The 51,261-nt window shown below is 43.2% G+C and carries 44 protein-coding genes (1 of these 44 running past the window's edge); 20 read left to right on the top strand and 24 right to left on the bottom strand.

All coding sequences use genetic code 11. The features are described 5' to 3' along the window. Positions 1 to 3,144 (bottom strand): two-component regulator propeller domain-containing protein (locus DWX23_RS16855; RefSeq protein ID WP_233587639.1); only part of this gene is annotated, 3,144 nt, incomplete at its 3' end. 188 nt (positions 3,145 to 3,332) lie between these two features. On the opposite strand from DWX23_RS16855, the gene DWX23_RS16850 reads away from it, so the two are divergent. From DWX23_RS16850 to DWX23_RS16825, 6 genes are all read left to right on the top strand, one after another. Next, positions 3,333 to 4,442 (top strand): TlpA disulfide reductase family protein, encoded by a 1,110-nt coding sequence (locus tag DWX23_RS16850; protein ID WP_122375337.1) that lies wholly within the window; start codon positions 3,333 to 3,335, stop codon positions 4,440 to 4,442. 14 nt (positions 4,443 to 4,456) lie between these two features. Next, on the top strand, positions 4,457 to 4,903 hold the full coding sequence (locus tag DWX23_RS16845; RefSeq protein WP_122375336.1) for an OsmC family protein: 447 nt from the start codon (positions 4,457 to 4,459) through the stop codon (positions 4,901 to 4,903). Positions 4,904 to 5,026: 123 nt separating this feature from the next. Further along, positions 5,027 to 5,719 (top strand): iron-sulfur cluster assembly scaffold protein, encoded by a 693-nt coding sequence (locus tag DWX23_RS16840; RefSeq protein WP_075556747.1) that lies wholly within the window; start codon positions 5,027 to 5,029, stop codon positions 5,717 to 5,719. Continuing rightward, positions 5,712 to 5,903 (top strand): hypothetical protein, encoded by a 192-nt coding sequence (locus tag DWX23_RS16835; protein ID WP_122352139.1) that lies wholly within the window; start codon positions 5,712 to 5,714, stop codon positions 5,901 to 5,903. Before DWX23_RS16840 ends, DWX23_RS16835 begins: the two co-directional genes overlap by 8 nt. A 7-nt stretch (positions 5,904 to 5,910) precedes the next feature. Further along, complete coding sequence (locus DWX23_RS16830) at positions 5,911 to 6,912, top strand: GGGtGRT protein (protein WP_122352138.1); 1,002 nt, start codon at positions 5,911 to 5,913, stop codon at positions 6,910 to 6,912. A 307-nt stretch (positions 6,913 to 7,219) separates the two neighbouring features. Then, positions 7,220 to 7,897 carry a Shedu anti-phage system protein SduA domain-containing protein gene (locus DWX23_RS16825; RefSeq protein ID WP_122375335.1) on the top strand — a complete coding sequence of 226 codons (678 nt, stop codon included), beginning with the start codon at positions 7,220 to 7,222 and terminating at the stop codon, positions 7,895 to 7,897. A gap of 60 nt (positions 7,898 to 7,957) precedes the next feature. On the opposite strand, the gene DWX23_RS16820 is transcribed toward DWX23_RS16825, so the two are convergent. Together DWX23_RS16820 and DWX23_RS16815 are read right to left on the bottom strand one after the other, a co-directional pair. Beyond that, a complete protein-coding gene (locus DWX23_RS16820) occupies positions 7,958 to 8,590 on the bottom strand; it encodes a hypothetical protein (protein ID WP_122352137.1) in 633 nt (210 codons plus the stop codon). 2 nt (positions 8,591 to 8,592) lie between these two features. Further along, complete coding sequence (locus DWX23_RS16815; protein ID WP_229801173.1) at positions 8,593 to 9,111, bottom strand: DsbA family protein; 519 nt, start codon at positions 9,109 to 9,111, stop codon at positions 8,593 to 8,595. 110 nt (positions 9,112 to 9,221) lie between these two features. Between DWX23_RS16815 and DWX23_RS16810 the strand changes: the two genes are divergently transcribed. Then, entirely contained in the window at positions 9,222 to 10,448 is a 1,227-nt protein-coding gene (locus tag DWX23_RS16810; protein WP_122375333.1) for a DUF763 domain-containing protein, read from the top strand. Positions 10,449 to 10,685: 237 nt separating this feature from the next. Here DWX23_RS16810 and DWX23_RS16805 read toward each other — a convergent pair whose 3' ends face one another. Both DWX23_RS16805 and DWX23_RS16800 read right to left on the bottom strand, forming a co-directional pair. Continuing rightward, the gene (locus tag DWX23_RS16805) at positions 10,686 to 11,153 is read right to left on the bottom strand and encodes a hypothetical protein (protein WP_122375332.1); all 468 of its coding nucleotides are present in this window, start codon (positions 11,151 to 11,153) and stop codon (positions 10,686 to 10,688) included. A gap of 9 nt (positions 11,154 to 11,162) precedes the next feature. Beyond that, positions 11,163 to 12,893, bottom strand: a complete 1,731-nt coding sequence (locus DWX23_RS16800) for a serine protease (RefSeq protein WP_122375331.1) — start codon at positions 12,891 to 12,893, stop codon at positions 11,163 to 11,165. Positions 12,894 to 13,327: 434 nt separating this feature from the next. Here DWX23_RS16800 and DWX23_RS16790 point away from each other — a divergent pair, with 434 nt between their 5' ends. After that, positions 13,328 to 13,639, top strand: coding sequence for a hypothetical protein (locus DWX23_RS16790; protein WP_147382550.1), 312 nt, complete (start codon positions 13,328 to 13,330; stop codon positions 13,637 to 13,639). A 165-nt stretch (positions 13,640 to 13,804) separates the two neighbouring features. Here the strand turns inward: DWX23_RS16790 and map are convergent, their stop codons facing one another. The 4 genes from map to DWX23_RS16770 form a co-directional block, all read right to left on the bottom strand. Then, positions 13,805 to 14,656: a type I methionyl aminopeptidase gene (gene map / locus DWX23_RS16785; RefSeq protein ID WP_122375330.1), complete on the bottom strand. Its 852-nt coding sequence runs from the start codon at positions 14,654 to 14,656 to the stop codon at positions 13,805 to 13,807. A gap of 85 nt (positions 14,657 to 14,741) precedes the next feature. Further along, entirely contained in the window at positions 14,742 to 15,272 is a 531-nt protein-coding gene (locus DWX23_RS16780; protein WP_122375329.1) for a hypothetical protein, read from the bottom strand. Next, complete coding sequence (locus DWX23_RS16775; protein WP_122375328.1) at positions 15,269 to 15,997, bottom strand: hypothetical protein; 729 nt, start codon at positions 15,995 to 15,997, stop codon at positions 15,269 to 15,271. Before DWX23_RS16775 ends, DWX23_RS16780 begins: the two co-directional genes overlap by 4 nt. Next, positions 15,990 to 16,604: a TetR/AcrR family transcriptional regulator gene (locus DWX23_RS16770; protein WP_122375367.1), complete on the bottom strand. Its 615-nt coding sequence runs from the start codon at positions 16,602 to 16,604 to the stop codon at positions 15,990 to 15,992. The genes DWX23_RS16775 and DWX23_RS16770 overlap by 8 nt, the downstream gene beginning before the upstream one ends. 178 nt (positions 16,605 to 16,782) lie before the next feature. On the opposite strand from DWX23_RS16770, the gene DWX23_RS16765 reads away from it, so the two are divergent. Then, positions 16,783 to 17,628, top strand: coding sequence for an endonuclease VIII (locus DWX23_RS16765; RefSeq protein ID WP_122375327.1), 846 nt, complete (start codon positions 16,783 to 16,785; stop codon positions 17,626 to 17,628). Here DWX23_RS16765 and DWX23_RS25005 read toward each other — a convergent pair. After that, a complete protein-coding gene (locus DWX23_RS25005; protein WP_199673304.1) occupies positions 17,619 to 17,981 on the bottom strand; it encodes a hypothetical protein in 363 nt (120 codons plus the stop codon). The genes DWX23_RS16765 and DWX23_RS25005 overlap by 10 nt on opposite strands. Next, positions 17,978 to 18,259 (bottom strand): hypothetical protein, encoded by a 282-nt coding sequence (locus tag DWX23_RS16755; RefSeq protein ID WP_122375326.1) that lies wholly within the window; start codon positions 18,257 to 18,259, stop codon positions 17,978 to 17,980. The genes DWX23_RS25005 and DWX23_RS16755 overlap by 4 nt, the downstream gene beginning before the upstream one ends. An 89-nt stretch (positions 18,260 to 18,348) precedes the next feature. On the opposite strand from DWX23_RS16755, the gene DWX23_RS16750 reads away from it, so the two are divergent. Then, on the top strand, positions 18,349 to 18,939 hold the full coding sequence (locus DWX23_RS16750; RefSeq protein ID WP_122352355.1) for a nitroreductase family protein: 591 nt from the start codon (positions 18,349 to 18,351) through the stop codon (positions 18,937 to 18,939). An 87-nt stretch (positions 18,940 to 19,026) separates the two neighbouring features. On the opposite strand, the gene DWX23_RS16745 is transcribed toward DWX23_RS16750, so the two are convergent. Then, positions 19,027 to 21,144 carry a glycoside hydrolase family 2 protein gene (locus DWX23_RS16745; RefSeq protein ID WP_122375325.1) on the bottom strand — a complete coding sequence of 706 codons (2,118 nt, stop codon included), beginning with the start codon at positions 21,142 to 21,144 and terminating at the stop codon, positions 19,027 to 19,029. 173 nt (positions 21,145 to 21,317) lie between these two features. Here DWX23_RS16745 and DWX23_RS16740 point away from each other — a divergent pair, with 173 nt between their 5' ends. The 7 genes from DWX23_RS16740 (at position 21,318) to DWX23_RS16710 (ending at position 36,769) form a co-directional block, all read left to right on the top strand. Further along, entirely contained in the window at positions 21,318 to 25,406 is a 4,089-nt protein-coding gene (locus DWX23_RS16740) for a two-component regulator propeller domain-containing protein (RefSeq protein ID WP_122375324.1), read from the top strand. A 92-nt stretch (positions 25,407 to 25,498) separates the two neighbouring features. Continuing rightward, on the top strand, positions 25,499 to 26,665 hold the full coding sequence (locus DWX23_RS16735; RefSeq protein ID WP_122375323.1) for a glycoside hydrolase family 105 protein: 1,167 nt from the start codon (positions 25,499 to 25,501) through the stop codon (positions 26,663 to 26,665). A gap of 171 nt (positions 26,666 to 26,836) precedes the next feature. Beyond that, positions 26,837 to 29,917, top strand: coding sequence for a TonB-dependent receptor (locus DWX23_RS16730; protein ID WP_122375366.1), 3,081 nt, complete (start codon positions 26,837 to 26,839; stop codon positions 29,915 to 29,917). 19 nt (positions 29,918 to 29,936) lie between these two features. Continuing rightward, a complete protein-coding gene (locus DWX23_RS16725) occupies positions 29,937 to 31,541 on the top strand; it encodes a RagB/SusD family nutrient uptake outer membrane protein (protein ID WP_122375322.1) in 1,605 nt (534 codons plus the stop codon). A 71-nt stretch (positions 31,542 to 31,612) separates the two neighbouring features. Continuing rightward, positions 31,613 to 33,886, top strand: coding sequence for a hypothetical protein (locus tag DWX23_RS16720; protein ID WP_122375321.1), 2,274 nt, complete (start codon positions 31,613 to 31,615; stop codon positions 33,884 to 33,886). A gap of 29 nt (positions 33,887 to 33,915) precedes the next feature. Then, positions 33,916 to 36,333, top strand: coding sequence for a glycoside hydrolase family 3 N-terminal domain-containing protein (locus tag DWX23_RS16715; RefSeq protein WP_122375320.1), 2,418 nt, complete (start codon positions 33,916 to 33,918; stop codon positions 36,331 to 36,333). Continuing rightward, positions 36,323 to 36,769: a hypothetical protein gene (locus DWX23_RS16710; protein ID WP_122375319.1), complete on the top strand. Its 447-nt coding sequence runs from the start codon at positions 36,323 to 36,325 to the stop codon at positions 36,767 to 36,769. Before DWX23_RS16715 ends, DWX23_RS16710 begins: the two co-directional genes overlap by 11 nt. A 62-nt stretch (positions 36,770 to 36,831) precedes the next feature. On the opposite strand, the gene DWX23_RS16705 is transcribed toward DWX23_RS16710, so the two are convergent. From DWX23_RS16705 to DWX23_RS16680, 6 genes are all read right to left on the bottom strand, one after another. Continuing rightward, on the bottom strand, positions 36,832 to 37,785 hold the full coding sequence (locus tag DWX23_RS16705) for a TraB/GumN family protein (protein ID WP_122375318.1): 954 nt from the start codon (positions 37,783 to 37,785) through the stop codon (positions 36,832 to 36,834). An 11-nt stretch (positions 37,786 to 37,796) separates the two neighbouring features. After that, positions 37,797 to 39,086, bottom strand: a complete 1,290-nt coding sequence (locus DWX23_RS16700) for a DUF3472 domain-containing protein (protein WP_122375317.1) — start codon at positions 39,084 to 39,086, stop codon at positions 37,797 to 37,799. A gap of 96 nt (positions 39,087 to 39,182) precedes the next feature. After that, positions 39,183 to 40,457, bottom strand: a complete 1,275-nt coding sequence (serS, locus tag DWX23_RS16695) for a serine--tRNA ligase (protein ID WP_122352119.1) — start codon at positions 40,455 to 40,457, stop codon at positions 39,183 to 39,185. A gap of 79 nt (positions 40,458 to 40,536) precedes the next feature. Then, positions 40,537 to 41,070, bottom strand: coding sequence for a C40 family peptidase (locus DWX23_RS16690; RefSeq protein ID WP_122352118.1), 534 nt, complete (start codon positions 41,068 to 41,070; stop codon positions 40,537 to 40,539). Between the two features lie 195 nt (positions 41,071 to 41,265). After that, on the bottom strand, positions 41,266 to 43,647 hold the full coding sequence (locus DWX23_RS16685) for an ABC transporter permease (protein WP_122375316.1): 2,382 nt from the start codon (positions 43,645 to 43,647) through the stop codon (positions 41,266 to 41,268). Between the two features lie 12 nt (positions 43,648 to 43,659). Further along, complete coding sequence (locus tag DWX23_RS16680; RefSeq protein WP_122375315.1) at positions 43,660 to 44,358, bottom strand: ABC transporter ATP-binding protein; 699 nt, start codon at positions 44,356 to 44,358, stop codon at positions 43,660 to 43,662. A 214-nt stretch (positions 44,359 to 44,572) separates the two neighbouring features. Between DWX23_RS16680 and DWX23_RS16675 the strand changes: the two genes are divergently transcribed. Both DWX23_RS16675 and DWX23_RS16670 read left to right on the top strand, forming a co-directional pair. Continuing rightward, the gene (locus tag DWX23_RS16675) at positions 44,573 to 45,925 is read left to right on the top strand and encodes a sigma-54 dependent transcriptional regulator (RefSeq protein WP_122375314.1); all 1,353 of its coding nucleotides are present in this window, start codon (positions 44,573 to 44,575) and stop codon (positions 45,923 to 45,925) included. Then, positions 45,922 to 47,139, top strand: coding sequence for a PAS domain-containing sensor histidine kinase (locus tag DWX23_RS16670; RefSeq protein ID WP_122375313.1), 1,218 nt, complete (start codon positions 45,922 to 45,924; stop codon positions 47,137 to 47,139). Before DWX23_RS16675 ends, DWX23_RS16670 begins: the two co-directional genes overlap by 4 nt. A 132-nt stretch (positions 47,140 to 47,271) precedes the next feature. Here the strand turns inward: DWX23_RS16670 and rpmA are convergent, their stop codons facing one another. Then, positions 47,272 to 47,538 carry a 50S ribosomal protein L27 gene (rpmA, locus tag DWX23_RS16665; protein WP_122352113.1) on the bottom strand — a complete coding sequence of 89 codons (267 nt, stop codon included), beginning with the start codon at positions 47,536 to 47,538 and terminating at the stop codon, positions 47,272 to 47,274. A 22-nt stretch (positions 47,539 to 47,560) separates the two neighbouring features. Continuing rightward, a complete protein-coding gene (gene rplU / locus DWX23_RS16660) occupies positions 47,561 to 47,878 on the bottom strand; it encodes a 50S ribosomal protein L21 (protein ID WP_122352112.1) in 318 nt (105 codons plus the stop codon). Positions 47,879 to 48,082: 204 nt separating this feature from the next. On the opposite strand from rplU, the gene DWX23_RS16655 reads away from it, so the two are divergent. Beyond that, entirely contained in the window at positions 48,083 to 48,892 is an 810-nt protein-coding gene (locus DWX23_RS16655; protein WP_122375365.1) for an MBL fold metallo-hydrolase, read from the top strand. Positions 48,893 to 48,896: 4 nt separating this feature from the next. Here the strand turns inward: DWX23_RS16655 and DWX23_RS16650 are convergent, their stop codons facing one another. The 4 genes in view from DWX23_RS16650 to DWX23_RS16635 are tightly spaced (at most 14 nt apart) and all read right to left on the bottom strand, a layout consistent with a single transcriptional unit that may run on beyond the window. Then, positions 48,897 to 49,478, bottom strand: a complete 582-nt coding sequence (locus tag DWX23_RS16650) for a Maf-like protein (RefSeq protein WP_122375312.1) — start codon at positions 49,476 to 49,478, stop codon at positions 48,897 to 48,899. 14 nt (positions 49,479 to 49,492) lie between these two features. Beyond that, positions 49,493 to 50,014: an HAD family hydrolase gene (locus DWX23_RS16645; protein ID WP_122352110.1), complete on the bottom strand. Its 522-nt coding sequence runs from the start codon at positions 50,012 to 50,014 to the stop codon at positions 49,493 to 49,495. Next, the gene (locus tag DWX23_RS16640; protein WP_122375311.1) at positions 50,007 to 50,774 is read right to left on the bottom strand and encodes a Rossmann-like and DUF2520 domain-containing protein; all 768 of its coding nucleotides are present in this window, start codon (positions 50,772 to 50,774) and stop codon (positions 50,007 to 50,009) included. Before DWX23_RS16640 ends, DWX23_RS16645 begins: the two co-directional genes overlap by 8 nt. Beyond that, a protein-coding gene (locus DWX23_RS16635) for a nitroreductase family protein (protein WP_122375310.1) crosses the window boundary here: on the bottom strand, positions 50,771 to 51,261 show its 3' portion. Its footprint extends 64 nt past the window's final position; the window shows 491 of its 555 coding nt (coding positions 65-555); the start codon falls outside the window, past its right edge; the stop codon is at positions 50,771 to 50,773. Before DWX23_RS16635 ends, DWX23_RS16640 begins: the two co-directional genes overlap by 4 nt.

The following is a 51,261-nucleotide window of genomic DNA, read 5'->3' as shown; positions in this document are numbered from 1 at the left end:
CCGAACATCTATACTCCCCTGCAGGGATTGTACGATACTATGACAGATAAACAGGCCTAATCCATTCCTGGAGGTTGTTTGTGTATAATTGTTTCCATCCAGATCACCCAATATCCGGTACCGGTCAAAGATCGTTTTCAGGTCTGTTTCCGAAATACCTTTACCCGAGTTATAGACACGGATGACCAACGATTCATTTTCCGCAACGGCAGAGATAGATATATCCCCGGCTTCATCTGCGTATTTAAAAGCGTTGGATACGAGATTGACCAGTATCTTCTTTAATCCGGTAGGATCTGTATTCCAGTAAAGCTGATCCGGCAGAGACAAGGTAAACTTTATCCCGTTCTGCTCGGCGATAGGCGTAAAAGATTCATACTGCCTGCGGATGATATCGGAAACAGAGATGTGTTTGATACTGAAATAATTCAAACCCGCCTCTTCTATCTTACGGAAATCCAAGATTTCCTGGATCAGTTCATTCAGGCTCATAACGTTGTCCCTCAATATACGGATATACCTTTTCAACTTATTATCGGAAGTATTCTCCGCATAGGAATGGATATAATCCCCTACTCCGTTTATCAAAGTCAACGGCGTACAAAGCTCATGGGTTATATTTGCAAAGAAATTCAATTTGGCTTCATACAGTTTTTCTTTCTGTTCTTCATGGATTTTCCGGGCAACCTGTTGTTGCTTTTCCGCAATACGCCTATTGATCCAATAAGCCAGCAAGCCTAAAAAAGCAAATAACAAAAGGATATAGATAACGATCGCCCAGGTTCCGCGATACCAGGGAGGGAGAACCTTCAGCGGTAACAGATATTCCCGTGCATTCGAGTCATAGACATCGTTCTTGTAACGCACTTTCAGGGTATAATTTCCGTAAGGCAGTTTGGTAAACGATATTTCATTATTCTTCTGTAACTCTGTCCAGTTGGTATTATAATTCTGCAACAGATAAGAATATTCATAGTTATCTCCATGAATATAATCGGTTGCCACAAAGGAGATACTGAAGGTTGAAACATCGGGAGGAATAGTGACGGGAACCGGATTTGTTTCCGTATAATCGTACAAGCTGACTGTTTCCCCTCCCATCTTCAATTCAAAAAAGTGAAGATCGGGACTATAACTCTCCAATCGGTCGTTTTGGGGATCGATCCATATCAACCCGTCGATGCCGCCAAAAAACAGACGTCCGGTATAAGGACATTTCCAATAGGCATCATCGGAAAACTCCGTGACCATCAGTTCCTGACTTCCATAATTATGGAAAAAGCTGTTATGGGGATTATATTTTGTCAGCCCCTTATTAGTACTCAACCAGATACATCCGTCCTGATCTTCCAGAATGCCGTGAATCATATCATTGCTGATACCATCACTCCGGTCGTACTGCCAGACTTCGCAGGTTCCCGACTGGTCGCATTTCATCCGGGTCATCCCCGAACTGGCTCCCAGATAAATGGTCGAGTCGCTGCTGTAATACAAACTCAAAACATCACCGATAGCCTGATTGCCGGAATTATTCATCGACATGAAATCATACTGCCTGGTAGTCAGGTCGAAGCGTGCCATCCCATACCCTCCACGACTACCCAGATAGAGAGTCGATTTTCCATCATAATACATGGAATAAAACTCATTGCATATTTTACCGTCCTTCTCTAACAGATAAGATTGCAGGTATTTAACCGCCAGTCCGGATTTATCCTGTTCCAGAATCACCTCGATCAACCCGTCACCCGTTGTTGCCATCCATAATGTCGAATCGTTTATCTCGCAAACAGAATGGACATACCGTATCCGTGTATCGATTTTACTGGGCAACGTATGGACTTTTTCATCTTCATAGGAATAATAGGAAAGACCGGGGCCATCCGTACCGATCCAAACCAAAGGATGATACTGGCTCCTGTAAAAACAATAGACCCGGTTATTGGAAAGACCGTCAGCCATCGTATAACGATCGATCTTATCTGCCGGAATCTGTTTTTTCCCGTATGAATCATAGTCTTTTATACGGATAAAACCATCCCCTTTCGTCCCGAACCATAATGTCTTATCTTCGTCCGTATAAACAGAACGGACCGGGTTACGCATCACAAAAGGTAGGTTTTCCAGAGATAATCCGTCGAAACGTTCATATTTATCATATAGCATCCGGACTCCCTGTCCATCCGTACCGATCCAGAGGATATTCTGTTTTTTGTCTTTAAACATACTGAAAACACCTATATTCAGGTCGACTGCTTCTTCCGGGAAAGTTGGTTCCAGCAACAGGCCATTCCTGAAAACCAGATACAGCTTCGACTGGAAAGAAGCGATACGAGCTATATTTCCATATTTTTCTATCCACCCGGAAAGGTCGAACAGATACTCTTTTCTATTTTTATCTATGCTATACTGATATAATTTGTTGTCAGTATCTAGATAATAAATAATACCCTCTTCATAAAAGGCCTGACTTATCTGACCGTCATGTATTTTGTTTTCCCTTATTTGTATGGTCAAAGGCAATCTGGAATAGTCAGGAACCAGTTGCTTCAGAGCTCCGTCCGAAGAGAGGAGATAAAAACCACCTTGCCGGTCAGTAAACAATATCTTTGTCGTTCCCGGGTTTATGCCTTGGGTATAAATATCCTGAAAAGCTCCGGTCCGGGCAGTATGGCAAGATATAAAGTTCTTTTGACTGATAACCAATGTATTCTCCAATGAGTCGGTTGCAATTAAAACACATTCCGGATATTCCGGATATGACTCCGTTACTTTGCGGTCGCGCAGTGAGAACCTGTTCAATCCCATAGAGGTGGATATCCACAGGTATCCGGGACCACCATCCGATATCTTATTAATAATGTTACTGCAAAGGGTATATTTATTATCAGGCTCAAAACGATACACATAGGTATTTCTTCCATTAAAAAGATTCAGGCCGTCGTAAGTACCGATCCACATATAGCCATGATCGTCCTGATAAATATCGATGATTGCATTATTCGACAGATCGATATTTGCCTTATGCAACGATATCGATGCCTTTCCGTCTGAAAATATGCAGAATAAAAACGAAACGAGCACCAACAGTTTCACACCAGGAAACCATCTCACTGTCCGTTCATTATTATTGGTCCAAGTCATAGTTTGAATATTTGTAAAATAATCCCCGGTATCCGCCTGTAAACACCCGGATACCGATCAGACAACAAATATAATCCATCTTTTCGGTAATATTAGAACTTTTTAAGCCTAAAGAAATAAACTATAATTAATAAAGCGATAACTTCGCAAATTACAAGGTGATGACATCGTTTTAACACATATAATATATGAAAAAGTATCTTTCATTGGCTGCCTCCGCCCTGCTTCTTGCAGCTTGCAGCGAAAAACCAGGTTACGAAATAACCGGTACAGTTTCAAACGCCGATCTGAACGGGAATTACGTATATCTTTATGAGTACGGGAATCCGGATGTTTTACCTTTCGACAGTGCGCTGGTAGAAAATAATACATTCAAATTCAAGGGTACTCAAAATGAATCACTGATTACGATCATTCAGTTCTCGCCCGATGTTGTTCAGGCTGAACGCGGCATGGCTACTCCATTCAAGACAACGTTCACACTTGAAAACGGTAAACTAACTATCTACCTAGATACCTTATCAAGTGTAACCGGAACTCCCGCCAACGATGCAGAAAAGGCTATGAAAGACAGTCTCAAACCATTTTTCGATGAAATGGGAAAACTGGGAGACGAAATACGTTCCGAAGATAAAACGGTTGCAGCTGCTGCAGAAAAGAAGTACGATGAAATCAGCGACAAAATAACCAAGGCTATCTGTAACTATATTCTGGCTCATATGGACCAGAAAATGTCTGCCAGATATTTATACGATAACCGTTACAACCTGAGTGAAGAGCAACAGAACGAAATACTGTCAAAAGCCGACTCAACCTTTAAGGCACAGCCGAATATCGACAAAATGGTCAGTCATCTGGAAGTTCTGAAAAACGTTGCAGTCGGTAAAAAATTCACTGACTTTGAAATGGCTGATCCGAAAGGTGAAGTTCATAACCTGTCAGAATTCGTAGGCAACGGCAAAGTTGTCCTGATCGACTTCTGGGCATCCTGGTGTCCTCCCTGTCGCAAAGAAATGCCACATCTGGTTGAATTGTACAAACAATATAAAAATAAAGGTTTTGAAATAGTAGGTATTTCGCTCGACAGCAAACCGGAAGCCTGGGCCAAAGGTGTAAAGGACCTGAACATTACCTGGACACAGCTTTCCGACCTGAAAGGATGGCAGAATGCTGGTGCTGCCTTATATGGCGTGAACAGTATTCCTCATACGATCCTGGTCGATAAAGACGGTACGATCATTGCCAAGAACATTCACGGCGAAGAAATAGATGCAAAACTTCAAGAAGCACTTAAATAATAAAAAGTTACGATATGTCTGCCCAAATCACTCTCGACTGGAAAAAGGATTCTACCTTTGAAACCCAGATGGATGGCCATACGGTAACGATCGACACCAGCAAAGAAGACGGCGGCACCGGTTCGGGTGTCCGCCCGAAAGCGTTGATGCTCGTTGCTATGGCCGGTTGCAGCGGTGTCGACGTGATCTCTCTTTTCAAGAAAATGAGAGTTCGCTTCGACAAACTGTCGATCGATGTCAAAGCAGAGACATCCGATACGATCCCGATGCTTTATACTGCTTTCGATGTTACTTACCATGTTACAGGAAACACAGAAGACAGTGCCCGGATAGAAAAAGCGATCCGTCTCTCACAGGAAAAATACTGCGGTGTAGCGCTTATGATGAAAAAGATAGGCCCCATCACTTACCGGATACTGCTTAACGGTACCGAACTTAATATTCAGCCTATCGATAAATAACGAACTTTCCGTCTTGCATGGCTGAATTAAAAATTTTATCTTTGTGCGGTCTTTTAGAAAGCGATATTACATAAAAATTAGCATAAAGTTTTATTATCACTTTAATATAATAAATTAGCGATTATGATTTATTCACATGAAGTTCAACACATGTGTGTTGTAAAGAAGGGAGCCAACCATCCTTGCGCTCCGATTCCTGAAGAAGGAAAATGGGTTAGATCTACTCAGATCACTGACATCTCAGGTTTGACTCATGGTGTGGGTTGGTGTGCTCCTCAGCAAGGTGCATGTAAACTGACACTGAACGTTAAGGAAGGAATCATTCAGGAAGCTCTGGTTGAAACTATCGGTTGCTCTGGTATGACTCACTCTGCTGCGATGGCATCAGAAATCCTTCCAGGCAAAACACTTCTGGAAGCATTGAACACTGACCTTGTTTGCGACGCTATCAATACAGCTATGCGCGAATTATTCCTGCAAATCGTTTACGGACGTACTCAGTCCGCTTTCTCTGAAGGTGGTCTGCCTATCGGAGCCGGTCTGGAAGATTTAGGTAAAGGTCTGCGTAGCCAGGTTGGTACTATGTTCGGTACTTTGGCTAAAGGTGTTCGTTACCTGGAAATGGCAGAAGGTTACTGTACTCGTATGGCATTGGATGCTGACGATCAGGTGATCGGATATGAATTCATCCACCTGGGTAAATTCATGGATATGGTAAAGAAAGGCATCGATGCTAACGAAGCACTGGAAAAAGCGAAAAGTTCTTACGGTCGTTTCAAAGAAGCTGTAAAATATATCGACCCTCGTAATGAATAAGAAAACACTGACACGCGTCCTGACCGGGCTAATAATCATAACTGTTATCGCGACGGTAATCACCTACTTCGTTATGAAGCCGGACCGTCCCTGGATGGCATTCTATATGGCCTGTTGCGGCGGTGTACTTGTTTTCAACTTTCTAATATCTTTATTCCTGGTAAATAAGAATTTAAAAAAGTAAAAATAATATGGCTTTATTTGAAAGTTACGACCGTCGTATTGATCACATCAACGCGGTTTTAAAGGAATATGGTATCAACGGTATCGAAGATGCAAAAGCTATCTGCGACGCTAAAGGTATCGATCCTTATACAATGTGTAAGGAAACTCAACCTATTTGTTTCGAAAATGCATGCTGGGCTTACGTTGTAGGTGCTGCTATCGCTATCAAGAAAGGTTGCACAAGCGCTGCTGACGCTGCCGAAGCTATCGGTATCGGTCTGCAGGCATTCTGTATCGCTGGTTCTGTTGCTGACGACCGTAAGGTTGGTATCGGCCACGGTAACCTGGGTGCACGTCTGCTTCGTGAAGAAACAAAATGTTTCGCATTCTTAGCCGGTCACGAATCTTTCGCTGCTGCTGAAGGTGCTATCAAGATCGCAGAAATGGCAAACAAAGTTCGTAAAGAACCGTTGCGCGTTATCCTGAACGGTCTGGGTAAAGATGCTGCTATGATCATTTCACGTATCAATGGCTTTACTTATGTTCAGACTCAGTTCGACTATGCAACAGGTGCTTTGAACGTGATCAAAGAATATCCGTATTCTACAGGTCTTCGTGCAAAAGTAAAATGCTATGGTTGTGACGATGTTCGTGAAGGTGTTGCTGTAATGCGTGCTGAAGGTGTTGACGTATCTATCACAGGTAACTCAACTAACCCGACTCGTTTCCAGCACCCGGTAGCCGGTACATACAAGAAAGAATGTATGGAAAACGGTCACAACTACTTCTCTGTTGCTTCAGGTGGTGGTACAGGCCGTACTCTGCACCCGGATAATATGGCTGCCGGTCCTGCTTCTTACGGCATGACCGACACAATGGGCCGTATGCACGGTGACGCTCAGTTCGCCGGTTCTTCATCAGTTCCTGCTCACGTAGAAATGATGGGATTCCTGGGTATGGGTAACAACCCGATGGTAGGTGCTACTGTTGCAGTAGCTGTTGCTATCGAGGAAGCTATGAAGAAGTAATCTGATAAATTACTAATATATAAACTCCTGTAATCGTTATGGTTACGGGAGTTTTTTTGTGTTTTTAGAGTACTAGATAAAAACAACTTAGTTAAGGATAAACTGAATTTACCTAAAATCGCAAGATTTGAGAGTGTTTATTATCCAAATATGCCATTTATAGGGCCTAATTAGGTTGCCAAAAGTAAAATAATCAAGACCAAGAAAAGATACGATCCTCGTTATTTTAATTTCTACTCGAGTTGTAAAAAACACAAAATATTATTTAACAACAAATCTTTAAACTAAATTATACATCAAAAGAATCATGAATGACTTTTTTAATACAGACTACCTATTAAAACTAAACGAAAAATTTTTCAATAAACTTAAGCATGAATATCCTTCAAAAGAGTTCAGAAGAGAAGCTATCAAAAATGAAATCTTAAAGGAACTGCATTCATTAGTTATAAATAAAGTTTCAGAAACTGAAATGCATATTTTTCTAGAAAAGAATCCTCAAATATTCGGACATTTACTTGGCTTATATAGAACTGCGAATCATGGATTTACAGTCTATTCCAAACAAGAAATAACTCCACATGTTAAAAATAAAAACAAAGGGCTTATTCCTGATTTTATTATAGGAGGACAAAATTCAGATGGATGGCAATGGTGGATTATTGAAATTAAAAGTCCTAAAGATAATATTTTTGTAGACAAAGGTGCGTTACATTTCTCTGATACTGCAAATAAAGGAATATGTCAATTATTAGAATATGTATCTATGTCTGATAAAATTCAAGGGCATCTAAGAGATCACTTTGGATTCAAAGACTTCAATAACCCTAAAGGTATTATGTTAATTGGAAGCGAAGATGAATTTAACGATAAAAGAAAACAAAATCTAAAAAAATCTTTCAATGATTTAATGTCTAAAAGATTTGAAATTAGAACCTTCAGTTGGTTAATCAGAGAAATTGAAGTAACTAAAAATCATTCATGAATATATTCAATTTAATAATGTTTATACCTATTCACAAATAAATGATGGAATAAAGACTTACTATCTTCGTCCCCCATTCCTTCCGTTTGTATTTGATCTGTCATTCGTTTTTGACTCACTATTCGTTGGATTTCTATATTGTTCCGTACGATTACTTGTTCCGCTATTCGACGGACGGGTAACTTCTGAAGGTTTTGTCTGCGGACGATTGGTTTCCGGACGGCTTGGCCTATTCGATTCGGGACGATTCGAGCCGGGTCTGTTTGACTCCGGACGACTTGGTCGATTGGACTCCGGGCGATTCGAACCGGGACGATTAGGCTTGTTCGGACGATTCGGATGATGATGGTCCGGAGGGTAAATATAAATAGGACGACCATAATCCGGAAATATCATCGGAGGAGCTACCGGTGGAATATAGGTCACATCGTCATACAAATATTCATATCCTGTCAGATAATTATCCCAGAACTCCAACGCATACACTTCATCACGGGCTGTCCGATATTCCAAAACTTCCTGCACATAACCATCTTTCTTGTTTACAGCCAATACCCGGTTAGGAGGTCCCATCATGTTCTCCACCTCGGCAACAGTCATACCCGTGGTCAACATACCCAAATCCAGATATTTATATGCTCCGCAAGCTACCAACAAGAAAGAGGTCAGTATGATCAAACTTATTTTTTTCATTTTCATTTTGAAATTAAAGACTCCAGATATTCGATGAATTCGGAAGTCGTCCAGTTCCCGTCAAAGACTTCACCATTAACGAAGAAAGTAGGCGTTCCCTGTACGTCATTTTCCAATCCGGAATCGTAGTCATCTTTTACTTTCTGATAGAAACGGTCTTTGCCGAAATCCGTTTCAAACTCTGCAGCATTTATTCCTAACTTCTTAGCATATTCCAGCAGATAATAGTCATCCAACGCATTCTGATTTTCAAAAAGAAGGTCGTGCATTTCCCAGAACTTGCCATGAGAAGCTGCGATCTCTGCTGCAATAGCAGCATGCAAAGCGTGCGGATGTAACTCCGTCAACGGGAAGTTACGAAAAACAAACTGCACTTTGTCACCAAGTTTCTTCTGTATATCTTTTACTATATGATAAGCTTTTCTACAATAAGGACACTGATAATCAGCATACTCAATTAATTCTATCGGTGCATTGACCGGACCTTGAACGTGATCGTTCTTATTTACTTCCAAATACATAGCTGTTACTATTTGATTTCTAATTAATAACATCACAGACTTTTCTTTTGTTGTTTATATTAGCATTTCATTAACTGAACCGATCCTGTTTTTTAGCTATCTTCGCATCTATGAAAAGAGGTACAGCAGATTTACCATTACATTACGGGACCGTTCCCCCCTGGTTGGCCGAACGAATGAGCCTGCTTGGCGGAGCTATTGCAGAAGCCATCATCATCGAATACGGACGTCCGGCTTTGCTGCAACGCCTGAGTGACCCGTTCTGGTTTCAGTCGTTAGGTTGCGTGCTGGGAATGGACTGGCATTCGTCTGGTATTACAACGTCTGTTATGAATGCCCTGAGAAAAGCGATCAATTACCGTTCAGAAGAACTTGGTGTTTATATTTGCGGAGGAAGAGGTAAGTTTTCGAGAGAAACACCTAATCAATTGCTGGAGGTAGCCAACAAAACCGGATTAAACGGGAATGAATTGGTAAGACACAGCAAGCTGGCAGCTAAGGTCGATAACACAGCAGTACAGGATGGTTTTCAGCTTTATCTGCATACATTTATCGTTACCAAAGAGGGCGACTGGTCTGTCATCCAACAGGGGATGAACCCGAATGAACGCATGGCACGGCGTTATCACTGGCTTTCGTCTTCACTCCGTTCTTTTATGGAAGAGCCGCATACTTCTGTTTGCGGAAGGAACCAGGGATTGATTCTCAATCTGACGGATAAACTGGCTGCACCGACAAAAGAGGGTATTGTTGAACTGACAAAAGAATCCCCCGACAAGCTGATGCGCGAAGTTTCCATTATCCTTCCCAATCACCATGAGGTAAAAGCTGAAGATGTAAATCTTAAACGGCTGGGAGCAGCTCTGATTCTGGCTCATGAAACAAATATATCCGATATGGAATCGCTTCTTTTGTTGGAGGGAGTGGGACCAAGAACATTACAATCACTCACTTTAGTCAGCGAAGTGATACATGGGACGCCTTCCCGGTTCTCCGATCCGGCACGTTTCTCTTTTGCCCACGGGGGAAAAGACGGGCATCCGTTCCCGGTTCCGACAAGTGTTTATGATGAGACTATTGAAGTGTTTAACAATGCAATCCATAAGGCACATCTCGGAGAGAAAGACAAGTCCGATGCACTAAAGAACCTTTCCAAAATATCACAGGAGATGGAAAAAGGCTATACGCCCAACAACTATTTCGATGATTGGGTACAATACGAACGGGATAACTCTTACAAATACAAAGGAAAAACTGTTTTCGGAGATGCAAAAAAGCCCGTAAAGAAAAAAGAGGACAAAGGGGAAGGGGGAATACAATTAAGTCTGTGGGATTAAAGTTACTTTTCTCTTGAAAGAAAAGTAACCAAAAGTTCAAGGCTGCACCTGCCTCGCTACTCCACATCCTGCGTTCGCTGTCGCCTCCGAAACTCGCTGCGCTCAAACAGCGGATGCTCCGGACGCTCTCTACGGATGCTGCGCTTAACGCTCACCAGCTGAGGCCTTTCAGAGAACGCAAAGCGTTCTCTTATGATTGCCGATACTGCCTGTTAAAACCGAAAGCACTTGTTATAGCTAGCGTCGTACCAACGTATATTTATACCCAGTCTCCGTACAATCCTGGATAAACAAGGTATCGCCGCTTATCGACAACGGATAAGCCGGATTGGTTGCATAAAAGACATCCATCAGATAGGCTTCGTATCCTACCCCCGTATCAGCTTTCCGCCAGTTCAGATCGCCGGGTTCGTCTTTGCCATCTTCCGACCAGATATATTTATCACCGTCAAATACAATGAAAGTATTTTCAAACTCGCAAAGCTGACCGGCGTTCTGGCCGCTGACCAATTCCCACTTTCCATTGACAAATTCCTTGATCTCGGGAAGTGATTTATCAAAAAGAGTCGCCTTAACTTTCGCACGGGTTCCTGTCTTCTCTACTGTTTGATCTCCCCCCTGCTCCGACTTACCTTTACAACCACTTGTACCGATCAGGCACAAGCCCACAGCTGCAATAATGAAAATACTTTTCACGTTATTCATATCCGGTCCTTATTTACAATGTTCCTTTATCAGTCTTTCAGCTAACGGATCACCCAGTTCTTTTGCCTTATTCAAGGCTTCACAGGCTTCTGCTTTCTTTTCCATACGTACATAACAAATACCTTTCAGACGATAACAAGCTGCAAAATCAGGAGCAACCTTCAATGCCTCATCAATACATGCCAATGCTTCCGTATAGTTTTTCAAACGAACATACACAGATGCTTCTTCCGCACGGTAATCCGGGATATCCGGACTCAGGCGAACAGCTTCTTTGATATCAGCCAAAGCACCATCCATATCGCCGGCACGGAATTTAGCCTGTTCGCGGTAGAAATAAAAATCGCTGCCGACACTGCCGTTCATTGCTTTATAATACAAGTCATAATCTTCGACCGCTTCTGCATACTGTGACAGACGGAGTTTCCAGTCCACACGCTCCAGAATAAACTGACCGGCATCAGATGTAAGCGGTAACCCACACTTTTCTACAGCATTATCCAGCAGGGCGATCACATCTCCGATATTGAATCCGGGTGTATTTTCCTTAGCCTTAGCAGCCCAATAGAAAGAGTTAGGCGATGCCAGGTCACTATTGTTCACGATCATATATTCGTTATAAGCCTGGTCGAATTCTTTCAGGAAGAAATGAATATCTCCCGCCAACTGATGATAAACCGGAAGATCCTCTTCACTTATAGCTTTCTGAATTGTTTCCATTGCAGCCTGTACAGTCCATGCCGGATCGGTCAAAGTCGTATCGGTGGCAGCTACGCTATAGATCAGTTTCGCTTTATTATAATATACATCTCCTTTTTTATTACTGTATTTGGAAGCTGTTTCAATATCGTCCAACGCCAATTTCAGATACTTATCCTGCTCGGCAGGAGTAGAAGCCAGTTCGGCACGGCGTCCGGCATAATGATTGGCACGGTTCAGATAGCCGTCAACGGAACTCGGGAACGTCGCGATAAAATCATTCAATGTTTCCAGATATGTTTTTACATCCTGTGTACTTCCTTTCAGGAACAAAGCGACCTGGGCCTGCTCTACGTCTGCCGGCCATGCTTTCTTTATCCCTATACTATTATATACGGAATTCAGGAAATCGGTGGGAGCTATAGACAGACTATTCACATAAGATGCCGAAACGGCATACGATACATCTTTCTTACCGGATGCATCAGCCTGCGCCAAACCGAAAACTTCACCTTCGGCATTCAATATCGGTGAGTTCACCCGGGCATCTTCCAACGGAATGGATAATTTGTAGTAACTGTACGGATCTTTCAGTTTGCTGACCTCCGTAATCGTTCCCTGTTCGAAATCAGCCTTCTTTTCTGTTGTATAGGGTAATAAATAAGCAACAGCACCTACAGCCAGCGGATCGGCAGCGATAGGAAAGAACTGTACCTTTTTAGGAGTTTCCGCTTTCACTTTTATAACATCATACAATTCATCCGCACCGACGATCGTTGTAACCGGATATATTTTTCCTTCCACATCCGTCACCGTTGCCTTTTCTGCCCCTTTGAACAGATCGTAAGCTGTAAGGACATCCCCTGTTTCAGAAACAAAAATACCTGTTCCCGAGGTAAGTTTGGTTCCATCTTTCCCGTATGTAGTGATTAAAACAACAGCTTTTTTACTTTTGTCCATCCATTTAGGAGCGGCGTTTTTCTGCGCAGTTGCCGGTAATAGGTGGCAACAAATCAAAATAAGTAATAGTATTCGTTTCATTTCTTTTCTCATGTTATCAGATATGCCGACAAATGTAATACTTTATTATCTTTGTACATATTGTCTGAGTATAAAATTATCCGCTTATGAAACTTAAAATGTTATTCCTTTTCACAACCAAAGACGGCGGAGAGCTTGTTATCACCTTTATTAAACATCATGGCGGGAGATACAATAATACACGTTTCAGGTTTCAGTCATTTTCATGCGTTGATATCCGGGGCTTCGGAATGAAAAGTAATTACACAGCCGCCTTTTTCGGAAAACCAGGGTCTTTTGAATACAAAACCAGGGACTTTTGACTTCAAAACATATATGCTTTGCAGACAAAACATATATGTTTATTTTCAATAGATACCTACCACATATCAAATAATAGTAGTATATTGCGGAAGTTCATTATTTGTCAGAAATTAACGGATAGCAAACATACCATGAATATAATTAAATATGCACTTTTATCAGTTCTTTCGATATGCCTGTTAACTTCCTGCGGAGCAACGCTATCAAACGCGATGGCTGCTGATAACAATATTCAGAAACTGGAATTGGGAATGGCAAGGCAGGATGTTATAAATATTATGGGTAATACTTATAAAAGGCTGGAAGTAAAACAAACTCCTACAGGTTATCTGGAGACGCTTGGATACGTTGACTATGTGGAGGGAACTTATAGGTTGCGTCTGCTTGACGGGAAACTGCAGGAATGGGATTACATACAGCCTCATAAATGCAAGGAAAAATAAACCCTTCAGGATAAACAGATGGTTTATAAATATTTAAACCACCTGAAACCTGCAACGTACTGTTTGAAATACTTATGGATTCATGCTAAAACACTTAAGTATTTGTTCCCAGATACATAAGTATTTAATCAGAAAAACATAAGTATTTCAACAATAAAACTTACTTTAATCGGATAATATCTCCAGTCCGTCTTCCCGCATCACGAAAGTATGTTCCCATTGGGCGGAAGGAAGTTCGTCGTCGGTAATGACAGTCCAGCCATCTTCTTCCGCAATATAAACACGATATGTTCCCATATTGATCATCGGCTCGATAGTGAATACCATGCCCGGGACCAGTAACATTCCGGTTCCTTTACGGCCGAAATGGGTAACTTCCGGCTCTTCATGAAATTCCAACCCTACTCCATGACCGCATAAGTCACGGACTACCGAAAAACCATTCTTCTCCGCATGTTTCTGGATCGCATGACCGATATCGCCCACATAGCCGAAGGGTTTAGCAGCTTCCACACCTATTTCCAGACATTCCTTTGCCACACGCACCAATTTCTCTTTTTCTGGAGAAACCTTGCCGATCATATACATCCGGGAAGCATCCGAATAATAACCGTCCAGGATCGTAGAAACATCCACATTGATGATATCACCTTCTCTCAATATCTCTTTTTCACAGGGAATTCCATGACAAACAACCTCATTGACGGAAGTACAGACACTTTTCGGAAATCCTTCAAAATTCAACGGAGCCGGGATAGCCCCGTGGGAAATCGTATAGTCATAGACCAGTTTATCTATTTCAGCGGTCGACATACCGGCTTTTATTTCCTTTCCCACTAAATCGAGGATTCCTGAATTTACAACTCCGCTTTTGCGGATACCTTCAATCTGTTCTTCTGTTTTAATCAATTTCCGGGAAGGAACCAAATGACCTTTATTCTGGAGATAGAGAATCTTTTTATCTAGTTCGGTAAGTGGTTGGCCCTTGATTACCTGCCAATTATTTCTTTTTCTCATACATTTATTCCGTTATTCTTTAGTAATAACACAACAAAGGTACATTAGTTTTTAATCTTTACAGGTAAAATCAGTTTAATAAAGTTCAAAAAACGACACCCAGTTTGACTGAAAGGCAATGATAATTCAATGATTCTTCATAAGAAGAAACAAAATGGGAGGTTGAATATTCCCGTAAACGTTTTAGATCCTGTAGCCCATATCCCAAAGCAAACAAAAGTTTCTTATCAGACCATACATTCATCCGGACCCCGACGGAAGGCGACAAATAAAATCCTCCCACCACCTTTCCGGAAGGAGCAAAAGAATAACCGGCCGAACAATCGAGATAAGGAGTAAACCGGGCCGGTTTCAACAGATCGAATTGCACATTACCGGTTAAAGGGATCAGAATATCTCCGTCATAAAGGGAAAAGCCGCTCCCTAATCCGACCGAAAAACGATTACTAAAACGATAAAACGCTTTACCTTCCAGTACGAACGGGACAGCAGAAGGCGTGTTCATCGGAATCCCCGTACTGACAGTTACCTGATATTGAACAGGTTTATAATCCGTTTGACCTTTTGACACAAAAGGTATCAGAATAAAGAAAAATACGAACAGGTATTGTTTCATGGCTGGATCGTTATTGTGATCTGTTTTACAATCTGTAAAGCGGAGGTCAGGGAAGAGGTATCCGGATATATCTGTCCGTCACTTCCGTCCGGCGAACTATGTCCGACCAGCGTAGCGACATACGATGTAGCATCCGACGACAGGTCGATATCCGCTGCATAGATAACGGCAGGTTGTCCACTCCCCTCCTTTCCGCCTGAATAATTCTTATCTCCCTCCTGAGCCGATTTTGGATAGTTGTCATTAAAATCGGTGGAATGATTGATTTCTATTTTCACTCTGAACTGCTTCAATCCTTCCGCAGGCTGCATCTTCACATCGAAACCGTCATGCGGGGTCGCTCCTGTCAGACCATCCGTAAAAGGTTCTTTTTTGGTCGGCAGATACAGTCCGTCATCATATTTTACTCCACGTGAGTAACTCCAATGCGGCAAAGACTCCTTCCTTCTATTTTTACCTGCCATTTGCCAGCTTTGGGTCGCGATCTTATGGGTCACATAAACTGTAGAGAGATAGTTGCCGTCCCTGTCTTCCAACCATATAGCTATCTGGGGAGGATTCTTTTTGTTTATTCCCAGGAACAAGGAAAAGTCATGCAACCATGATTCGCCTTTCTCCAACGTGATTTTCAGGTCATTCTTTTTATACTCCACCAAATCATTGTTGCATGAACAACAAGCCAGCAAAACCATGCAGGCTCCAGCAAAAATACTTGTCTTATTCATTTGTATAATTTTTAATCCAGTTATCGATCAATCGGTCTAATCCTTTCTCCAGTTGTTCCCAGCCTGTCTCACTTTGCAGTTTGAAGCCATTGTAAACCGGACAATTTTCTTCCAGCAGGACAAGATAAGTGATGGAAGAAGTCAGGACAGTCGCCATAACGGCTATATCCTCTTTCGGCCGGTTCGTTAATCGGCTGACTGCTTCAATCAGCCAGATGCCTTTTGCCTCCCTCCTTTCGCGTAACTCTTTTATTACTTTATTTTTCGCTGAAAGCTCCCAGCGATACAACCGTCTCAAGGTGTAACTGTCACGCAACATCGTGATCTGATCACGAAATAACTTCTTGACGAAGTCTCCCAAATGTGCTACATCAGGCAATTCCGGCTCCAGGTTGATCCAATAGTCATTCCGTTGAATATAGGCGACGATCAGTCCGTCCAACGATTCAAAATAACGATAGATCAACATCTTCGACAATCCGGCTTTTGCTGCCACGGCATTTACTCCGAGGTTTTCAAAACCGTCTTCCTCTATCAAGTCATCTATCGCCTTCAGGAAAGCCAACTCTGTCAGTTCTCTGTTTTTACTCATTCTTTCTTTTTCCATCATTCTTACTGTTGTTACCATTCGGTCACAAACATAAGTTACCCAGCGGTAACATCACAAGAAAAAACTAATTATTTTATTTATTTCTTCAGAAAAAGCGATCCGGTTGCTTTCTAAACAGAGATATATTCGTATGTTTACCAAGTAAAAACATACATAACGAATAAACCTGTTAAAAATGATAGAAGCACCGGAAGCCTTGTACATCTCCGAGCAGATGAATCAAACGATTAAAGGGAAAAGAATTACATTTGTCAGCGCAGGATATACACCTCATAAGTTTGCATGGTTCTATGGAGATCCGGCTAATTATTCGGGGATGCTTACCGGTAAGATAATTGGGGAAGCCCATGCTTATGGTGGTCTGATCGAGATAGATATAGAAGATGTGCGTTTATTATTCGGAGACGGGATGAATATCCGGTACTACGCTCCCGGTGAAAAGATACCGGAAAAACACCAGTTGCTCATTGCTTTCGAAGACGAGAGTTGTATCATGGGATCCGTCCGGATGTACGGGGCAGTCATGTGTTTTCCTGACGGTGCTTTCGATTGCAGCTTCAGCTCCTATCGTGAAGGGGCACGTACTAAACCGCAGGTGCTTTCGGAAGCTTTCGACAAAACCTATTTTCTGAGCCTGATAAACAGTGAGGAGAAACAAAAGAAAACGGCAAAGGCTTTCCTTGCGACCGAGCAAACAATTCCGGGATTAGGAAACGGAGTTTTACAGGACATCCTGTTCAAAGCACGTATCCATCCTAAGACTCGTATCAACATATTATCTGAAGAACAGAAAGATACGTTGTTTCATTGCACTAAAGCAACACTTCAGGAAATCTATCAGGCAGGCGGACGTAATTCGGAAACAGACCTGCTCGGAAATAAAGGCCGCTATATCCCCATATTATCCAAAGATACAACCGGCAAGCCTTGCCCGGTTTGCGGAGAAGATATACGCAAAGAGAGTTATATGGGAGGCAGTATCTATTATTGCTTTGAATGTCAGAAGTTAACTCAACCGTAAGGTTCCATATCTTCACATACCCAGTCGGAGCTATGTTCTATGGTATAACGTAGCTTTTCCGGTTCCTGACGGGTATCGAAGAACATGGCTATTTTTACGGCACCTACTTCTACCCAGTAAACGATCTTTAGATTCGGATGCTGAACAAAAGTCCGAAAACATTGAGGGTAGTCCACCAATGTCGGTTCCACATATCCTAAACCAGGATAACTAGTCAAAGTTCTCATATTCTCTTTGATAGAAGCATAAACTTTCTGGGCAACCGGCAAACCATACATCGTCTTATAAAAGACCTTCATTTCCCGAGTTTGTCCTTTTGCTAAAGGGGATACAATCAACTTTAATCTTTTCATTTGTCAAGTTCAAATTCCTTATCCATTTCCGCAAAAAACTCATCCCCGTCTATCATCCTCCCATTCCGATCATCCTCCAGCACCTGATCGATCAGGCTACGAAAATGCTCTGCGGAACGAATCTGAAAACTCTCCGGAGATGACAATGGCTCTCGATCACCTTGCTGTTGGTAAGCAAATATCTGATCTTCCAGAGAGATCAGCAATTCTTCGTCTTCTATTTGACTGATCTGCTTTATCAAGTCTTCCCGACGCCTGTTTATTGAATTGATCGACATGATTTTGATTTTTAAAGTGACTTCACAAAGATAGAAATAATCTTATTGTAATTCCGGATTTTATCCGTTTCAATTTGTATGTTTGCAGTATGAAATGGACATATTCTTTTATCGCATTATTCTCTATCCTGATTGCCTGTAACAGCAATACAGAATCAAAAGACAGTCAGGAAGAAAACCAAACATTGGAAACAATCTTCAACCGCAAAAGCGTACGCAAATATACACAACAGCCGGTTGAAAAAGAGAAGCTGGAAACATTAGTCCGTGCAGGAATGGCAGCCCCTTCATCCAGAGACCGCCGCCCCTGGGAGTTTATCATCGTAACAGACCGTGATATCCTGGATACCATGGGAGACGGATTACCTCTGGCACGTATGCTGAAAGAGACTAAACAAGCCATTATCGTATGTGGCGATACCGTCAAATCCGGCAATGCCTGGCAGTTGGATTGTTCTGCTGCTGCACAAAACGTACTGCTGGCTGCCGAATCGTTAGGACTGGGAGCTGTATGGACTGCCGCCTATCCTTATCCCGAACGGATGAATGTTGTACGGGAAGCATTACATCTTCCCGACCATATCGTTCCGCTGACAGTTATTCCGGTCGGTTACCCTACGGGAATAGAAAAGCCGAAAGATAAATTCAACAAGAAACAGATACATTACAACGGATGGTAAAAAGTAAATCCCGGTATCACTCCCCTGCCTTTTGGCTTTCAGGAGTAATACCGGGATTTTATCTATCATTTAATTCCGGGAAAAAGATCAGAATCCGGCATGTTCTTCTTTATTGACCGACTGGTCCGAATCGCGCTTCTTTTCTCCGCTATACATCCATTCGATCTCATCTTCGTATGTCTTGCCGTCTTTCACAACGACTGTTTTCACGATATTCTTACCCATATCGAGCGTCACATTATCTATAATATAATGTACGGGCGTATAACCTTCACGGATACCGGCCAGTTCTTTGCCGTTCAGATACACTTTCGGCGTACCGATATTTGAATAAACCGTCACTGAAGTTTCCTTCTTCTCACGATCCCAGTTACGACGTTGCGTCAGGAACAGTACAGGTTCTTTGCTCCAGTTGGCCTTATACCAAAAATAAGAATCTTTTTTGATCTTACGATCGAATGTAACCAGTCCTTTCATATTCCGAGCCGGAACACCGCCACGCACCCACATCGGGGCACAGAAGTCGAACGTATTCCAAAGGTAAGAAGCAATGATATACGGATGGGCCGCGATCACGCTCCACTGATATTCGTGAGTCTTGGTAGCAAATGTTTCCGGATAAAATTCTTTTGTCCAGTTTAGGGCATCTCCCAGATATTCTGTCTGATGGTTCAGGTTGGCATCAGCACCGTACTCGGTCAGCATCAGTTTCTGATGAGGATATTCTTTTTCCAATCCTTCCACCCAGGGTTTGATATCCTGTATTTTCTTTTCATACCAACCGAAATAACGGTTCATTCCCTGAATATCGGCAACCAGGTTCACCGGATGTTCCATATGACCATATCCGTTTACCGATACTGTGTAACGATCCGGATCTTCCGTCTTAGCCAGGTCATGCAGAGATTGCGTCAGTTCTTTGGTATATTGATGCGGCTGATACACTTCGTTATGCAGTCCCCACACATAAATAGACGGGTGATTGAAGCTCTGGCGGATCATTTCACGCAACTGGTTCCGGCAGTTTTCCGCTTCCTGACCCGTGACACGGTTCACAAACGGTATTTCCGCCCAGATGATCAATCCCAGGCTGTCGCAGCGGGAATACAAATAATCTGACTGCTGGTAATGAGCAAAACGGACGGTTGTCGCACCGACATCCATGATCGTAGCCAGATCGAAGTCATGGTTCTCATTCTTCAACGCACTACCCAGTCCCCACCAGTCCTGATGACGGGTAACACCATACATCGGATACTTCTCACCGTTCAGATAGAATCCTTTACCGGCAACGATCTCATATTTACGCAACCCTAACGGCTGTACCATTTCATCGATCACCTGTCCGTCTTTGATCAGACGGCTGACAACCTTATACAGATAAGGATTCTCACGTCCCTGCCACAAAGTCGGTTTCTTGATCGTGAAAGAAGACTCGTAAGCCTGTTCGCCCTGTGCCGTCAATTCGAAAGACTGACTGTTCGTTGCAATCTGTTTCCCTTCCTGGTCATAGATCGTATTCTGCAAAGTCACAGGGACCGGTTGCAGAGTACCGTTATCCAGTTTCACCTTTACTTTTACCTCCGCCTGTTTCTTAGACACATTCTTTTGGGTAATATAAACACCCGGAGAAGCACAATCAGTCACACTGATGTTATACGGTTCTGTTACGATCAACCATACCGGACGATAGATACCGCCATACACCCCGAACAGATTATGGTTGACGGGAATCACATCCGGACGCGATTTATTGTCCGCTTTCACCATGATCTCATTTTCTTCTCCCGCTTTCAATAACGGACCGATCTCACAAGCAAAAGCCGAGTATCCTCCTTTATGGGTAATAGCCAACACTCCGTTCACAAACACTTCGGAACAAGAGCCGACACCTTCAAAACGTAAAAAGACACGTTTATCCTTTAATTCCGCAGGGAAAAAATATTGTTTCTTGTAATAAGCAGCCCCTTCATAAAAGCTATTAGCCTGTACTTGCATATCTTTAGCATTCCAGGTATGGGGTATTTCCACTTCTGACCAACCACTATCCCATTTTCGGGCATTTACAGCCAACTCTTTTTCAGCCGGAGCCTTCTTAAATGACCAACCGGAATTAAAAGATTCCACTTTCCGGCCTTCCGCCTGCATCGACACAAATCCCAGACAGGCTAATAATAAGGTTAAACTTAATACTCGTTTATTCATGATTTGTTAATTGAATGAGTTGCAAATATACCTCCGAGCATCCGTTTCTGCTAATAAAATCATCTCATTACCGATTAAGATCGTCTCTATTTCGGCAAATAGCTCCATATTTATTACCTTTGTACAGATAAAAACAACTATATTGCTCCTGCAAAACCACACGTTGAATACATATGGCGAGAATACACAAACAAATACACATACTTATCATTTTACTCATCCATACCATTTCCGGTTATGGAAACAACAACAACCCGTTCTTCTTTTCACACCTGGGAGTGGAAGACGGGCTTTCCCAAGTCTCAGTGCTTAATATTTTCCAGGATTCGGACGGATATATATGGTTCGGAACCCGTAATGGGGCAAACCGTTATGACGGATATGAATTTAAACTGTATCAAAACGAAGTGAACAACCCAGCTTCAATCAGTGATAATTATATCCGCAAGATCAACGAAGACAAAAATAAAAACATATGGATAGGAACCTCCAACGGTGTGAACTGCATTGACTATAAAACACAGCAGATCTCCCGTTTCTATCCCAGAACAATTAATCCCTCAATTACGACTAATGCCGTCAATAACTTTCTATACCATACCAACGGCGATTTATATGCGTTCACCACCCGAAGCGTATTAAAATGTAATCCGGATAAAACGGTAGAGGAAATGTCTTTCCTGAAAAATTTCGAGGCTCCTATTCACTCTGTCATTCAGGATAACGACGGAGATATCTTTATCGGAACGGAAGACAAAGGATTATATATATTCTCCAGCGACTGGAAACGAAAAAAACATTATCTTCCGGATAGCGCCAATAATCGGCAGAAACTACCTAATAGCACTATATCCACTTTATTAAAAGGTCCTGATAATAACATTTTCATTGGAACCAATGAACACGGGCTATGTATATATAACAAAAAAGATGAGACTTTTACCCGGCTGGACACAGACAACTCCGGCCTGAATAACAATTCGATCCGTCACCTTATTCCATTCGGTAAAGACTCTATTCTGATCGGCACATTCAGAGGTTTAAATATACTGAATACTCAAACTATGATTATCAAGTCCATCGATATGGACATGAATGCAAAGGGGGCACTCAGCCATTACTCCATTCACAGCATGCTAATCGACCGTGATCAAACATTATGGGTCGGAACCTATTCTGCCGGAGTCAATTACCACAGCCCGTTTTATAAACCGACCTCATTCATCACGCCGAATGCCTTTGCCGGTATCATAGGACAAGGCCAGGAAGATAACGACGGTAATATGTGGTTCGCAACGGAAGGAGCCGGATTACTTTATTATAATCCGAACAATGAGGAACAAAGGATCTATCCCATTAAACCGTTACAAGCCGGGAATTATGAAATAAATATCCTCAAATCCATTTTGATACAGGGAGATTCTATTTTTTGTGCGACCCATTTCGGGTCTGTTTATCTCTTTTCGATTCATAGTAAACAATATCAAAAAATACATGACTATAAATATAACGACATTAATACCTTATATATTGATAGCAAAAAACGGTTATGGATTCCGACCAATACTCCAAGCCAGACGGTTATGGTCGATAAAGGGAAAACAATCAATAAATTCAATGTCGATGGCAGAGAAAAACAATTCAAAGGAATGTGCCTGATCAAAGAACTCGAACAGGATATCTTTTTATTTGGTGCGATCAGCGATAGTGTTTTCGTCTATGACATGAACGAAGAAACAGTAACGGACCTCACTGCCCGGTTACAGAACGGTGAGAAAAACAAACGATTAGGAAGTATCACCGGTGCATTGAAAGATGTCGAACAATACATATGGATAGCCACCACCAAAGGTGGTTTATTCCGGCTGGATAAAGAGTTGAACTTAATACAGAATTATCAGAAAGAGGATGGACTGTCGGAAAGTTACATCAATTCGCTATCCATCGATAAGAATGGCGATATATGGGTGGTCACCGTTAAAGAACTATATAAATTAAACCGTCCGGAAAATAAATTTGAACTGATCAGCCCCATTGACAGTCCGACACAAGAATACACACTCTATGCCAATAATTGTGTATCGAAAGACGGAACCCTCTATTTCCCGGGAAATAAAGGAATACTGGCGATCAATCCGCAAAAAGTGATAACGAATCCCAATATTCCCCCAGTTTATATAACCTCATTGCTTATAAACACTCAGGAAGATCCGGAAGGGCAAGCAACCTATCAGGAGTTATTGCCTCTGCAGTATGATAATAACGTCACACTTGAAGCCAACCAGGGAAATATCACGATCCGGTATTCAGCCTTAAACTTTATCCATTCTCAGGATAATTCCTACGCTTATATAATGGAAGGAGCCGACCATAACTGGCATAATATCGGTCATCGCCGGGAAGCTTATTACAGTAATCTATCACCCGGAAAATATACTTTCCGGGTAAAAGCAGCCAACAACGACGGCATTTGGAATACCCAGGAAGCAATACTGCATATCACCGTCAATCCTCCATTCTACAAAACGTGGTGGGCCTACCTGATCTATTTGTGTATCATATCCCTAATCGTTATATGGATCGTGCAGCGGCAACACCTCAAACACGAACGGGAACGGGAAGAAAAATACAGGGAGCTGGAACAGGAACGGATGAACGAACTGCATGAAGAACGGATGCGGATGTTCACCAACTTCTCACATGAACTGAGAACACCCCTTACATTGATCATTAATCCGTTGAATGATCTTCTTCAACGGGTAACCTTCTCTCCGGAAGTGAAAGATGCCTTGCAACTGATCAAGAAAAATACAGGAAGAATGTTACTGCTGGTAAACAATTTAATGGATATCCAGAAATATGAAGCCGGAAAAACAATCCTCCAGAAGACTCGTTTTAATTTTAGTGCGTTCATACAGGAAATGTATCATTCATTCGAAAGTGTTGCAGCGAACCGGGAGATTACTTTCACACTGGATAATAAGCTGCCGGAATCATTCTTCACTTGTTACGATGAGGCGGAGATCGAAAAAGTCTTTTTCAATCTGTTGTCCAATGCATTCAAATTCACTTCGTCCGGTGGTCAGGTAACCATTCGCATACGGCAAATAGCCCAGCCCTATTGCGAAGGTTTACCGATGTTCCCGGAACAGCAAGTTTCAACTTTGATAGAAAGCAGTTACCTGTTTATCGAAATAACAGATACCGGAATGGGATTCAACCAGGGAGAAGCCGATAAAATATTCGAGCCATTCTACCGTGCCAAAGAAGATATCTACAAACAGGTATCCGGTACCGGTATCGGCCTTAGCCTGACTCGTTCCATCGTCCAGCAACACCAGGGATCTATCTGGGCTACAAGTACCGAGGGAAAAGGCACTTGCTTTATGATACTCCTGCCGGATACAGAAAAGCAAAAAGAGCAGGCTAATGACGTTTCCCATTCATATCCTTCCGAGATCAATAAGAAAGTAGCGTTGCTGGTTGAAGAAACAGAAACCCGTAATAAACAAACAGTCTTACTGGTTGACGATAATCAGGAAGTATTGGAATATCTGGAACAGCAACTCCAACACGACTACATTGTCATGAAGGCGATCAATGGAAAAGATGCTCTTGAACAAATAGATAAAACGTATCCGCATATCGTTATCAGTGATGTGATGATGCCGGAAATGAACGGACTGGAACTCTGCATGAGAATCAAAGAAGATCAAAACTTCTGTCATATTCCGGTCATTCTGTTAACAGCTAAATCGATGGTCTCACAAATTGAAGAAGGGCTGGAAGCAGGAGCAGACGATTATATCGTAAAACCGTTCCAGGTCTCTTTACTGAAAGCCCGTATAAAAAATATCCTCTCACTCCGGGAGAAAATGAAAAATATCTACGGAGAATCATCGACACTGAAACAGCTCGGTGTGGAAGAACCGGAAGAGAACAACGACTTCCTCAGTCAATACATAGATATTGTGAAAGCCAATATATCCAATCAGGAACTGGACGTGTCAGTGATCTACCAGGCTTTGGGTATGAGCCGGGCAAACTTTTACAGGAAAGTGAAAGCCGTTACCGGCTTATCCCCTATCGAGCTTATCAAGAATATACGCCTGGAAGCCGGAGCAAAGCTACTTAAAGAATCGAGTATGAATGTGTCTGAAGTAGCCCAGCATGTAGGTTTCAGTAGCCGCTCTTATTTTGCCCGAAGTTTTAAGACGGTTTATGGAATGTCACCGACCGAATATCAGGAAAGTAAACAATGAGACATTTATACTCACATTTGGGATAATTATACTTATCCCAAATGCAGTTCTTTTATTCTTTTGGCTATTGTTAATCATTAATAAAAGAAACTATGTATTCATTGTCATTAAAACACATGGCAGCACTGGCCGGGCTGAGTGCCGCCACCTTGTTGCCCGTAAATCTGATTGCAGAAACGGCCGTCAGCCCTTCTATCGAACAAAACACCCGGTCAGGCTTTGATAAACAGGAAATATTATCGGTTGCCGGAAAAGTTGCCGACTGGCAGATCAAAGAGTTTCCCAACAATAAATATGCAATCAGCGAACCCAAAGGTTGGATCGCCGGTGCTCTCTATTTGGGAATGTACGACTGGGCCGAACTCTGTGGCGATACCCAATACTTCGACTGGCTGAAAAAGGTCTTCAACCGCCAGCACTGGCAGGTAGCCGACCGGATGTATCATGCCGACGACATTTGTGTCTCACAGACTTATCTGGATATGTATAATAAGTACAAGGAAGAAAAAATGCTTCTCCCTACCCTGGCCCGCATCGACTGGGTCATCAATAATCCATCCAAAGGAGGATTGGATATCGATTATAGCAAACCTGTCACCTATGAAAGATGGTCCTGGTGCGATGCCTTGTTCATGGCTCCCGCCGTTTATACCCGCCTTTACACCCTCACCGGCAATAAAAAATATATGATGTTCGCCGATACCGAATTTAAAGCCACTTACAATCATTTATACGATAAAGATGAAAAACTCTTTTTCCGTGATAGCCGCTATTTCGGTCAGAAAGAGGCAAACGGCAAAAAAGTCTTTTGGGGACGCGGAAACGGCTGGGTGATCGGCGGTCTGGCAGAAATATTGAAAACATTACCTGTCGATGATACGGAATATCGTCCCTTTTACCTCCAGTTGTTTCAGGAAATAAGCGAACGGCTAGCCGGACTGCAAAGCAAAGACGGCTATTGGCATGCCAGCCTGTTGGACCCGGAAAGTTATCCGTCGCCGGAAACCAGTGCGACCGGTTTTATCGTCTATGGTCTTGCATACGGGGTGAATCATGGGTATCTTCCGGCAGATAAATACCTTCCCGTTATCGAAAAAGGATGGAAAGCTCTTGTCTCGGCAGTAGAACCGGACGGTAAACTGGGATGGGTACAGCCTGTCGGTGCCGATCCGCGCAAAGTGACTCGTGATATGACAGAATTATACGGAACAGGCGCTTTTCTGATGGCCGCATGCGAGATTTATAATTTTAACAAATAAAGCCACATAAAATACATGTTTTTTAGCGTATTGAGACAATAATACGTCCTTTTGAGACATATTTGTCCGCACACAATATGTATAATTCATTCTTTTGACCCAAAATTAGTAAACCACTTTACTTTATTTTATTACTTAAATTATTTAATGCGCAAAATTATTATGGAAAGCATGAGAAGATTTTTCAATGCGCTACCTCTTCTTACAGGGGAGGCAGCCAAAAGAAAGAGTAGATTTCTTTCTTTATTATTTATTCTTCTTACATCTTTATCAGTGCAGGTTTTTGCACAAGATGTTAAGATTTCTGGTACTGTTATTGGAGAAGCCGACAAATTTCCGATCATCGGAGCAAATGTATTGGTAAAAGGTACTACAATGGGTACAATTACCGATGTGGATGGTAAATTCTTTCTTGATGTGCCTCAGAACTCAACCCTCGTAATTTCTTACATCGGTTGTCAGACACAAGAGATCAAAGTGACAGGAGCAAAAATGTTGAACATTGTATTAAAAGACGATGCAATCGGTCTGGAAGACGTTGTTGTGATCGGTTACGGTTCGCAAAAGAAATCCGACTTAACCGGTGGTATTGTTGCCGTTGGAGAAGAAAAGCTTCAGATGGTAACAACCAACAACCTGTTGGATAAACTGGCGGGGCAGGTTGCCGGTCTGAACATCACGACAAGCAAAGCGAGTCCGTCGGAAGACCAGACCCTGCGTGTACGTGGCGAAAACTCGCTGACAGCCGATAATGCTCCGTTGGTTGTACTCGACGGTATTCCCTACAGTGGATCACTCGGAGATATCGACCCGAACATCATTGAAAACATGTCAGTCCTGAAAGATGCCTCTTCCGCAGCGATCTATGGTTCACGCGGTTCTAACGGGGTTATCCTTATCCAGACAAAGAAAGGTAAAAGAGGAGCTGCTTCTGTAACTTATAAAGGACAGATCGGTTTCTCACAACCGGAACGTCATATTAATATGATGAACGGTTCCGATTATATCAAATACCTACAGGCTCAGTACGCAGTATGGAAAGGTATCGAAAACCCGACCGTAGACGATGTATTAAGAGCGATCGAAAAGGAAAACTACCAGAATGGCATTGAAACAGACTGGCAGGATATGATTTTCCGGACCGCCCTGACTAACAGCCATCAGATCAGTATCTCCGGTGGTACGGATGCCACCACTTACATGGCATCTATCTCACGCCTGAACCAGGAAGGTGTGGTCGAAGATACCGGTGTAAAACGAACGAACATCTCTCTGAATATCACTCAGAAGTTAGGCAGCTGGCTGACAATAGGTATGGGAACTCAAGCTATACAAAAAGAATATGGTGGCATGCAGGCAGGTATATCCGATGCGATGCTCCAGTCACCTTACGGAAAAATGTACAACACCGACGGTTCTTTACGCGACTATCCGATGGATGAGACATTACATCCGAACCCGTTCGCCAATATGAACGCAACCAGTGATAAGACATCACGTAACATTTTCATCTCCACATTTGCAGATGCGATGTTGCCGGTGAAAGGCTTGTCTTTCCGCACAAACTTCGGTTACAACTATCGCTCTAAATTCGAAGGTGAATACTACGGACGTAATACACTTACAGGACGTGAGCAAAACGGTTCCGCTAAAATCATAAACGAACATTACTGGGATTACACCTGGGAAAACTTGTTGAAATACAACCGTGAATTCGGAAGACATAAAATCGACGCGACAGCCCTGTTCAGTTTACAACAGACCAATCTGCAAAAGTCCGAACAATCCGGTACCAGCTTCGTTAATGACGATTCCGAATACCATAATATGGCTGGAGCAGAAGAGAACAAGATTCTGAAATCAGAATTGACCGAAACCGCTATGTTATCCTATATGTTACGTGTCAACTACAACTTCGCCAACAAATATTTGCTGACGTTTACCGGTCGTTCCGACGGTTATTCAGCTTTTGGTGAAAATAACAAATATGCTTTCTTCCCATCGGTAGCAGCAGCATGGAATATTTCACAGGAAAGCTTCATGGAAAGTACTGCCGACGTATTGAGTATGTTGAAACTTCGTCTTTCATGGGGTTCTAACGGTAATCAGGCGATCAAAGCCTATCAGACATTGGACCGTCTTTCACTGACAACTTATATCTACGGGGATAAAAGTACAGCCGTGAATGGTGTTTACCTCCCTTATGACGGTGTAGGTAACCCGAACCTGAAATGGGAAACAACCCGCACATTCAATGCAGGTCTCGACTTCAGCTTCCTCAACAACCGCCTGTCCGGTAATATCGATGTTTACGTTTCCAATACATCCGACCTGTTGATGAAACGTACCGTACCTATTATGAACGGCTATAACTCTATCATGGACAACGTGGGTAAAACCCGCAACAAAGGGGTCGAAATTACATTGAACTCTGTAAATGTGGAAACAAAAGACTTCCGCTGGGGATCAAGCTTCAACTTCGCTCTGAATCGTGACAAGATCGTCGAACTGCGTGGTGACGGTAACGATGACCTGACCAACAAATGGTTTATCGGCGAACCGGTGAAAGTCCATTACGACTACAACGTGTTGGGTACCTGGCAGGAAAATGACAGCTTCGAACTGAACGGCCATACCATCGCCTGGGACGCCACACAGAAAAAATACCTGAATGAAAAGGGGGAAGAATACCAAAAAGGAGCAGCGCCGGGTTCTGCCAAGCTGGAAGACCGGGACGGTGACGGTAAAATTACGGCAAAGGATAAAATGATCATCGGTTCCAAACTGCCGAGCTTCACGATGTCTTTAGGCAACACGATCAACTACAAAGATTTCACATTCTCGTTCCTGTTCAACGGCGTATTCGGCGTTACCAAAGAAATGCAGGATTACAACTTCGAACGTTGGTCTCTCGGATACAACTATATCGACGGCATGGACTACTGGACACCGGAAAATCCGACAAACGAAATGACCTCACCGGGTTATGTGCCTTACGACAAACATACATTCTATAAGAAAATGAATTATGTTCAGTTGAAGAACATCACGCTAGGTTACAATATCCCGCAATCCCTGTTGAACAAGGTAGGTATCGCCGCCCTGAACGTAAATGCCAGTATTAATAACGTATGTACATTCAGCAACGTAAAGAACGCATTGAACTTCGACGGTACGGATACAAATGCCAATATCATTTATACCTACCCGACTGCCCGTTCATACATGTTAGGTTTAAATCTTACTTTCTAATCCATAAATGAATACAGATATGAAAAATATATTGAAAGTTGCCGCAGCAACACTTTTATTATTCTCAGGAACATCCTGTTCCGATTTTTTAGATGAAGATCTAAAAAAAGAACTGGCTCCGGACAATACTTATACCAGCACTTACGGTTTCCAGGTAGGGGTTAACGGTCTGTACGGCTGGGCCCGTTCCGAGTTCAACACATGGGGAGGCGGCACTGCATCCCTGAGTCAGGCCTGTCCTTACGAAGCATTCCAGGTAGCTACCGATATCGTCTACACCGGTCATAAGGACGGTTCTTTACTGCCTTTTGAAAATTTGTCTTACACCTCTTCCACTACATTCGTTGAGAACTATTGGAAATGGTCATATGGCCTGATCGCGAATGTAAACGAGTTACTGACCTATGCTGATAAGAATGAGAACTGGAATGCTCCTACCGATAAAGTAGGTTTCCAGGCAGAAGCCCGTTTCTTCCGTGCCTATGCTTACCGCTATCTCGTTTACCTCTACGGGGATGTACCTTACGTGGAAACGATCGAAGGACAGTTCCGCATCGATTTTACCCGGACACCGAAAGCAGAAGTTCTCGGACATATCATAGACGACCTGAAGTTCGCTGCAGAAAATCTTCCGGAAAATCCGGATAATGTGGAAGCAGGAAAACTGACCAAATGGCCGGCCCTTCACCTGCTTTCGGAAATGTATTTGCTCACCGGGGAATATGCCAAGTCGGAGGAAGCCGCTCAACAAGTGATCAATTCCGGTTATTTCCAGTTGATGACTACACGTTTCGGCGCGCAGAAAGACCTACCGGGTGACCCGTTCTCCGATATGTTCATCGAATACAATCAGAACCGTACTTCCGGAAACAAAGAAGCTATCTGGGTGATGCAGCTCGAATACAATACGACAGGCGGCGGCGGAAAATACGAAGACTGGACAAAACGCGCGTGGGTTCCCAAATACTGGAATGAAACAGGTTTCACATTGTGTGACTCACTGGGTGGACGTGGTCTGGCGCAGATCGTTCCGTTCAAATGGTGGATCGACACAGATAACTTCTATGCAAACAGCGATATACGTAATTCAAAATATAATATCAAAAGGACCTGGTATTATAATAACCCGGAAACCCCGGAATTATTGGGTAAAGAAGCTCCTGTCACGGAAAGTACCTGGTCGAAATGTACCATCTATCCGGTGATCACTAAATTTTTCTACGGAAAAACAGACGATAGTCCGAGTTATGAAGGCAACAACAAAGACCGTATGAAATTCCGGCTGGCTGAAACTTACCTGCTGTTAGCCGAAGCCCGTATCCGCCAGAACAACGCAAACGGTGCTGCCGAAGCGATCAATGTCGTTCGTAAACGTGCCGGTGCTCCGGACATCGCTGCTTCACAGGCTACAATGGACTTCCTGCTGGATGAACGTATCCGCGAATTAGTAGGAGAAGAATTACGCCGTCTGACATTGGTTCGTACCGGTAAGCTGGTAGAACGTACCAAAAAGTACAATTCTTACAGCAACCAGATCGACGAACATCATGCTTTATGGCCGATCCCGCAAACGATTATCGACTCCAACACGGGAGCTGATTTTCCACAGAATCCGGGTTATTAACAGATAAATGAAAGTATGTGTGACAAAAGTCACACATACTTTATATAATACATTTTCTAAAATAATTCACCATGAAACGTATCTTACACTCATTTCTGATTCTTATCACACTGGTATTCAACGCATCTGCCCAGGATTGGCTGATCGACGGTTCTTCCTACAAGTCTAATGTACAGACTACCCATGAGGGGAAACGTCTCGAACTGAGCAACGGCCTCCTGCGCCGTACTTTTCTGCTTGCCCCTAACGCAGCAACCATCGCCCTTGACAACCTGATGACCGGACAAAACGAATTACGGGCAGTGCGCCCTGAAGCCCTCCTTGTCATCAATGGAAAAGAATACCCTGTCGGAGGACTGACCGGGCAACCCGTCAATAACTTTCTGACAGAAGAATTTATCGACACGATGCAGGCTTGCGACTCAGCCTTTATGTTAGTCGATTACCAGATAAGCGAAAGCAAAGAACGCTTTCCCTGGAAACCCAACTTTCAATGGATCTCGAATGTATATCCCTGGCCGTCTCCGGGAAAACGGATCACATTCAATTACCAGGCACCGGCAACAGCTCCCCAGGAATGTAAAGAGCTGAGAGTACGCGTCATCTACGAACTGTATGACGGTGCCCCTATCCTTGCTAAATGGATCGAGATCGAAAACAAAGGGCCGGAAACCGTTACGCTCGACTCTTTCAAATCTGAAATACTCGCCTTAGTGGAAACCGCCCCGAAAGTACATTACGGCGAACCGCACGAAGTACGCATGATGGCACAAGAGCCGGGTGCTTACACCCAAGATTTTCGTAAACAACCGGTACAGACAGATGCACCACGTGACTATATAGACCGTTTCACCCAGCTGTTCGTCGTCACTGACTATGCCATGGGCGGCGATATGGAAGCAATGAAAGACAATCCGGCTGTCCGCTGGGTATTCGACCATCCCGAATATGAATTTACCGGAATACGTTACTACGGACAATACAAACCCGCTCGTCTGGAAGTCACTCCCCTACTCGGCCCCGGAATGGAAATCAAGGCCGGTGATAGTTTTGAATCCTGTACGGCATTCGAGATGCTACGGGATGCGACCGACCGGGAACGACGTGGCTTGGCAGAATGTAAGTTCTGGCGCATGATGGCTCCCTGGACACAGGAGAATCCGATATTTATGCACGTACGCCAATCAGATAGCGAAGCGGTCAAACAAGCCATCGACCAATGTGCCGCCGTCGGCTTCGAAATGGTCATCATGACTTTCGGCAGCGGATTCAAGATTGAGAATGATTCAGCTTCTTATCTGCAACGAATGAAAGAATTAAGCGACTATGCCGCCGGAAAAGGTATCGCCATCGGAGGTTACTCCCTGCTGGCTAGCCGAGGAGCAAAAGAGACAGACGCCGCAATTAGTCATAGAACCGGGAAACCGGCCCAAACACGTGAAGAAGGTAGCCGGTTCGGCGTATCTCCCTGTATCGCATCCGATTGGGGAGATACCTACTTCCGTAAATTACAGAATTTCTTTATGGAAACAGGCATGAACGTCTTTGAAAACGACGGTTCGTATCCCGGAGATCCCTGCGCTTCCACTTCTCACAGCGGGCACAAAGGGTATCTCGATTCCCAATGGCAGCAATGGAAGAAAATCAGCTCCTTCTATCGTTGGTGCCGGGCGAACGGAGTCTATCTGAACGTTCCGGACTGGTATTTCCTCAGCGGTTCCAACAAAACACCGATGGGATATGTAGAGACCAACTGGTCGTTACCCCGTGCCTATCAGGAAATCATCGAACGACAAAATATCTATGACGGAACCTGGCAGAAAACACCCAGCATGGGATTCATGTTCGTTCCCCTCACCCAATATCACGGAGGAGGTGAAGCTGCTACGATCGAGCCTCTGAATGAGCATCTGGACCATTACGAAACACGGCTCCGGAATCTGTTCGGGGCAGGCGTACAAGCTTGTTATCGCGGACCGCGTCTATACGACACCGAAGCAACAAAAGAACTCGTAAATAAATGGGTATCTTTCTATAAAAAATACCGTCAGATACTGGATTCCGACATTATCCACCTCCGCCGACCCGACGGACAAGACTGGGATGGGATCATGCACGTGAACCCGGCACTGAAACAGAAAGGCTTCATCTCCGTTTACAACCCGCTGGATGTTCCTGTACACAAAGAGATCAAAATTCCTCTTTATTATACGGGACTGACCGATAAGGTAATCATAAAAGAACAAGACAAAAATGTACAGGTATATACATTGGAACGCGACTATTCCGTTACCATCCCTATTACTATACCTGCCAAAGGATATAACTGGTATATCGTTGAATAACATAAATATAACCATCTAACAGTAAGATCATGATCATCAATAACACATCCCCAAAACGTCTGCTTCTTTGCTTTTTATTCGGGATACTCCCCATGCTGAGCACAGATTGCTACAACCTGCATGCGTCAAAGCCCGGCATACCCAAAAAGCAGAAGAACATCTATCACAAAGGATGGATCGACTTCAATAAAAACGGAGAAAAAGATATTTACGAAGATCCTTCCCAGCCCATTGACAAACGAGTGGAAGATCTGCTCAAACAAATGACAACCGAGGAGAAAACCTGTCAGCTAGGTACAATCTACGGATATGGTGCTGTGTTGAAAGATACTCTTCCCACACCGGAATGGAAAAACCGGATCTGGAAAGACGGTATCGGCAACATTGACGAACATCTGAACGGAGAATGGAAACGTACTTCGCTGGATTACCCCTACTCCAATCACACAGACGCCATGAATAAAGTACAGGCTTTCTTTGTGGAAGAAACACGTCTGGGAATCCCTGCCGACATGACCAACGAAGGGATCCGCGGACTAAAGCATGAAAAATCGACATTCTTCCCGGCACAGATCGGACTAGGATGTACCTGGGATAAAGAACTTGTCCGTGAGATCGGCCGTATCACCGGAGAAGAAGCGAAAGCCCTAGGATATACAAATGTCTACTCTCCCATTCTCGACCTGGCACGCGACCCACGTTGGGGACGGACCGTCGAAAGCTACGGAGAAGATCCTTATCTTGCCGGAGAACTGGGACGACAACAGATACTTGGCATCCAGAGCAACCGGGTGGTATCCACCCCCAAACACTTCGCCATCTATGGAGTACCTGCCGGAGGTCGCGACTGTGAATCACGCACCGATCCACATGCCACTCCACAGGAAGTACACGAACTTCACTTGGAACCGTTCCGTATCGCCTTCCAGGAAGCCGGAGCCCTGGGAACCATGTGTGCCCATAACGACTATAACGGCACTCCGGTCAGTGCCAGTTATTATCTGATGACCGAATTAATGCGAAACCAATGGGGATTTAAAGGATATATCGTATCCGACAGTTGGAGCATCGATAAAAATAAAAAGTTCTATCACATTGTAGATAATGAAGAAGAAGCCGTTGCCAGCGAGTTGAATGCTGGGTTGAATATCCGCACATTCTTCCAAAAACCGGAAATATTTATCGAAACGTTACGAAAAGCCTTGACAAACGGCTTGGTAGAGGAAAGTACCCTGGATCAGCGCGTACGGGAAGTTCTTTATGTCAAATTCTGGCTGGGACTTTTCGACGAACCTTATGTAAAAGCCCCCCAACTCGCAGACCGGATAGTCAACAGCGAGAAAAACCGAACTGTTTCATTACGTGCCGCCCACGAATCCATCGTCTTACTGAAAAATGAAAAAAACAGGTTGCCTTTGTCAAAAGACATCAAAAACATTGCGGTGATTGGTCCGTTGGCTGATGAATACAAATCGTTGACTTCCCGTTACGGCTCCCATAATCCGGAAGTAATAACCGGTCTGCAAGGACTGAAGAATTTGTTGGGAGACAATGTAAATCTGATGTATGCCAAAGGTTGTAATGTCCGGGATAAAAACTTCCCGCAAAGCGATGTGATGTTCTTTGAACTGAGCGATAAGGAAAAAGAAGAAATCGACGAAGCCGTAGATATTGCCCGAAAAGCTGAAGTTGCAATCGTTTATGTAGGCGATGACTTCCGTACGATCGGTGAATCCAGGAGTCGTGTCAACCTGGATCTGTCGGGTAGGCAAAAAGAGCTGGTACGTGCTGTACAGGCAACCGGTACTCCGGTCGTATTAGTACTATTCAACGGCCGTCCGGTCACATTGAATTGGGAAGATACCCATTTACCGGCCATCGTTGAAGCCTGGTATCCCGGGGAATTCTCCGGACAAGCGGTTGCCGAAGTGCTGTTCGGTGACTATAATCCCGGAGGAAAACTCTCTGCCACCTTTCCGAAATCGGTCGGACAAATTCCCTGGGCCTTCCCTTTCAAACCCAATGCTACAGGTAAAGGTTTTGCACGGGTGGACGGCGAATTGTATCCGTTCGGCTACGGACTCAGCTATACCACCTTCGAACTGAGCGACCTTCAACCGACCATTGCAAAAATAGCCGATGGAGACACCTTGATCGTTACCTGCAAAGTAAAAAACACAGGTTCGGTAAAAGGCGATGAAGTCGTCCAGCTTTATCTGAACGACGAAACATCTTCCATCTCCCGCTTCGAAAAAGAATTATGCGGCTTCGAACGTGTCTCTCTGGAACCGGGTGAAGAAAAGACAGTCACTTTCAAGGTAAACCGCCGTGCTTACGGCATGTATAACGATCAAAATGAGTTTGTAGTAGAACCCGGGAAGTTCTTCCTGTCTGCCGGAAATTCATCCCAATCGACTCCTTTAAATGCAGAATTTTATGTGGAATAAGTTAATGATAGTCCTGTTGCTGCTAGTAGGCAGCCAGGCTATTTTTTCCCAGACATGGTTGGATAAAACCGATAAAAATATCCTCCAATATATTTCAGAGAACAAGGAACGCATCGAAAACTGTAAACAGACCGATACGCTCTTCATTATGACCGACCAGGAAGAAGATGAATTAGGACGCTTATTCAAAGTGTCCTATCGCTTCTATTTGGAAAATAATGTATGTGTGTCCTACGAACGTTTGTTGCCGATTCATCGTTATTGGGCAGCTACGCTCCTGGAAGAAATTTCTTTGCAGGAAGCTGAAGCTTCAGGAGAGGAAATAGATGTAGACGGAGAAACATTGAACACGATCTATACTTTCGATGACTACCAGATACATCTTTCATTAAAAGATGACCTGTTGATCCTACTTTATACCAAATGCACTCCTTAGTTATATTCAACTTAAGGAGTGCACTTTAAAATATAAATCTTCGTTGTATAATCCTCTCTTTTTTATCTGAAGGCTTCCACTCGATAACCCTTTTCCCGTAAAAGACAAATAACTCCATTTTTACCCGGTAAATGACGAACACCGACTGCTATGAATGTCGGATTATCTTTAATTAATCCGGGTAACTTTTGTACCCAGTCCCGGTTCCTTTGGTCTATCATCTTTTCTAAAAAATCGTCATATTCCTTACTATACAGAGGTTCATCCTGAAAAGCCGAACGAATCTTTTTCTCACAATCAACTATACGGTTTATATCCTGTGACCGGTAAGCACTATGCAATTCATCTATCAAAAGAGTCTGTACTTTCTGGTCTCGTAAAGCGATGATCAACTGGGAGGCTTCCTCTTTCAGATTACCCTCAGGAAATAACATATCCAATTGTTCCTTGATTGTCTCCAAACCCAACACATTATATTGCTTGTCTTTTGCACTTGTGTACAATACCACATCCATGACCTGAGTTCGCATACTATCAATTTGCCCCTGGCTGTATCCTGCCTTCACCAGCTTAGCTTGTTCCTCCAGCTGCCTAAGTACCAATGCCAGAAAAGCCGGCTTCAAATACATTTTATCCAAAGGAACATTCATTCGGCTAACCAACACAGAGTCCAGAAATGAATATTCAGGTTCATCCAATAAATTTGTATAAGAAGTATCCCTCGGCAATTTGGGGTCAAATGAAGACATAAACTCTTCCATATTATCTATATTTTCTGCTTCTCCCACGTATTGTGTACAGACATCGAACGCTTTTTGAAAACCGGGAATACTATCAACATAACTATACAATATATCGAAAGTTCCATGCCACGTTCCCAAAAGATAAGAAGGCTTTTCAAGCCCATTTCCAGAGATTTCCCACAACACACCTCCTTCAAGATCCTTTTGGGAAGAAAAGGAACAAGACAAAAAAGCAAAAAATAAGACAAGTACTGAAACCAAATTTTTATACATAACAGCCTATCTTATAAGGGTAACTTACTTACATCCACCTCCGGAACAGTGCCATTCGGCTGACGGGTAAACATAGATTTAAACTCTGTATTATCATTGAAGAAACCGCCGTTACGAAGGAAAAACATATTATCAGCCACACCACCCGCATAATCCTGACGGACCCCGGCACGGGCTGTAGCATCATAAGTAAACATACCTTCGGTAAGTTCTTTCCATTCTCCTTTTGCCGTACGTGCCCATTGGTTTCCGAAACGGACGCTACGTTCCAGATAGCCTTGTCCGGGTATAAAGTTTTCAAGGAAAGAATGTGCTCCGGTATACCACACATTTGTCTGCGGACGCAAGAACCCGGCTATCAGGCGCCATTGATTTTCTTCAGGGGCAAAAAACCAGGCATAATAAGCGGTATTTCCTTTCCCATCTGGATGAACGCGTGTAATTACACGATAAGTTTCACCTGCTTTCCAGGGATAAATCAAATAACTTTGTCCGCCAGAACCCTCATTACCAAACTCGCCGATATGAACGTCCTTTCCCTGTGCCAGTAATTTAATACGGTGATCTTCCGGTATCGCTTTCGGATCATCCGTTTCAAACGGGCTCCATACAGAAAATAAAATACGACGCTCTTTGTCGCTATTCGCCTGGATACCACAATATCCTTCCCCAAAACCATTGGTCATAAAATAACTACCTATTTTATCTTCTCCCTCAGGTACAGTTATTTCATTATAAAAATATTCAATCGGTTCTTCCGGCAAAGTATATTTCATGTGCACCGAAGGTCCGCGCATTCCCCAGTAAGGTTCAAAATCACGTATAAAATAAAGAGGTTCCCGGGCAGCCGGACCATCTATCAACAGTTCGGAAATACCGGCAAACTGAGTACCTTCTTTTTTCTCTCCCTGCAAATCCACACGCACATAACCTGGTTCAGAAAGTAATATGCTACCTACCGGAATAACCGTTTCCGCAGCATCTACGACCTTCACATCAAAACTCTTTCCGCCAAAAGTAACCTTCACCACCGACGGACCTTCCGTAGCAGAGGCTTTCAGGAACAGTTTCAATTCTCCTGCCTGGCTTACCTTAAACCACGATGAAAGAACAGCTTCGGATCCCGTCCACGATTTGATACCTTCGGTTGAGACTTTCGCTCCATCTTTCCCTGCTGTCACATAGGTATTTCCACCCAACGGAACAACCACCGCATCCGCTGACAATTCTAACTGTTTCCCCTGGCAACTACACATCAGGACAGCTATACCCAATAAAAAAACTTGTTTAATCTTCTTCATTTTCTGTTTTTAGATTTAAAGCAAAACGGGACGGAAGTAACCTCGCTACTCTCCATCCCGTCTCCTGTTATTTTTTCCGCTACTAATCTACGGATATTATTTGATCATATCAAATCCTGTGTAAGGAATCAGCGCTTTCGGAATACGGATACCTTCCGGTGTCTGATTGTTCTCAAGCAATGCAGCCACAATACGCGGCAAAGCCAAAGCACTACCATTCAAGGTGTGACACAGTTGAGTTTTTTTGTTTTCATCACGGTAACGGCATTTCAGACGGTTCGCCTGATAATTGTCGAAATTGGAAACAGAACTAACTTCCAGCCAACGTTTCTGAGCTTCGGAATAGACTTCGAAATCAAAACAAAGAGCCGCAGTAAAACTCATATCGCCACCACACAAACGAAGGATACGATACGGAAGTTCCAGTTTCTGAAGCAAACCTTCCACATGATCCAACATCTCCTGATGAGATTGTTTTGAATGTTCCGGCTTGTCGATACGAACCAGTTCCACTTTAGAAAACTCATGCAGACGGTTCAGCCCACGTACATCCTTACCGTACGAACCTGCTTCACGACGGAAACATTGTGTATAAGCACAGTTCTTGATCGGCAATTGCTTTTCATCGATGATCACATCGCGATAGATATTTGTTACAGGCACTTCTGCCGTCGGTATCAGATAAAGATCATCTACCTCACAATGATACATCTGGCCTTCTTTATCCGGAAGCTGACCTGTACCAAAACCGGAAGCAGCATTTACTACTGTCGGCGGCATGATTTCCATATAACCCGATTTGCGGGCTTCATCCAGGAAGAAATTGATAAGGGCACGCTGCAACTGAGCGCCCTGTCCTTTGTAAACCGGAAAACCGGCACCGGTGATCTTCACTCCCAGATCGAAGTCGATCAGGTCGTATTTCTTAGCTAATTCCCAATGAGGCAGCGCATCTTTCGGCAACTCGGTTTCCATGCCACCCATTTTCTCTACCACATTATCTTCGGCAGCTACACCTTCAGGAACTTCATCATAAGGAACATTCGGAATTGTATAAAGCAGGTTCTGCATCTCTTCCGAAGCCTGATCCATTTCAGCCTGGATACCCTTGCTGATTTCCTTGATCTCGGCAACACGCTTTTTAGCAGCTTCGGCTTCTTCTTTTTTGCCTTCTTTCATCAGGCCACCGATTGCTTTCGACAGCGAATTTACCTCTGCCAGGTTTGTATCTAATTGATTCTGTGTACTACGTCTTTTATCGTTCAGTTCGATCACCTTAGCGATGCTTTCTTGTGCACCCTTAAAGTGTTTCTTCTCCAGGCCACGAATTACGCGGTCTGTTTCTTCCGTAATCATTTTAAGCGTCAACATACTTGCTCTATGTTTATTTATTTTGAAGTGCAAAGATACATAAAAATGCAACTTCTGCTCAGATGTTTACAAAAATATCTTACTTCACCCGACCTCCTGTTATCCAGCTCCGTGTATAATAGGGTTCGCTCAAGTTACTTACTATAACTCCTTTCGAAGTACTGGTATGGATAAATTTACCGTTTTTCAAATAAATACCGACATGGTTAGGTACTTTTTTCTTACCGCTCCCTGTCCTGAAAAACACCAGGTCACCTTCCTGTAATTTACCCCGGCTTACCTTCCGGCAGTTATATTTCAGCATATCCGCCGACGAACGCGACAATTGTTTTCCATAAACCTCCCGAAAGACAATCGCCACAAATCCGGAACAATCGACTCCCCGTTTCGTACTTCCTCCCATCCGGTGAGGCGTACCGAGCCATTTAGCTCCCTCATTATAAAGGAATATATTATCATCGGGAGTAATACGGACTCCATACAAACGCGATAATTCTTTAGGCCCTTTAAAGTCAGCCGGAAGTGCAACACGCTTCTTACTGCCACAGGAGGTCAGTGCCAGAATAAACAAAAGCATCCAGAGATGGGATATGATAAAATTTCTACGAGTCATGACTTATCATACAACTAATTTTAGGGATATAACCACAAATATAGTATATTTCCAATAAGCTTTTAGGGTTGTAGCCCCAAAAAACCTGCAATACTATTCTTTTGTTATGGTTATAACCCTAAACAGAAGTCCTCAAAGACAGGATATGATGAAATTTCTACGAGTCATAATTGTTCTATAAGACCTATATCAGACTCACTCCGTCTTTATCGACTTCACCGGATTGGCAATGGCAGCTTTCAGTGACTGGAAACTAACTGTCAGAAGGGCTATCAGGGTGATCAGCAAAGCAACCCCAACAAAGATATCCCAACTGAGCACAATACGATAAGCATAATCTTTCAGGTAACGAGTACCGGCATATAATGAGACAGGAATACCTATTACAAAAGAAATAAGCAGAAGCACCATATACGCTTTCCCCAACAGGAAAAGTATATCTATTATCTTAGCACCCAAAACCTTACGGATACCGATTTCTTTGGTTCGTTGTTCGGCAGAGAAAGCACTTAACCCCAATAATCCTAAACAGGATATGAAAATAGCCAGCACGGCAAACAAGGCGGACAGTTTTTCTACCAGATGTTCATTCTCGAATAAACGATCGAAATCGTCAGTCATAAAGGTCGGTTCGAATGCGTGATACGGCGTAAAAGAACGTAATACAGTTTGCACCTGCCCTATTGCTTTGTATGTCTCGACATCCGGTTTCAGACGGACAAACAATAGATTCGTTCTTTTCGGATCATAAAAAAACAATGCCGACGCCGGTTCGATTGCATAAAAATCATCGAACACAAAATCTTTCATAATACCTACGATTTCCCATTTACGTTCTGCCGACTGTCCGATCTGTCCTCCTATACGTCCTTCTTTTCCCATTCTTTTTGCCAGAGTTTCATTGATAAGAACTCCAGCCTCCCCTTTATTATTTTTCTTAGCCGGATCAATATCCGTTCCGTCTATAAGTTTTATACCGGCAGCACCGATTAAACCTTCCGATACAAAATTCACAGAGACATAGGCATCATCCTCCGGATCTTTCCCATTCCAGACCCAGGGATTGGTTTTCATACTCGAATTCAGGATCTGATTGGCAGAAAATCCACATTCCTCTACCACACCTGTATTTCTCAATTCGTTCAGCACAGCCGATGACGAATTATATAACTCAGCCGTGACAGAAAAACTCACCAGATTGTCTTTTACTATCCCGATATCACGTTTTTGTATCAGTTGTATCTGAAGATAAATAACAAAAGTGCTGCAAATCAGAATAAATGCCATCGTAAACTGAAATACGACTAACCCCTGACGTATCCATGCCGCACTCCCCCCTTTACTCACTTTCTGCATTTTCAACGTAGCCAACGGATTGTAAGAAGATAAATACAAGGCTGGATAACTGCCTGCCAGAAAAGTACAGAATAACCCGATTACCAACAACCCTATCACAATCGTCGGATTAAGAAGACTGAAAGATAACCGGACACCTATAAATTCATTAAACAAGGGAAGACTCAGCCAGATCAACCCGACCGACAACAAAAGGGCTATCGACGTTATCAGTCCCGACTCCACCAGGAATTGCCTGATCAGGTACTTCCTTTTAGTTCCGAACGTTTTCCGTACCCCGACTTCCAATGCACGCTTCTGAGAACGGGCTGTCGACAAGTTCATAAAATTAATACAAGCAATCAGCAGAATCAATACTCCGATCAGAAAAAAGAGCGAAACAGTCTTTATGTAACCCCCTCCGGTTTCCACCCCATTTTTATACTGCCCGTATAAAAGCATTCTATTCAAAGGATAAAGAAATATATGAAAACTTTTATACGTCGGACCAGCTTTCAGGAAAGACAGTTTGTCCAATTTATCATTCAACAATTTTAAATCGACACCCGGTTCCAGTTCGACATAAGTATGCAACCAGGAAGCCCCCCATTCGCCTATATCGAATACTTTTTTTACTTTCTGCTCCATGATACGAAAAGGAATCAACCATTCAAACTGAAAGGAGGTATTATCCGGCATATCTTCAAACACACCCGTCACTTGATATATAGCCCCTTCATTGACAAGGCCTTTTCCTATCGGGTTTTCGTTCCCATAAATCTTCCGGGCCATCGAACGACTGAGGATGATCGAATATTGGGGTTCAAAGACATAGGATATATCTCCGTATATAAACTCCATTCCGATCATATTAAAGAGAGAAGAATCGGCATATGCACCTTTTTCCTCAAAAGAGTTTGTCGTATTCTCCGGCACAAAAACGAGTGTTTCACTATTGTACCTGGCACAACTTTTCACTTCCGGAAAGTCATCATCCAAAGCTTTTGCTAGTAAATTATTTGATTCAAAAGAAGTGATACACTCACCCGATCCCGGATAATAGTGATAAGCACTGACATATATATTCCGGGAATTAGGGATTGCCTTATTGAAATTCACCTTGCTCTCGACCCAAAGAAAGATCAGTGCTGCCGAAGTGATCCCGATTGCCAGCCCGACGATATTCAATAAACTATATGTTTTACTCCGGAAAATAATCCGAATAGATCTTCTTATATTCATTTGTGTAAGCCTTTAGTTTGTAGTGTAAGCCAATTCTTTCAAGAAATTTTCTGTAACCGGTTTCCCATCCAGCATGTGGACGATCCGATGACTGTAACGGGCATCATGTTCACTGTGCGTCACCATAACGACGGTAGCACCCGCATCGTTGAGAGAAGTCAACAGATCCATAATTTCCAGACCATTCTGGCTATCCAGATTACCGGTAGGCTCATCTGCCAAGATCAGCTTCGGATCATTGACAATGGCCCGGGCAATTGCCACTCTCTGCTGCTGTCCGCCGGAAAGCTGTGACGGGAAATAGTTACGGCGGTGATTTAACAGAACACTTTTTAAAGCCTTTTCCACCTTCATCTTCCGCAGGGAAGCTTTCATTCCACAATTTTCCAGAGGTAATTCGATATTCTCGAATACGGTAAGTTCCTCGATCAAATTGAAGCTCTGGAAGACAAACCCTATATTCTCCCGCCGCAAGTCACATCGTTTATTTTCATTCAGGCCGGTCATTTCGACGCCATTAAGAAGATAAGAACCCGAAGTAGGATCGTCGAGCAATCCCAGAATATTCAGCAAAGTAGACTTACCACATCCTGAAGGCCCCATGATAGCAACAAATTCATGTTCCTTTACATGAAGCGACATATTATCCAGCGCAATCGTCTCAACTTCATCCGTTCGGTATACTTTTCTCAAATCATTTATTCGAATCATAGTTTTATGAATTATTCAGTATATTACATATTATCAGGAACAAGTAGCGTACCAAAGCATTAACGCACTATCTATTAACCCATTAGTCAAATGCGCTAATTTCCAAAGTGTCCATTAACGGACACCTTCTGTATGCCTGTGGACAAAAAACAGAAACGACTTTGGGATTCACCTCATTCTTGATATATTTGCAACCTACTAAAAAAGAGTTGTTATGAACTTACACCAGGCAAATATACTGATTGTTGATGATGATAAAGACGTTCTGACCGCAGTTCGTTTCTTGCTGAAGATGGAAGCAAAAACGGTATTGACCGAAACGAACCCTGAAAACATCCATAAACTGATCATGACAAACGATATCGACATTGTTATGTTGGATATGAATTTCAGAAGCTCCATCAATACCGGCAATGAAGGTTTGTTCTGGTTGAAGGAAATCAAGAAATGGAAACCGGCTCAATCCGTTATCATGATCACGGCCTATGCCGATATAGATCTGGCAATCAAAAGCCTGAAAGAAGGGGCAGCCGACTTTATCGTTAAACCCTGGCATAATGAAAACCTGATAAATCTCCTGACGGAAACATTATATAAACAGACATCTCCTGAGATCAAAGAAAAGATAAATGAAAGGAAAACAGATGTAAAGATTATAGGTGCTTCGGAAAGCATGCAGCTATTGTTCCATAAATTACAAAAGATAGCACCTACCGATGCCAATATATTAATACTGGGAGAGAACGGTACAGGTAAGGATCTGGTAGCCCGTTATATTTATCAGTTATCCCTCCGCCGAAATTACCCGTATATAAAAGTGGATGTAGGTTCCCTGACAGAGACTCTTTTTGAAAGCGAGCTTTTCGGACATAAAAAAGGAGCCTTTACAGATGCACGCGAAGACCGAACCGGATTAATCGAGGCGGCCGACAAAGGCACGCTCTTTCTGGACGAAATAGGTAATATTACTTTGCAACAACAGGCCAAACTGCTGACCGTATTACAAAACCGGGAGGTAACACGCCTGGGAGCCAATGCACCGACACCGGTGGATATTCGTTTATTATCCGCTACCAATCTTCCGCTACGGGAACTGGCTAATGAAACACATTTTCGCAGGGACTTGATCTACCGGATCAATACAGTAGAAATAACAGTGCCTCCTCTCCGTGAACGGGGCGAAGATATCATCCTGCTGGCAGAACACTTCCTGGAGATATATGAGAAAAAGTATTTCAAGCAAAAGTTCCGTTTATCCGACTCAGCCAAAAAGAAACTGATGTTGTATCATTACCCGGGAAATGTACGCGAATTGCAATATACCATAGAAAGAGGTGTTATTATGTCCGACAGCAATGTGCTGAAAGCGGAGGATATCACCTTCTCGCCGATGGAACAACCGGAAGAAAACAACCAACCGATACCGACCCATAATCTGGAAGATCTGGAAAGAACCGCTATCGAACAGGTGATCCAAAAACATAACGGAAACATATCACAGGCTGCTAAAGAGCTGGGACTGACCCGGGGAGCTTTATACCGCCGGTTAGAAAAATACGGACTATGACTATCCTGTTATCCAGTATAATTGCCGTACTCCTTATATATATAATGTACGTACGGAAAAAGACAAACCGGGAGATCGACGAATTTGCCGAGTCTATCCTTTACAAAGATTTCTCAAGAAAATATCCCCGGTTCCAGACCATCACGGATGCTTTCCTGAACCTGGCAAGCGAAAAAGAAGCGCAGCAACATTATCTGAAAGAGATGTTGGAACTGGTCGACACCGGCATCCTCGCCTATGAGATAGAAACACACGAAACATTGTGGATGAACGACTCTTTTACAACCATGCTCAATATTCCCCATATAAAGAATATCAACTGGTTGAAAAAACAAAATGAAGATCTGTTCAATGAATTGCTCGATATTCCGGTAAATGAAAGCACATTGATCACGATCCATGCCCGGAAACAAACCATCAAAACGATGACCAATGCCTCCGTTTTCCAAACAGGAGGAAAAACCTATAAACTGATAGCCTTCCATAATGTCAGCGCTACTATGGAAGAGGTCGAATCGGGAGCCTGGAAAGGGTTGCTTAATGTGATGACTCATGAAATAATGAACTCTATCGTCCCCGTCTCCTCCCTTTCGGATACACTCAGAAGAAAAATACATGTCCTGAAAGAAAGATCATCCCAACTGTCAGAGCCGGATCTGGAAGATATGGAACTGGCATTGGATACAATACATCGCCGCAGTGACGGGTTGCTACGTTTCGCCGAGACGTATCGCAGTTTGAGCCAGAAGATAGTGCCCGATATGAAATCCTATAACCTCTACGACCTGTTGAACTCCATTCATTCCCTGATGAACCCTTCCTTGCAGCAAAAAGGGATTGAATTCACTCTCAAAACGGACGATCCGGACGTAACGGCCTATATAGACAGAGATCTGATCGAACAGGTGATAATCAACTTCGTAACCAATGCCACCTATGCCATTTGCGAAAAAGAGAAGCCGGAAATACATCTCTTCTCCGGCTGCGATGCCGAAGGGCATCCTTATGTCACCGTTGCCGATAACGGATGCGGTATATCCGATGCGGTACGCGACAAAATATTTATCCCCTTCTTCAGTACAAAGAAAAACGGTAACGGCATCGGCCTGAGTATCTCCCGGGAAATCGTCAAGTTACATAACGCAAAGTTGCATGTGCAAAGCCAGGAAAAGGCTGGAAGTGCTTTTACTGTTTTGTTCAATCCCCAAGGCTAACAAATGTTTCATCCTAATGAAACATTTGTTCCTACCTGAAGAAACAACTGTTTCTACTAAGTGAAACAAAATAAAAAAGCGGAACATCCTTTCGGACATTCCGCTTTTCTTATTCTTTTCGAGTAAAGCGAATTATGCTTCTGCTACGATTTCCTGAATAGAAACGAAAGATCTGTTTTCTTTACCTCTACGGAAAGTAACAACACCATCTTTCAAAGCGTACAACGTATGATCTTTACCGATACCAACGTTTTCACCCGGATGATGAACTGTACCTCTCTGGCGAACCAAAATGTTACCAGCTTTAGCTACTTCACCACCAAAAAGCTTAACACCTAATCTCTTACTTTGTGATTCACGGCCGTTCTTAGAACTACCAACACCTTTTTTATGTGCCATTTCTTTTTTTCTCCTTTAAACGTTAAGCAACAATTTCTTTTACACTCACTTCAGTGAACTGCTGACGGTGACCGTTCAGTTTACGATAACCTTTTCTTCTCTTCTTGTGAAAGATCAGCACTTTATCACCTTTTACCAGCGGAGACAGTACTTCACATACTACCTTTGCGCCATCAACTGTAGGAACACCTACTTTTACATCACCATTGTTGTCAACCAACAATACTTTGTCAAACTCAACAACAGCACCGCTTTCTGCGTTCTGAATGTGATGAACGAACAATTTCTTTCCTTCTTCAGCTTTGAACTGCTGTCCGTTAATTTCTACGATTACGTACATCTGTCTTTTTATATTTAAACAGGTTATGTCCCGGGGGTGGATACATATTAGGTATCACTTGTTTACCCTCTGCAGAATTTCAGACCGCAAAATTACTGTTTCCGAATATATTATGCAAGGATTAACTGGATTTTTTTATTCATCCCAGAAGAATTGTTTATCTTTATGACTGAATTTTATCAGTTGAATAAAATATTATTCCGTATGAAATACAAAATAACCACTTTGGTCGAAAACTGTGTCTACGGACGCCAACTGCGTGCAGAACATGGTTTGTCATTATATATCGAAACCCCTGAATATAATATACTTTTCGATACAGGCGCCTCCGACTTGTTCATTCATAACGCCCATATACTGAATATCGATCTGAAAAAGACAGACTACCTGATCCTTTCACACGGACACAGCGACCATACCGGAGGCTTACGGCATTTCATGGCATTGAATGAAACGGCAAAGATTGTCTGTAAACAGGAAATTCTTTGTCCTAAATTCAAAGATGACAGAGAAAACGGGATCAGGGAAGTACCGGTGTCCGAACGTTCCCGCTTCTTATACATTAATAGTATAACAGAACTGGTTTCCGGAGTTTTTATTTTTCCTCAGATAGAAATTTCCGATCCGGAAGATACACACTTCGATCGTTTCTATACCCGGGGCAATACGGGTAAAATCCCTGATAACTTTGAAGACGAACTGGCATTAGCTCTGACAACTAATAATTCTTTTTCAATCATCAGTGCCTGTTCACACCGGGGGATCACTAATATTTACCGGACAGTACGAGATAGATTCCCTGCCTTATCTCCCGATCTGATCCTGGGAGGCTTCCATATCCACAATGCTGCAACTGAGAAATTTGAAGTGATCGCCAATCACTTTAAAACAAATCCGGTCGAACGAATTGGTACTTGTCATTGTACAGGGGTCGATAAATACGCCCTCTTCCATCAACAATTCAACGACCGTGTATTTTACAACTACACAGGAAATGTTATCGAGATAAAATGACTACTTAAAACTTTTTCAGCTCCTGATACAATCGTTGTACCGGCAACCCCATCACATTATAAAATGATCCGTTGATGGCCTCCACACCGATATACCCGATCCATTCCTGTATACCATAACTACCGGCTTTGTCGAACGGACGATATTTATCTACATAATAGATAATATCATCCTCTTCCAGCTTCGCAAAGCTGACGGCCGAAGCTACAGAGAAAGAGATACTCTTCTCTTTGGTCGTCAAGCAAACTCCTGTCACAACCTCATGGACATGATCGGACAAATAGTTTAACATTTCGATCGCCTCTTCACGATTTGCAGGTTTACCCAAAATACGATCGTAAGTAGCCACGATGGTATCAGCCGTAATCAGCAATTCATCATCAGTCATTTTTTCCAGATACGCTTCCGCCTTCCTGCGGGCGATATGCAAAGGAATCTCTTCTGCCGTCAATGTTTCAGGATACGATTCATCGATACCGGGAATCACCTCGACCTCAAACTCGAGATCAAGTCCGGACAATAATTCTTTCCGGCGAGGCGAGTTAGACCCCAGTACAATCCGGTATTTACGTAGGTTAGTCAACATATGTTTCATTGTTATTACCATCCGAAGGCTTCCGCGCTCATCCAATGGCCTTGTGCTTTCATTGTTTGTTCTATCACATCGCGGGCAACACCTTCGCCCCCGTTACGCAAGGAGATATACCTGGCAATCTGTTTGATTTCCGGTGCGGCATCGGCTGGAGCTACAGGCAATCCCACCAGCTTCATCACATCATAATCCGGAATATCGTCGCCGGCATACATAACCTCTTCCGGTTTTAACCCGGTCTTTTGCAGAAAATCATGGAAGTCATGTATCTTTACAGCACTGCGCATATATATATGTTCGATACCCAACCGGGAGAAACGAATTTGTACGGCTTCCGTATAGCCACCGGTAATAATTCCAACCTGATAGCCTTTCTTTACAGCCAACTGCAAGGCGTAACCGTCTTTGATATTGACTGTACGCATCGGATCGCCATCAGGATGAAGCGGGATCACGTCGCACGACAACACACCGTCTACATCGAATACAAATGCTTTTATCTTTGTCAGGTCATAATTGATACTACTCATTTTGGGCCTCCTTATGTATGCTCCGGCTTAGAAGCTGGTAGATCGCTTTCATATCCGGATCGTCCAGCATAGCCAGATGTTTATTGATCACATTTTCATCATACCGGATCGCCGGACCGGTTTGAGCGGCTGACGGCGACATGGAATGTATTTTTGCTGCCGTCTCATCGATAAGCGGCAACAGGACATCCGCCGGGATGGATTCGTTTTCCAGCAATTTATAAGATAATGTATAAATATGATTGGTAAAATTACAGGCAAACACAGCTGCCAGATGCAGACTCCGGCGCTTTTCAGAAGACATGAAACGGACATTTTCAGAAAGAGCGCTGGCTATATTTTTCAGATAATCCGCCTCCTTCTCCGTATTGGCTTCCAGGAAAAAAGGGATTACGTCGAAACTCACATTCCGGCCTTTACTGAAAGTCTGCAAAGGATAAAGAACTCCGAATCTCCGGGTATATCCTTCAAAAACATTCATCGGCATACTTCCAGCCGTATGAACCCACATGCCGCTGTTCGGTTTGACTTTGGTAATCACCTCCTGCAAAACCGTATCCTTTAAAGAAAAGACATACAGGTCCGCATCCTCCTGCAAGGCAGACAGATCGTTGGTCCACGGACATCCCAGCTGCACAGCCAACTGACGGGCACTCTCTTCCGTGTGGCTGTACACCTGCCCTATCTGCATTCCGACCCGTTGCATGGCAAGCGACAAACGTGTTGCCAGATTTCCGGCTCCGACAAAAACTATTTTCATGCTTCCTTATTTTCTTCCGGCATTTTAAATGTGCCCAGGTGAATCTTCTCCCACTGCAAATGAGCTTCATCAAACGGCTTACGCTCCTGGTCCTTATAACCGAAACCGATTATTGAAAGGACTTCCAGCTGATAAGGGATATCGAGCAGATCACGTACATAAGTATTTGCGTCGGTATCGTCTTCCGTCTGACGGTTACGTATCTGGCACCAGCAGCTACCTAGTCCCAGATCTTCCGCCTGAAGTTGCATATAGATAGAGGCAATAGAAGCATCTTCCACCCAGACGTCGCTTTCCATCACATTCGCTATAACCACAACAGCCAGTGCACACCCCTCAAGAAACGAGGAACCTGCCGCTTTACAGCCAGCCAGCTTTTTCAACATTTCCTTATCTTCCACCACTATGAACTGCCAGGGATTCTTACGCTTGGAAGCGGGAGCCATCAAGGCAGCTTTCAAAATCATTTCGACTTGTTCAGGTGAAA

It is taken from the genome of Parabacteroides sp. AF18-52 (genome assembly GCF_003479145.1).
Classification (GTDB): Bacteria; Bacteroidota; Bacteroidia; order Bacteroidales; family Tannerellaceae; genus Parabacteroides; species Parabacteroides faecis.
This window is presented reverse-complemented; position numbering and strand designations above follow the sequence as displayed.

Bases quoted from the DNA above. Each gene is read 5' to 3' on its own strand.
- DWX23_RS16705 (WP_122375318.1), bottom strand. From the start codon at position 37,785: ATGTATAAAAATTTGGTTTCAGTACTTGTCTTATTTTTTGCTTTTTTG.
- DWX23_RS16640 (WP_122375311.1), bottom strand. From the start codon at position 50,774: ATGAAAATAGTTTTTGTCGGAGCCGGAAATCTGGCAACACGTTTGTCG.
- DWX23_RS16810 (WP_122375333.1), top strand. From the start codon at position 9,222: ATGAAAAGAGGTACAGCAGATTTACCATTACATTACGGGACCGTTCCC.
- DWX23_RS16750 (WP_122352355.1), top strand. From the start codon at position 18,349: ATGAAATGGACATATTCTTTTATCGCATTATTCTCTATCCTGATTGCC.
- DWX23_RS25005 (WP_199673304.1), bottom strand. From the start codon at position 17,981: ATGAAAAGATTAAAGTTGATTGTATCCCCTTTAGCAAAAGGACAAACT.
- DWX23_RS16730 (WP_122375366.1), top strand. From the start codon at position 26,837: ATGAGAAGATTTTTCAATGCGCTACCTCTTCTTACAGGGGAGGCAGCC.
- DWX23_RS16670 (WP_122375313.1), top strand. From the start codon at position 45,922: ATGACTATCCTGTTATCCAGTATAATTGCCGTACTCCTTATATATATA.
- DWX23_RS16735 (WP_122375323.1), top strand. From the start codon at position 25,499: ATGTATTCATTGTCATTAAAACACATGGCAGCACTGGCCGGGCTGAGT.
- DWX23_RS16650 (WP_122375312.1), bottom strand. From the start codon at position 49,478: ATGTTGACTAACCTACGTAAATACCGGATTGTACTGGGGTCTAACTCG.
- DWX23_RS16740 (WP_122375324.1), top strand. From the start codon at position 21,318: ATGGCGAGAATACACAAACAAATACACATACTTATCATTTTACTCATC.
- DWX23_RS16715 (WP_122375320.1), top strand. From the start codon at position 33,916: ATGATCATCAATAACACATCCCCAAAACGTCTGCTTCTTTGCTTTTTA.
- DWX23_RS16720 (WP_122375321.1), top strand. From the start codon at position 31,613: ATGAAACGTATCTTACACTCATTTCTGATTCTTATCACACTGGTATTC.
- DWX23_RS16805 (WP_122375332.1), bottom strand. From the start codon at position 11,153: ATGAATAACGTGAAAAGTATTTTCATTATTGCAGCTGTGGGCTTGTGC.
- DWX23_RS16755 (WP_122375326.1), bottom strand. From the start codon at position 18,259: ATGTCGATCAATTCAATAAACAGGCGTCGGGAAGACTTGATAAAGCAG.
- DWX23_RS16675 (WP_122375314.1), top strand. From the start codon at position 44,573: ATGAACTTACACCAGGCAAATATACTGATTGTTGATGATGATAAAGAC.
- DWX23_RS16850 (WP_122375337.1), top strand. From the start codon at position 3,333: ATGAAAAAGTATCTTTCATTGGCTGCCTCCGCCCTGCTTCTTGCAGCT.
- rplU (WP_122352112.1), bottom strand. From the start codon at position 47,878: ATGTACGTAATCGTAGAAATTAACGGACAGCAGTTCAAAGCTGAAGAA.
- DWX23_RS16710 (WP_122375319.1), top strand. From the start codon at position 36,323: ATGTGGAATAAGTTAATGATAGTCCTGTTGCTGCTAGTAGGCAGCCAG.
- DWX23_RS16820 (WP_122352137.1), bottom strand. From the start codon at position 8,590: ATGAAAAAAATAAGTTTGATCATACTGACCTCTTTCTTGTTGGTAGCT.
- DWX23_RS16840 (WP_075556747.1), top strand. From the start codon at position 5,027: ATGATTTATTCACATGAAGTTCAACACATGTGTGTTGTAAAGAAGGGA.
- DWX23_RS16680 (WP_122375315.1), bottom strand. From the start codon at position 44,358: ATGATTCGAATAAATGATTTGAGAAAAGTATACCGAACGGATGAAGTT.
- DWX23_RS16690 (WP_122352118.1), bottom strand. From the start codon at position 41,070: ATGACTCGTAGAAATTTTATCATATCCCATCTCTGGATGCTTTTGTTT.
- DWX23_RS16845 (WP_122375336.1), top strand. From the start codon at position 4,457: ATGTCTGCCCAAATCACTCTCGACTGGAAAAAGGATTCTACCTTTGAA.
- DWX23_RS16825 (WP_122375335.1), top strand. From the start codon at position 7,220: ATGAATGACTTTTTTAATACAGACTACCTATTAAAACTAAACGAAAAA.
- DWX23_RS16815 (WP_229801173.1), bottom strand. From the start codon at position 9,111: ATGTATTTGGAAGTAAATAAGAACGATCACGTTCAAGGTCCGGTCAAT.
- serS (WP_122352119.1), bottom strand. From the start codon at position 40,457: ATGTTGACGCTTAAAATGATTACGGAAGAAACAGACCGCGTAATTCGT.
- DWX23_RS16790 (WP_147382550.1), top strand. From the start codon at position 13,328: ATGAATATAATTAAATATGCACTTTTATCAGTTCTTTCGATATGCCTG.
- DWX23_RS16685 (WP_122375316.1), bottom strand. From the start codon at position 43,647: ATGAATATAAGAAGATCTATTCGGATTATTTTCCGGAGTAAAACATAT.
- DWX23_RS16645 (WP_122352110.1), bottom strand. From the start codon at position 50,014: ATGAGTAGTATCAATTATGACCTGACAAAGATAAAAGCATTTGTATTC.
- DWX23_RS16655 (WP_122375365.1), top strand. From the start codon at position 48,083: ATGAAATACAAAATAACCACTTTGGTCGAAAACTGTGTCTACGGACGC.
- DWX23_RS16830 (WP_122352138.1), top strand. From the start codon at position 5,911: ATGGCTTTATTTGAAAGTTACGACCGTCGTATTGATCACATCAACGCG.
- DWX23_RS16800 (WP_122375331.1), bottom strand. From the start codon at position 12,893: ATGAAACGAATACTATTACTTATTTTGATTTGTTGCCACCTATTACCG.
- DWX23_RS16770 (WP_122375367.1), bottom strand. From the start codon at position 16,604: ATGGAAAAAGAAAGAATGAGTAAAAACAGAGAACTGACAGAGTTGGCT.
- rpmA (WP_122352113.1), bottom strand. From the start codon at position 47,538: ATGGCACATAAAAAAGGTGTTGGTAGTTCTAAGAACGGCCGTGAATCA.
- DWX23_RS16745 (WP_122375325.1), bottom strand. From the start codon at position 21,144: ATGAATAAACGAGTATTAAGTTTAACCTTATTATTAGCCTGTCTGGGA.
- map (WP_122375330.1), bottom strand. From the start codon at position 14,656: ATGAGAAAAAGAAATAATTGGCAGGTAATCAAGGGCCAACCACTTACC.
- DWX23_RS16700 (WP_122375317.1), bottom strand. From the start codon at position 39,086: ATGAAGAAGATTAAACAAGTTTTTTTATTGGGTATAGCTGTCCTGATG.
- DWX23_RS16725 (WP_122375322.1), top strand. From the start codon at position 29,937: ATGAAAAATATATTGAAAGTTGCCGCAGCAACACTTTTATTATTCTCA.
- DWX23_RS16775 (WP_122375328.1), bottom strand. From the start codon at position 15,997: ATGAATAAGACAAGTATTTTTGCTGGAGCCTGCATGGTTTTGCTGGCT.
- DWX23_RS16835 (WP_122352139.1), top strand. From the start codon at position 5,712: ATGAATAAGAAAACACTGACACGCGTCCTGACCGGGCTAATAATCATA.
- DWX23_RS16765 (WP_122375327.1), top strand. From the start codon at position 16,783: ATGATAGAAGCACCGGAAGCCTTGTACATCTCCGAGCAGATGAATCAA.
- DWX23_RS16780 (WP_122375329.1), bottom strand. From the start codon at position 15,272: ATGAAACAATACCTGTTCGTATTTTTCTTTATTCTGATACCTTTTGTG.